Here is a 41,855-nt window from a genome sequence, read left to right as displayed (position 1 = left end):
TCGTACTGGACGTACTTGCGCGGTCCGACAACGCAGCGAGGTGCCGTGCCGGGCGCCGTGACCCGGTGAACCTTGCCGGTCACAGCACTAGACCGCGCTGCGGTCCCGGCGGCCGGGGCGTGCTGATGCGCCGCCCCGGCCGCCGGCCCGGGCTACTGCGCCGCGGGCGCCAGGTCGTCGAAGTCCGTGCCCCGGCTGACGGCTTCCCACGTACGGGCCTCCGCGCGCGCGGCCTCCGCGTGGGCCGTGATGAAGTCGAGCGCGTCGTTGCCCAGGACGAGCCGCAGCGGGGTGTTCTCGGCGTCCAGCGCGGTGAGGATCGCGGCGGCCGCCTTGACCGGGTCGCCGGGCTGGTGGCCGTCGGTGGCCGGCATGCCCTGGCGCACCGGGCCGACCGACTCCTCGTAGGCGGGCAGGACCGCGGTGTGGGCCAGTGCGTCCCCGCCCGCGAAGCCCGTGCGGAAGGAACCGGGCTCCACGATCAGCGCCTTGATGCCGAAGCCGGCGACCTCGTTCGCGAGCGCCTCGGTCAGGCCCTCCAGGGCGAACTTCGTCGCGCAGTAGGCGCCGACGCCGGAGAAGGCGAGCCGCCCGCCCATGCTGCTCATCTGCACGATGGCGCCCGACTTGCGGGCCCGCATGTGCGGCAGCGCGGCGCGGGTGAGGGCCGCGGGACCGAAGAAGTGCAGCTCCATGAGTTCGCGGAGCTCGCGGTCCGTGGTCTCCTCCACGGCGCCGAGCAGACCCCGTCCCGCGTTGTTGACGAGGACGTCGATCCGGCCGAAACGGTCCACGACCTCCGCCACGACCTCCTCGGCGCGCGCGATGTCCGTCACGTCCATGGCGAGCGGTACCAGCCGCTCAGGGTGGTCGGCTGCCAGCGCGTCGAGCGACTGGGGGCGGCGGGCTGCCGCGACGACGGTGTCCCCGGCCGCGAGCGCGGCTTCCGTGAGGGTCCTGCCGAAGCCGGAGGACGCCCCGGTGATCAGCCAGACCCGGCCGGCCGCTTCACTCAATCCATGCTGCGTTGTCATCAATTCCCCTGTGAATGAACGCTGTCGATGGTGCGCGCACTCATCCTGGCACCGGCCTGGTCGCCCGGTCAGCCCATTCTCGGATCATGGGGATGATGTCCATCTGAAGGGAAGGTTCCGTTCTTTCGCAGGCGGCGCAGGGTCATGTCCTCGTGGACGAGCCGGCCGACGAGCGCCCCGCCGTAGACCACGAAGCCGACGCCGACCAGCCAGGACTGGACGACCAACAGGGTGCCGAAGGGGCCGTAGGTCACGGCGTTCGACGCGATCAGCGGGGAGAACATCAGCTGCGAGAAGATCCGCAACCCCAGCAGGCCGAGGCTGGTCGCCAGCGCACCCGGCACGAGCGCCCGCCAGCGGACCCGGCCGCAGAGCAGCAGCCGCTGCGATCCGAGGAAGAACAGGCAGGTGCCGATCAGATCGCCCACGGTGCCGAAGATCGTGCCGAAGGCGTCGTTCGAGGGTGCGGGGATCTCCACCAGCAGGGCGAGGTAGCAGACCAGCAGGGCGAGCCAGACGACGTGCCGCCACATGGTGTGCCAGCGGGCTGTCGGCAGGTCCCAGACCTTCTCGTAGCCGGTCTGCACGGCCGAGCCGAAGGTCAGCCCGAAGACCGCCAGCGCCGCCAGACCGAAGGCGGTGGTCCGCTCCAGCGCCAGGTCCGCCGCGCCGAAGAGCATCTCGACCCGGGCCCGGGAGGACTCCGTCACCCCGAGAGCCTGGCCGAGCCAGCGGCCGAAGCCCGAACCGCTGCCCGGCGCCGCGGCCGCCACGACGATCAGCAGCGGCACCAGGGTGAGGAAGCCGAGGGCCGCGAAGCCCATCGCCCGGTGCATCAGCTCCATCTCCCGGCCACGGCTCCACGCCAGTCCGGCAGGGGAGCCCTGGAGCCGGTCGTGGAGCTGCCGGAGGATCGAGGTCACGCCTCATGCCCTACCCGCCCGGACAACCCTGCTCCCGGAAGCGGGCCCGAAATAAGCCCGAAGGGGTGGTTTCGCCCGCCCGTGGGCCTCTCTCACCCCTCCCCGGTGCCCCGCAGGTCCACCATCCGCTTGATCTTCCCCACCGACCGCTCCAACGTCTCCGGGTCGACCACCTCGACCCGGACCGAGACCCCGATCCCCTCCTTGACGGCGCGGACCACCTCGGCGGCCGCGGCCTCCCGCCTGGCCGCCTCCGTCTCCCGGCGGGCCTCCACCCGCACGGTCAGCGCGTCCAGCCGGCCTTCCCTGGTCAGCCGCAGCTGGAAGTGCGGGGCCAGTCCGGCCGTGCGCAGGAGGATCTCCTCCACCTGGGTCGGATACATGTTCACCCCGCGCAGGATGATCATGTCGTCGCTGCGGCCCGTGACCTTCTCCATCCGGCGGAAGGCGGGGCGGGCCGTGCCGGGCAGCAGCCGCGTCAGGTCCCGGGTGCGGTAGCGGATGACGGGCATGGCCTCCTTGGTGAGGGAGGTGAAGACCAGCTCGCCCGGCTCCCCGTCCGGCAGCACCTCGCCCGTCAGGGGATCGACCACCTCGGGATAGAAGTGGTCCTCCCATACGTGGAGCCCGTCCTTCGTCTCCACGCACTCCTGCGCCACGCCCGGGCCGATGGCCTCGGACAGTCCGTAGATGTCCACCGCGTCGATGCCGAGCCGCTCCTCGATCTCCCGGCGCATCTCCTCGGTCCACGGTTCCGCGCCGAAGATGCCGGTCCGCAGGGAGGTGGCGCGCGGATCGATGCCCTGACGCTCCATCTCGTCCAGCAGGGTCAGCATGTAGGAGGGAGTCACCATGATGACCTCCGGTCGGAAGTCCTCGATGAGCCGGACCTGGCGGTCCGTCATCCCGCCCGACGCGGGCACGACCGTACAGCCGAGGCGCTCGGCCCCGTAGTGCGCGCCGAGGCCGCCGGTGAACAGTCCGTAGCCGTAGGCGATGTGCACCATCTGGCCGGGCCGGCCGCCCGCCGCCCGTATGGACCGGGCCACCACGTCGGCCCAGGTGGAGAGGTCGGCGTCGGTGTACCCGACCACGGTGGGGCGTCCGGTGGTGCCGCTGGAGGCGTGGATGCGGCGCACCTCGGAGCGCGGTACGGCGAACATCCCGAAGGGGTACTGGTCGCGGAGGTCGGTCTTGGTGGTGAAGGGGAACAGGGCCAGATCGGCGAGGGAGCGGCAGTCCTGCGGGTGTATGCCCGCCTTGTCGAAGGACTGGCGGTAGAACGGCACCTGCTCGTACGCGCGGAGCAGCGTCGCGCGCAGCCGGCTCAGCTGGAGGGAGGCCAGCTCGTCACGGCCGAGCCGCTCGCCTTCGTCGTGGAGATCCGCCTGCACCGCCATGTCGTCACCTCATCCTGAGCCAACCGAACGATCATTCGGTAGATTGCCAGGTCCCCACGGGGTAAATCAATGACTCGAACGAGTGATCGTCTGTTGTGATGGTCCGCATGCCTACCTTCACCACCTATGACGGAACCGAACTCGCCTACCACGTGCGGGGGGAGGGCGAGCCGCTGGTCTGCCTCCCGGGCGGTGCCATGCGGGCCTCGGTCTACCTGGGCGACCTCGGCGGACTGGCCGCGGGGCGCCGGCTGATCCTGCTCGACCTGCGGGGTACGGGCGACTCGGCGATACCGGCGGACGAGTCGACGTACCGGGTCGACCACCAGGTCGCCGACGTCGAGGCGCTGCGGGTCCACCTGGGGCTGGACCGCATGGACCTCCTGGCCCACTCCGCGGGCGGCAACCTCGCCCAGCTGTACGCGGCCGCGCATCCCGACCGGGTGCGGCGGATGGTTCTGGTGACCCCCACCGCCTGGGCCGTGGACCTCCCCGTCACCGCGGAGCAGAGGCTGACGGCGGCCCGGCTGCGGGCGGGAACCGAGCCGTACGACACGGCGATCGAGGCGTACGAGGGGATCCTCGGGGGCGGCGTCGACAGCGACGAGGCGTGGGACCTGGCGGCCCCGCTGTTCTACGGGCGCTGGGACGACGCGGCCCGGGCGCACTGCGCCGCGAACGCGCACGAGCAGAACGAGAAGGCGTCGACGGCCTACGCGGGCCCGGGCGCCTTCGACCCGCCGGCCACCCGGGCCGGGCTCCGGCGGGTTGCCGGGGAGGTGCTGGTGCTCGCCGGCGAGCTGGACGGGAACCCTTGCCCGGCCCTGGCGGGGCAGCTCGCGGAGCTGTTCCCGCGGGGTGCGGTGGAGGTCCAGGCCGGAGCGGGGCACTTCCCGTGGCTGGACGACGCGGTGTGGTTCTCGGCCCGGGTGGAACGCTTCCTGGCCTCCGGCCGCTGACCCGGGGGGTGGGGGCGGGCGGGGGTGCGGGTGCGGGTGCCGCTGCGCGGAGCAGCTCCCCGCCCCGCCCTTCCACCGTTCCCCGGGGCGCCGCCCCGGACCCCGCGCCTCAAACGCCGGCGGGGCTGGGTTTGCCCGGCCTAGGTGGCCCGTGCGGCACCGCTGTCGGCGGTCAGCCCGACGTGTCCGCCTCCGTGGCGATCGCCTTCGCCCAGCGGTAGTCCGCCTTGCCGCTCGGGGAGCGCTGGATGGCCGGGGCGATCACCAGCTGGCGGGGGATCTTGTACCCCGCCAGCTTCGTGCGGCAGTGGGACTGGATCTCGTCCAGCGTCGGCTCCGGGGCGCCCGGGCGGATCTGGACCACCGCCGCCACGTGGCTGCCCCACGTCGGGTCCGCGACGCCCGCGACCAGGGCGTCGTACACGTCCGGGTGGGACTTCAGGGCCTGCTCGACCTCCTCCGGATACACCTTCTCGCCGCCCGTGTTGATGCACTGCGAGCCGCGGCCGAGCACCGTGACGATCCCGTTCTCGTCGACCGTCGCCATGTCGCCCAGCAGCACCCAGCGCTCGTCGCCCTTCTGGAAGAAGGTCTCGGCGGTCTTGGCCGGGTCGTTGTAGTAGCCGAGCGGTACGTAGCCGCGCTGCGCGAGGCGTCCCGGCACCCCCACCGGCACCGGTTCGTGGGTGACCGGGTCCACCACCTGCGTGCGGTCGTTGACCTCCAGGCGGAAGCCCTTCTCGGGGCTGGAGTCGTCCGTCGCCCGGCCGTTGGAGCCGGATTCGGAGGACCCGAAGTTGTTCAGGAGCAGCACGTTCGGCACGAGCCGCTGGAACTCCGCCTTCACCGTCTCCGACATGATCGCGCCGGACGACGAGACGCTGAAGAGGGAGGAGAGGTCCGTGCCCTTCAGCGGGCCGTTCAGCGCGTCGATGAGCGGCCTCAGCATCGCGTCGCCGACCAGCGAGACGCTGGAGACCTTCTCCTTCTCGATCGTACGGAGCACTTCCTCCGGCGCGTACTTGCGGTGGATGACGATCCGCTGGCCGTAGTTGAAGGCGACGAACGAGGTCAGGGTGGAAGTGCCGTGCATCAGCGGCGGCGCGGGGAAGAAGGTGAGTCCGGCGCCGCGCGCCGCGACCCGCTCGGCCAGCTCCTCGGGCCGCTTCACCGGTTCGCCCGACGGCTCGCCGCCGAAGAGGCCCGCGAAGAAGAGGTCCTCGGCCCGCCACATCACGCCCTTGGGCATGCCCGTGGTGCCGCCGGTGTAGATGATGAACAGGTCGTCGGGGCTGCGCGGCGGGAAGCCGCGCTCGGACGAGCCGGCCGCCTCGGCGTCCTCGTACGCGATCGGTGCGATCGAGGGCTCCGGCGCTCCCTCGGGGGTGGCGCCGACCCGGATCAGGTGGCGGAGCTTCGTGGTCTGCGGGAGCGCGGCCGCGACCCGCTCGGTGAACTCGCCCTCGAAGACGAGCGCCGCGAGATCGGCGTCGTTGTAGAGGTAGACCAGCTCCTCCTCCACGTACCGGTAGTTCACGTTCACCGGTACGAGGCGGGCCTTGAGGCAGGCCAGCACCGTCTGGAGGTACTCGACGCCGTTGTAGAGGTGCAGGCCCAGGTGCTCGCCGGCCTTCAGCCCGCTGTCGAGCAGGTGGTGCGCGATCCGGTTCGCCGCCGCGTCGAGCTCGGCGTACGTCAGCCGGCGCTCCGCGCCGGTACCGGGGTGGTCCACGTACACGAGGGCCTCGCGGTCCGGGACCACGTCCACGACCGACTCGAACAGGTCGGCAAGGTTGTACTCCACCGTTCCTCCTGACGCGCATGGCTGGTCTGCTCGGCGGTCATTAGAGCGCCGCTGAAGGGAACTGGGAAGGGCGTCGCGCAAGAAATCTGACTGGGTGTCAGAAAACTATTGAACTGCACCCGCCCCTACTGCAACCTGTTCTAGGTCTTGAGACGGGAGGACGGCAATGGGTGGGACGGAACACCTGACCGTGGAGCGCCACGGTGCCACGCTGGTGCTGACCATGAACAGGCCCGAGGCGAAGAACGCGCTCTCGCTGCCGCTGCTGGTGGGCCTGTACGACGGCTGGCTGCAGGCGGACGCGGACGACGAGATCCGCTCGGTGGTGCTGACCGGCGCGGGCGGGGACTTCTGCGCCGGCATGGACCTCAAGGCGCTCGCCGGGAAGGGCATGGCGGGCGACCAGTACCGGGACCGCCTCAAGGCCGACCCCGACCTGCACTGGAAGGCGATGCTGCGCCACCACCGGCCGCGCAAGCCCGTCATCGCGGCCGTCGAGGGGTACTGCGTGGCCGGCGGGACGGAGATCCTGCAGGGCACGGACATCCGGGTGGCGGGGGAGGGGGCCACGTTCGGACTGTTCGAGGTCAAGCGGGGCCTCTTCCCGATCGGCGGTTCCACGGTGCGGCTGCCGCGCCAGATCCCGCGCACGCACGCCCTGGAGATGCTGCTGACCGGGCGGCCGTACTCCGCCGAGGAGGCGGCCGCGATCGGGCTGGTCGGGCGGGTGGTCCCGAAGGGGACGGCGCTGGAGGCCGCGCTGGCGACCGCGGAGCAGATCAACGCGTGCGGGCCGCTGGCGGTGGAAGCCGTGAAGGCCTCCGTCTACGAGGCCGCCGAGCTGACGGAGACGGAGGGCCTGGCCGCGGAACTGCTGCGGGGGTGGCCGATCTTCGATACGGCGGACGCGAAGGAAGGGGCGCGCGCCTTCGCGGAGAAGCGGCCCGCGCTGTACCGGCGGGAGTAGCCCGCCACCAGATCCGTTCGCTGCCGGGTGCGGCGCCGCTGCCGGGGCGCTGCCCCGGACCCCGCGCCTCAAACGCCGGCGGGGCTGGAATCACCCGAATCAACCGTATCGGAGAGCCACCATGACAGCTGCCTCCCCACCGGAGGTGCTCCGCGCGCCCCTCGTCGTCGAGTTCCCGTTCACCCGGTCCCTCGGGCCCGTCCAGAGCGCCTTCCTCACCGGGCTGCGCGAACGCGTCGTCCTCGGGGTCAAGACCTCCGGCGGCACCGTGATGGTGCCGCCCGTCGAGTACGACCCCGTCACCGCCGAGGAGGTCCGCGAGCTCGTCGAGGTCGCCGCCACCGGCACCGTCACCACCTGGGCCTGGAACGGCCGGCCCCGCCCGAACCAGCCCCTGGACACCCCCTTCGCCTGGGTGCTGGTCAAGCTCGACGGCGCCGACACCGCCCTCCTGCACGCCCTCGACGCGCCCGGCCCCGACGCCGTCCGCACCGGCATGCGGGTGCGGATCCGCTGGGCCGCCGAGCGCACCGGGGCCATCACCGACATCGCCTGCTTCGAGCCCTACGAGGGGCCGGAAGCCGGCGCAGCCGCCCCGCACGACGGGGCCTTCGACGACGCCGTCCACGGGATCGTCGCCCGCGCCCGCCTCGACTACACCTACAGCCCCGGCCGCGCCCAGACCGCCTACATCAACGCCCTCTCCGAGCAGAAGACCGTCGGCGAGCGCTGCCCCTCCTGTCACAAGGTGTACGTCCCGCCGCGCGGCGCCTGCCCCACCTGCGGGGTGGCCACCACCGACCAGGTGGAAGTCGGCCCGGCCGGCACCGTCACCACCTTCTGCATCGTCAACATCAAGGCGAAGAACCTCGACATCGAGGTCCCCTACGTCTACGCCCACATCGCCCTCGACGGCGCCGGCCTCGCCCTCCACGGCCGGATCGGCGGAATCCCGTACGACCAGGTCCGCATGGGCCTGCGCGTCGAACCGGTCTGGACCGAAGGCGGCCGCTACCCCGACCACTACCGCCCCACCGGCGAGCCGGACGCGGACTACGACGCGTACAAGGAGCTCATCTGATGCCCCGGACCGGACCCGCCCGCGAGGTCGCCGTCGTCGCCTTCGCGCAGAGCGACCACCGCCGCGACACCGCCGAACTCAGTGAAGTCGAGATGGTCATGCCGGTCCTGCACAAAGTGCTGGCCGCCACCGGACTGAAGGCCGGCGAGATCGGCTTCACCTGCTCCGGCTCCAGCGACTACCTGGCCGGCCGGGCCTTCTCCTTCACCATGACCCTCGACGGGGTGGGCGCCTGGCCGCCGATCTCCGAGTCGCACGTCGAGATGGACGGCGCCTGGGCCCTCTACGAGGCCTGGGTCAAGATCCAGACCGGCGAGGCCGACACCGCGCTCGTCTACTCGTACGGGAAGTCCTCGCCCGGCTCCGTACGCGACGTACTGACCCGCCAGCTCGACCCGTACTACGTGGCTCCGCTCTGGCCCGACTCCGTGGCCCTCGCCGCCCTGCAGGCCCAGGCCCTGATCGACGCGGGCGACACCGACGAGCCCGCCCTCGCGGCCATCGGCGCCCGCAGCCGGGCCGACGCCCGGGCCAACCCGCACGCCCAGCTCGCCGGCACCGTCCCACAGGGCGACTACCAGGTCGCGCCGCTGCGCACCGGGGACTGCCCGCCCATCGGCGACGGCGCGGCCGCCGTCATCCTCGCCGCCGGCGACACCGCGCGCCGGCTCTGCGAACGCCCGGCCTGGATCACCGGCATCGACCACCGCATCGAGGCCCACAGCCTGGGCCTGCGCGACCTCACCGACTCCCCGTCGACCAGGATCGCCGCGGAACGCGCGGGCGTCTTCGAAGCCCCCGTGGACACCGCCGAACTGCACGCGCCGTTCTCCTCCCAGGAGGTCGTCCTCCGCAAGGCGCTCGGCCTCGGCGACGGCGTCGCCGTCAACCCCTCCGGCGGGGCCCTCGCAGCCAACCCGATGATGGCCGCGGGCCTGATCCGGATCGGCGAGGCGGCCGCCCGCATCCACTGCGGCGAGTCCGACCGGGCCGTCGCCCACGCCACCTCCGGCCCCTGCCTCCAGCAGAACCTGGTCGCCGTCCTGGAAGGAGAGACACGTTGAGCGCAACGGGTAAAGAACCGGTCGCGATCGTCGGGATCGGCCAGACCAAGCACGTCGCCGCCCGCCACGACGTCTCCATCGCCGGACTGGTCCGCGAGGCAGCGGCCCGCGCCCTCGCGGACGCCGAGCTGACCTGGGCGGACATCGACGCGGTCGTCATCGGCAAGGCACCCGACTTCTTCGAGGGCGTGATGATGCCGGAGCTCTACCTGGCGGACGCCCTCGGCGCGGTCGGCAAGCCGATGCTGCGCGTGCACACCGCCGGCTCGGTCGGCGGCTCCACGGCGCTCGTCGCCTCCAACCTGGTGGCGGCCCGCGTCCACCGCACCGTCCTCACCCTCGCCTTCGAGAAGCAGTCCGAGTCCAACGCCATGTGGGGGCTCTCCCTCCCCGTCCCCTTCCAGCAGCCGCTGCTGGCCGGCGCCGGCGGGTTCTTCGCCCCGCACGTGCGCGCGTACATGCGGCGCACCGGCGCGCCCGACACCGTCGGCTCGCTGGTCGCCTACAAGGACCGGCGCAACGCCCTGAAGAACCCGTACGCGCACCTCCACGAGCACGACATCACCCTGGACAAGGTCCAGGCCTCGCCGATGCTGTGGGACCCGATCCGCTACTCCGAGACCTGCCCCTCCTCGGACGGGGCCTGCGCGATGATCCTCACCGACCGTGCGGGCGCGGCCCGTTCGCCGAAGCCCCCCGCCTGGGTGCACGGCGGGGCGATGCGCAGCGAGCCGACGCTCTTCGCGGGCAAGGACTTCGTCTCCCCGCAGGCCGGCAAGGACTGCGCGGCCGACGTCTACCGGCAGGCCGGGATCACCGACCCGCGCCGGGAGATCGACGCGGTGGAGATGTACGTGCCGTTCTCCTGGTACGAGCCGATGTGGCTGGAGAACCTCGGCTTCGCGGAGGAGGGCGAGGGCTGGAAGCTCACCGAGGCCGGGGTCACCGAACTCGACGGGGACCTTCCGGTCAACCCCTCGGGCGGCGTGCTGTCCACCAACCCGATCGGCGCCTCCGGCATGATCCGCTTCGCGGAGGCCGCCCTCCAGGTCCGCGGGCAGGCCGGGGAACACCAGGTCCCGGGGGCCCGACGCGCCATGGGCCACGCGTACGGCGGCGGCGCCCAGTTCTTCGCGATGTGGCTGGTGGGGGCGGAGGAGCCGACCCGCTGAGAGTCCCGGGGGGTGCCGGACCGGTCAAGGGTGACTCACCGTGGCCTGTGCGGCACCCGCTGCGGTGGTTAACCTTGCCCCCGGACGACGTACCGGGAGGAGCACGCACGTGGCAGAGAGCATGACTTCACAGCCCCTCGCTGGCTGGGGCAAGCCGGACCTCGATCTCACCGAGGCGGACTGGCAGTCGAGCAGCAGGGGAGCGGGCGACGTCCAGATCGCCTTCGTCGACGGCTTCATCGCGATGCGCAACAGCGAGCGCCCCGAGAGCCCTTCCCTGATCTTCGCGCCGGACGAGTGGCGCAAGTTCGTACTGGGCGCGCGGGGCGGGGAGTTCGACCTCACCTAGTGCTTCCCGCGGTCGGGACGGCACCTGAGGGTCCGGACGGGGTCGGGTGTGTGGTGGGGCGTCCCCGCAGGGCTCCGAACACAACCACGCTCGGCCCACCGACCCCTGGAAACGTTCGGAGCCCGAGGAGACGCCCCGCCGCGCGCCCGGCCCCGGCCGGACCCGCGCCCGGCAGGGCCCGCCCGCCCTCGTGAGGGTCGGCGTGGCCAGCAGGGTCGGGCTCGGCTGAAAGCCGTTGCCGCGCGCGCAGCGCCCCGGCAGGATGGGCCGTATGACGATCATCCGCCGAAAGGGCGATGCCGCGTAGACGGCCCGGCGCGCTGCGCGCCGCACGAGGAAGCTTCGAGGACCGCCGCCCGCCAACCTGGGCGTGGGAACTGCCGCCCGTCGACCGGTTGTCACGCGCCGCGAGTGCGGAGGTCCACTGGGCGCGGCACAAGAGCTACTACGGGACGCAGGAACTGCTGGGCAGCTACCGGGCGTTCCTGGACCGGCCAGGAGGCCGCCTCCGGCCGACGGAAGCGTGCTGCCCCGCCCCGGGGTGCGAACTCGACGACGTGACAGTGGTCCGCGACGAACTGGCCGACGTGTACCGCACCCTGCCGCCCGTCGCCCGCCGCGCCCTCGGCCGGATCCTGCGACGCCTGGACGCGGACTTCCGCCACCGCACCCTCCCCGACCCCGATCCGCTGCCGGACCACTGGGTCGACTGGAGCGGGCGCCCCCGCTCGTGGTGGCATCGCAGGCTCCGGGCGGAACGATGACTAGGCTGGCGGCATGAGCGGCGAGAGCGACCTGCGCACACTCCTGAGCGGCATGCGGCCCGAGCTGAACGACGGCGTGTACGTGTTCTGCACCGTCCCCGGAACCACCGGCACCACCGTCCCGGCCGGGACGACCCCCGTGGCCACCATCCGGGAGCGCGAAGGGCTCACCCTGGTCCTGCGCCAGGAGGAGGCCGACGCCGCCGGGCTCGCCTACGAGTACACCGCCGGCTGGATCACCCTGCGCATCCACTCCGCCCTCGACGCCGTCGGCCTCACCGCGGCCTTCGCCACCGAACTCGGCGCACACGGCCTGAGCTGCAACGTCATCGCCGGATACCACCACGACCACCTCTTCGTGGCCGCCGACCGGGCCGCCGAGGCCGTCGCCGTTCTGGAGGGCCTCGCGGAGCGCTCGGCGGACAGCTGAAAAGAAGATCGGAAACTTTCCGACAGCGGGCTCCCTCCCGTCCCGCGCGAGCGTACGCTGATGCCCCCTAACAGGCCTGGGGGGTACCAGCCATGACGGAACGTCGGACCCGCATACGGCGCACACTGGTCGAACGCGAGACCGAACTCGCCCTCGTCGACGAGGCCCTCGACCAGCTCGCCGGTCCCGCCCCGGACGGCGGCGGCGCGCTCCTCGCCTTCTCCGGACCCGCCGGCCTCGGCAAGACCACCCTCCTCGCCGAACTCCGCCGCCGCGCCCACGCCCGCTCCTGCACCGTCCTCGCCGCCCGCGGCGGCGAACAGGAGCAGAGCCAGCCCTTCCACGTGGCCCGCCAGCTCATCCAGCCCCAGCTCGCCGGCACCTCCGAACACGAACTGCGCGCCGCCCTCGGCAGCTGGTACGCCATCGTCGGCCCGGCCCTCGGCCTCTGCGCCCCCGAACAGGGCGCCCCGCCCGACCCCCAGGGCCTGCGCGACGGACTCGACTGGGTCCTCACCCACCTCGTCGTCCAGCGCGCCCCCGTCACCCTCGTCCTCGACGACGCCCACTGGGCCGACCCCGAATCCCTGGGCTGGCTCGCCGGCTACGCCCCGCGCGCCGAACACCTCCCGCTGCTCCTCGTCGTCGCCTACCGCCCCGACGAACTGCCCGCGCACGCCGAGGCGTTCCGTACGCTGCCCGGCCGCGCGGGACAGCGGCCGCTCTCCCTCGCCCCGCTCACCGCGCCCGCCGTGGCCACGCTCGTCCGCGAGGCCATCGGGGAGCACGCCGACGACGCCTTCTGCCGCGAAGCCTGGGCCGTCACCACCGGCAACCCCTTCGAGACCGTCGAACTCACCGCGAAAATCCAGGACAAGGGCCTGCCCCCGGTCGAAGCCAGCGCCCCGCTGCTGCGCGACCTCGCCGCCGCCCAGCGCGGCAGCGGCCTCGTCGCCCGCCTCGAACGCCTCGGCCCCTCCACCGTCCGCTTCGCCTGGGCCTGCGCGATCCTCGGCACCGCCATCCCGCAGGACCTGGCCGCCCGCGTCGCCGCTCTCGGCGCCGAAGAGGCCGTGGACGCCACCGGGCGGCTGCGCGACGCCCGCATCCTGTCGGCCGCCACCGAAGAGGCCGACGCGGGGCTCGAGTTCGTCCACCCGCTCATCGCCACCGCCATCTACCGAGCCATCCCCGACGCGCTGCGCGTCGCCCTGCACGGCAAGGCCGCCGCGGCCGTGGTCGACGCCGGCCTCGGCCCCTCCGCCGCCGCCCGCCACCTCCTGGAAACCCACCCCGAGAACGACCCCTGGGTGGTGCGCACCCTGCGCGAGGCCGCCGCCGAGAACCTTCGCGCGGGCGCCCCCGAGGCCGCCCGCCGCCAGCTCGCCCGCGCCCTGCGCGAACCCCCCGACTTCGACGAACGCGCCGCCGTCCTCTACGAACTCGGCTGCGCCTCCCTGCTCACGGAGCCCGCCAACACCGTCAACCACCTGCGCGCCGCCCTCGCCGAGCCCGTGGACGACCCGGCCCTGCGCCAGGGCATCGTCATCCGGCTAGCCCAGGTCCTCGCCCACAGCGACCGCCTCGCCGAGGCGTCCGAATCCCTCGCGCGGGAGATCCCGTACACCCACGACGCCCGCGCCCGACTGCGCCTGCAGTCCGAGCAGTTCATGTGGGACGCCTTCAACGCCGCCGAGACCGACTCCCCGGCCCGCTCGCGGCGCCTGGCCCGGCTCGCCGACCGGCTGACCGGCCGCGACCTCACCGAGCGGTACGTCATCGGGCTCCGCGCCTGGGACGCCTGCCTGCGCGGAGAACCGGTGGACGTGGTCCTGCACCACGCCGGACGGGTCCTGGAACAGCCCTTCAGCTGGGCGTACGAGGACCGGGGCTTCGAAGTGCCCGTGCTCGTGGCCATGGCCCACGTGTACGCCGACCGGCCGGGCCGCGCGGACGAGCTCTTCGAGGCGGGCATCGCCGAGTTCGAACGGCAGGGCTGGCGCGGGGCGCACCTCTCCTTCGGCTACAGCCTGCGCGCCTACATCCGCTTCCGGCGCGGGCGGCTCGCGGAGGCCGAGGAACTGGCCCGGGCCGGGCTCCAGCTCGCCGAGCGCGTGGGCCGCGGCACGCCCGTGCACTGGTACACCATCGCCATCCTCATCACCACGCTGCTCGCCCGGGGACGGACCGACGAGGCCTGGGAGCTGGCGCGGGAGCACGAGTTCGGCAGGCCCTTCCCCGCGGCGGTGGTTTTCCCCGACTCCCAGACCGTGTACGCCGAACTGCTCCTGGCCCGGGGAGACACGAAGGCGGCCGCCGCCGAACTGGAAGAGGTCGACCGGAGGCTCACCCCGCGCGGCATCCAGAACCCGGCCTGGTGCCCCTGGCAGCTGTACCTGGCCCGGGCCGTGGCCGCGGAGGACCCCGAGCGGGCGCGCGCCCTGGCCGGCGACGCCCTGCGGCGGGCCCGCGCCTTCGGCGCCCCCTCGGGCATCGGGCAGGCCCTGCGGGTGGCGGCCGAGGTCGCGGCGCCGCAGGACCGGGTGGCGCTGCTGCGCGAGGCGGTGGCCGTGCTCGCGGCCTCCCCGGCCGGGTACGAACTGGCCTGCGCGCTGGCCGCGCTCGGCACGGAGCTGCGAGACGAGGAGCTGCTGACCCGGGCCGTGGTGACGGCGCGGGAATGCGGCGCGGACGGTCTGGAGGCGGAAGTGGTTGACGCCCTCCTGGGGCTCGGCGCCGACTTCCCGTGCAGGGCGTCCGTGGAGGACCGGCTGACGGAGGAGCAGCTCGACGCGGCTCGGCGCGCGGCGCGGGCCGAGCCGAAGCCGACGGCGGCCGCGCCCCCCGGCCCGGCCGGTCCCCCGACGACGCCCCCCGCCCCGGCCGGGGTCACGGCCCCGCCCCCAGCCGCAGCCTCGGGCACCGTCCCGGGCTCGGGTTCGGCCTCGGGCTCGGTTCCGGCTTCGGGTGCTCGCACGGCCTCGGGCACGGCTTCCGGCGCGGGCGCGGGCACGGATCCGGTGCCATCTGCGGCCGCGGGCCCGGCCGCAGATGGCGGCCCCGGGCCGGACTGGGACCTGTCCGCCGCCTGCCGGAAGCTCGGAACCGACCGGCCCGGGCTGAGGGCCGCGCTGGAGGCGTTCGCCCGTAGCTCAACGTGATCGGATCCCCGGGTCGGCGGGCAAGGGTGACCCCATGGACGAAACGGAACGGATCACCCTTTTCCAGAGCGAGGCGTCGGCCTTCGAGAAGGCCGTCCGCCGCGCGGTCGACCCCGGCGGGCCGCTGCCCCTGGTCCCCTCCTGCCCCGGCTGGTCGGTCTCCGAGCTCGTCGGGCACCTGGGCGGCGTGCACCGCTACCTCGCGCACGTACTGCGGGAACGGCTCGCGGCCCCGCCGGACCCGGCCGGGCTCGGCCTCCCGGAGGCCCCGGCCGATCCGGAAGCGCTGACGGACTGGTTCGCGCGGGGTGCGCGGGAGCTGGTGGAGCTCTTCCGGGAGCTGGGGCCGGACACCCCGGTGTGGAGCTGGTCGGCGGAGCAGACCTCGGGCTTCTGGCTGCGGATGCAGCTGATCGAGCTGGCGGTCCACCGCTGGGACGCGGAATCCGCCACGGGCAGCCCCGGCCCCCTCGACCCGGCCCTGGCGGCGGACGCCGTGACCCAGACCTTCGAGGTGATGGCCCCGGCCCGCCGCTCCTGGAAGCAGGCCCCGCCGGGAACGGGGGAGCGGTACCGCTTCCGCCGCACCGACGGCGTGGAGACCTGGACGGTCGGCTTCACCCCGGACGCGGTACGGCTCGAGCCGGCCCCGGCCACCGCCGCACCGGTGGACGTCGAGGCCGCCGGGACGGCCTCGGACCTGGCCCTCTTCCTCTGGGGCCGCCTCCCCGCCACGGCCCTGCGGGTCTCCGGCGACGCCACCCGACTGGAGCACTGGTTCACGCTGGTCCCGTCGGTCTGACGGGCGCCGCGCTCCGTCGGGGGCCCGCGGGCCGTCCCCGGCAGAGCGCGGCCGGGGGAGCCGGCGGGCCGTCGGCCCGATCGGGGCCCCCGGGCCGGAAAGGGCGTGCGGACACGTACCATGGCGGCATGTCCTTCCTCCGCCGCCACCGCGCCGCCACACCCGCCGGCCCGGACTTCGATGTCCTGGCCATGGACCCGGGGGACTGGCCGGGCAATCTCGGGGCCGGGTTGCTGCCCGCGCCCGACGGTAGCTGCCAGGGTGTCTTCCTCCGCTACGACCTGTTCGGCGGACGCGGACCCGCGATGATCATCGGCAACCTGCCCGAGGGCTCCCCCGCCCGCGACCTCGCCGAGGGCGAGGTGCCCTTCGAGGTGGCCCAGCTCCTCGACGCACTGGAGAACGACGAGGACGTCGAGGTCACCGGCGTCGAGGACTGCCCCGTCATGCAGGGCGACAACCTCCTCATCGTCCGGAAGATCAAGCTGTCGGAGTCCCGCATCTCCTGCGTCCAGTTCGACCGCAGCGACGACGTGCTGGTCACCATCGCCAGCTGGGACCGCCCGATCACCGATGACCTCTACGCCCTCCTGAAGCCGCTCCCCGCCGAGCTCTTCCAGCAGGGCTAGTACCTCCCGATCACGCGTCCGCGATGTCGTTCGCCGCCACGTAGCCGAACGTCATCGCGGGACCGATCGTCGATCCGGCCCCCGCGTAGCTGTGGCCCATGACCGCCGCACTCGCGTTGCCCGCCGCGTACAGGCCGCGGATCACCGAGCCGTCCGCCCGCAGCGCCCGGGCCCGCGCGTCCGTGACGATGCCGCCCTTCGTGCCGAGATCCCCGGGCACGATCTTGAACGCGTAGAACGGCGGGGCCCAGATCGGCGCCAGGCACGAGTTCGGCGTCACCCCCGGGTCCGTGTAGTAGTGGTCGTACGCCGTGTCGCCCCGGTGGAAGTCGGAGTCGGTACCGCTCCACGCCTGCGCGTTGAACCGGTTGAGCGTCGCCCGCAGGGCCGCCGCCGGAACCCCGATCTGGCCGGCGAGGGCGTCCCAGGTCCACGCCTTCTTCGCCGCGCCCGCCTCGTACCAGGAGTCCGGGAAGACGATCGTCGGCAGGATGTCCTTGAACAGGTACTTGTTGCGGTAGTTCTGATCCACGATCAGCCACGCCGGGATGTGCGAGCCGACCGCGCCGCGGTCCTTCTCGTACATCACGTGCACCACATCGCTGTACGGCGCCGCCTCGTTGACGAACCGCGCGCCGTTCGCGTTCACGATCAGGCCGCCCGGCAGGGTCCGTTCGGCGAGGCAGAAGTACGGCTCCCCGGGCAGCGGGATCGACGGCCCCCACCAGGCGTCGTCCATCAGGGCGAGCGCGGCCCCCGCCCGCTGGCCCGCCCGGATTCCGTCGCCGGTGTTCTCCTTCGCGCCCACCGACCACTGGGTGCCGATCGGCTGCTGCTGGTACTGCGCCCGCATCTGCGCGTTGTGCTCGAAACCGCCCGAGCCGATGATCACCCCGCGCCGGGCCCGTACGGTGCCCCGTACGCCCGCCTGCTCGACCACCACCCCCGTGACGGCGCCGCCCTCCTGGACCAGGTCGACCAGCGGGCTGTTCAGCCACACCGGCACCCCGGCCCGCATCAGCCCGGCCCGCAGCCCGGCCGCCAGGGCCTGCCCCATGGTCAGCGGCTTCTCCCCGCACAGCGCCGCCTTCGTGCCGCGCGCCAGGCACTCCGTCGACACCGCGAGGCCCTTCGCGTTCACCGCCGCGAGGTTCAGCCACTTGTAGTCCTGGCTGAACACCACCATCCCGGCCGGGACCGGCATGTACGCCGGGTTCAGGTGGGCCAGTTCCGCGCCCAGGATGTTGCCGTCGATGTAGTCCGGCTCGATGGAGCGGCCGTTCGGGAGCCCACCGGGCAGATTGGGGTAGTAGTCGCTGTACCCCTCCATGAAGCAGAACTTGAGCGGGCTGTTCGCCATCACGAAGTCCAGCATCCGCGGCCCGTTGGAGAGGAATGCCGCCTGCCGGTCGGCCGGCACCTCGCTCCCGACGACCGCCGCGAGGTACGCCGCCGCCTTCTGGGGGGTGTCCGGTACTCCCGCGCCGAGGATCACCGAGTTGTTCGGAAGCCAGATGCCGGCCCCGGAGCGGGCGGCCGAACCGCCGAAGGTCGGGGCCTTCTCGACGACCAGCACGCTCAGCCCCCGCTGGGCGGCGGTGAGCGCGGCGGTCATCCCCGCGGCCCCGGAACCCACTACGACGACGTCGTACTCGCCGAGCGAGGGGCCGTCCGCGGCCCGCGCGGTGGCGGACGGCAGCACGGTGGCGGCGAGCACCCCGGCTCCCGTTCCGGCAATGACCGTTCGTCTGGAGGGGAGGGCTTCGGTCGACGTGCGTGAAGCGCTTGCGGACATGGGCAGGCTCCAGCGGTGATGGGGAGGCGACGGTGACTCCAGCATGTCTGATGCTGAGTCAGAAAAGGTGTTCGGGGGATCATGTGATGTCAAGGCATCTGGCGCCGCCGCCTCCAGTACGCCACCGTCACCACGCCCAGCAGCGGCCCCCAGAGCACCAGCGGGGCGTAGCAGACGTAGAACCACAGAGAGGTCCAGCCGCCAACCTCGCTCGGGAAGTCCGCCGGTATCGGATCACCCGTGACGGTCGTCCCGGCGACCTGGGTCACCACGCCGATGGCGGTCCAGAGGGCGGTCAGGGCGAGCGCGCCGAGTGCGGCGGGCACGCCGGCGGCCGCCACCGGTATCCGCCGCCCGCCCAGGAGCGGGATCCAGCGGGGAACCCGCTCGCCCCAGGCGGCGACCAGCCCGATCGCGGTGAACGCCAGCAGCTCGGAGAAGGCCGAGAGGATGACGACATACAGGTCCAGCGGGAGCCAGCCCGGCAGCGAGCCGCTGTCCGCCTCGGAGTGGTCGACGAAGAGGAGCCCGAGACGCCACAGCCCGGACGGCAGGACGACGAAGGGGATGGCGTACGCGGCGATCCGCGCGTACCGGGGGACTCCGGCGACCGGGGCGTGCGCGGCCCTCCAGGCTGCGCGCAGGCCCTGACCGGGTGACCTTCCCCGGCTCGGGGCCGACGCCGGGCCCCGGCCAGTGCCCGTGCCCGTGCCGGAGCCCGTGCCGGTGCCTGAGCCCGAGCACGGCACGTCGACCACGGCGAGAGGGCCCCGAGGGCGGTCGGACGGGGTGAAGTCGGCATGCGTGGTCATCGCGATCTCCAAGCTGGCGGGCATCGGTTGCCCGGTCTGCTTCGAAGATCGCAGCCGTCCCGGTGTGCGCGGATCCCCCGTGAGAGGGGTCCGCTTCCCCCGCACGGGGGAGGGCAGTCGGCTTCGCGGCGTACGAGGGCGCGGACGAACCTCCCCCGCGCGAGGCGCGAACCGGCGGGTGACCGCCCGTACCAGGCCCGCACGAGCGAAGCCCCGCGGCGGTGGGAGCCACGGGACTTCGCGTCTTGGGGTGCCGGCGCCTGCCGGGTGCCGGTGCCTACCGGGTGCCGACGGCCGCGCGGACCGCTCTGCGGGCCATCCCGGCGTCGTCGTGCAGCCGGCGCAGCAGCAGCCGCTGCTCCTCGCCCGAGGACAGGGCACCCGCCGGGAGCGGCTGGGCCGGGGCGGGCGCCACCATCGAGCGCTGCACCGCCGTCTCGGACATCCGGATCTCCCTGGTCAGCACCAGCATCAGATTGACCAGGAAGGCGTCCCGCGCGACCGGACCGGCCGCCTGGGCCAGCCGGCTGATCTGTGCCCGGGCGGCCGGGGCATCGCCCAGTACCGTCCACAGCGTGGCCAGGTCGTAGCCGGGCAGGTACCAGCCCGCGTGCTCCCAGTCGAGCAGCACCGGGCCCGCCGGGGACAGCAGGAGGTTCGACAGCAGGGCGTCACCGTGGTTGAACTGCAGTGCCGTGCCCGACAGTTTCACGCCGTGCAGCAGCTTCTGCAGGTCACCGAGGTCCCGGTCGGTCAGCAGCCCCAGCTCGTAGTCGCGGGAGATCCGCCGCCCGTAGTTCAGCGGGGTCCCGAACAGCTCGGCCGGCGGACGCCACTGGTTGACCCGGCACACCGCCCCCAGGGCCGCCCGCAGGTCCACCCGCGGTGGTGCTTCCACCGGGTGCCGCTGGAGCGCCGCGACCCGGCCCGCCATCCGCTCGACCACCAGCGTGCAGTTCTCCGGGTCCGCCGCGATCAGCCGCGGGACACGGACCGGAGGGCGGTGCCGGACGAAGGTCCGGTACGCAGCTATTTCGTGCCGGTAGCGCTCGCGCCACTCCGGCGAATGGTCCAGTAAAACCTTCGCGACGGCGGTCATCCGTCCGGTCGTTCCCACCAGCAGGACCGAGCGGCCGCTGCGCCGCAGCACCTGCACCGGCGCGAACTCCGGACAGATCCGCTGCACCGAGGCGAGCGCGGTGCGCAGTTGCGCCCCTTGCGGCCCCGAGAGGTCGATTCTTCCGCTGAGCGGCTGCGACCCGGCTCCCGGCATCCGCCGCGCCCGTGCGGCGCCTTGCGCCGCCGAGGCGGGCCGGCCGGGGTCGAGGTAGGGGCCGCCGCCCGCCGGGAGCGTGCGGTAGGGCCGGACAGGTGCGGACACGGAGGACGTTGCTGCGTACATGGCTTTACGGATCCCTTCGTGCGCCGACTGGGTTCGTACGCCGCCCCGCCGGATCCCGTACTTCACCCTGGGGAGTTCCGCCGGTGAACCGGGTCGGGGAGGCGCATTCCTACCTGACACCCGGCCGGAGGTGGCGAACCATCGGGCGTGCCCTGGCGAAGCCTGGCGAATATGCCGTGGGGGCCTGACGGGGGGTTACTGTCAACTCAGCCGAGAACCTGGGGGCTTGACGTGAGCAAAGGTCCAAACACCCGCTTGAACGACCTGTTCGGCCTGGCCGGCTGGTCGAAGGGCGAACTGGCGAGGATGGTCAACCGGCAGGCGGCGGCCATGGGCCACCCCCAGCTGGCCACCGACACCTCGCGGGTGCGGCGCTGGATCGACATGGGGGAGACCCCGCGCGAACCGGTGCCCACGGTACTGGCAGCACTGTTCACCGAGCGGCTCGGTCGTGTCGTGACCAACGAGGACCTCGGGTTCGTACGGCAGCGGCGCACCACGAAACGGCAGTCGGACGGGGACACGCAGAACCCCGACGGCATGCCATGGGCGCCCGAACGCACAGCCGCGGTCCTCACCGAATTCACGGGAATGGACCTCATGCTCAACCGTCGCGGTCTGATGGGCGCGGGTGCCGCGCTCACCGCCGGCTCCGCCCTCAGCAATGCCATGCACGACTGGCTCCACACCGACCCGGCCCTCGCCAAGGAGGCGCAGCACTTCGGGGACGCCTTCCAGGCCGACCCGGCGGGCTACGACCGCTACGAGGCCGCCCCGATCGGCTCGCAGGAGATCGAGGCACTGGAACGTTCCGTCGAGGTGTTCCGCGCCTGGGACGCCTCCAGAGGCGGAGGGCTCCAGCGCAAGGCCGTCGTCGGCCAGCTGAACGAGGTCGGCGGGATGCTGGCCTACCACCACCCCGACCACCTCCAGCGCAGGCTCTGGGGGGTGGCGGCCAACCTGGCGGTGCTCGCCGGGTGGATGTCCCACGACGTGGGCCTCGAACCCACCGCGCAGAAGTACTTCGTCATCGCCGCGCACGCGGCCCGCGAGGGCGGCGACCGGCCGCGCGCCGGCGAGGCGCTCTCCCGGGCGGCCCGCCAGATGGTGCACCTCGGTCGGCCGAACGAGGCCCTGGACCTGATGAAGCTCGCCCAGTCCGGCTCCGGGGAGCGGACCCTGCCGCGCACTCGCGCCATGCTGCACACCATCGAGGCGTGGGCGCAGGCCGCCATGGGCAAGGGCCAGGCCATGCGCCGCACCCTGGGCGAGGCGGAGGAGCTGTTCGTCTCCGACAAGGGCGACGTGCCGCCGCCGAGCTGGATGCAGCACTTCGACGAGGCGGACCTGCACGGCATGCAGGCCCTCGCGTACCGCACCCTGGCCGACCACGACGCCACGGCGGCGCCGATCGCGGCACGCCACGCCAAGCAGGCACTGCGGCTGCGCGGGGACGGCTACCAGCGCTCGCAGATCTTCGACTACATTTCGATGGCCTCGGCCTGCTTCATCGCCGACGACCCGGAACAGGCCGACCGGTACGCCCGCCTGGCCCTGGTCTCGATGAACGAGACCTCCTCGCACCGGACATGGGACCGGCTGCGCGAGATGTACCGGCTCACCGGCCAGTACTCCGGATACGCGCGCATCGAGGACCTCCGAGAGGAGATCAAGCTGGCCCTCCCCGACGGCCCCCAGCCGATGCGCGGGCCGCGCGGGACGGTGGTGTAGGCGGGGGCGTGGTCGAGCACCGGCCCCCTGCACCCGCACGGAGACGAGGAAGGCCGCGCCTGACGGCGCGGCCCTGAAGTCCGTACGTCCCGTGCGGCCCACCGGACGCCGTCCGCCCCCGGCCTACCCGCCGACCCGGGCGACCAGCACGCACGCGTCGTCCTCGCGCTCGCTCTCGCCGAACTCCTCGATCACCAGCCGCACGCAGTCCTGCGCCGACCGCGCCGCCGAGAACCGCGGCGCGAGGGCCAGCAGCCGCTCGGTGCCGTCCGCCCGGCTGAACTCGATGCTGCGCGGGGTCAGTCCGTCCGTGTGCAGCACGAGGAGGTCGCCCACTTCGAGCCGCTCCTCGGCCTGCCCGTACACCGCGCCCGAGGTCGCGCCCAGCAGGACGCCCTCCGGCGGCAGCAGGGACCTGCCCGAACCGCGGCGGAACAGCAGGGGGGCGGGGTGGCCGGCCTGTGCCCAGGACAGGACCCGGCGCGCGGCGTCGTAGCGGCAGCACACGGCAGAGCCGAGCGCGGGCTGGACGGAGGTTTCCAGGAGCTGGTTGAGCCAGCCCATCAGCGGGCCCGGCTCGATCCCGGCCATGGCCATGCCGCGCAGCGCGCCCAGCATCATCGCCATCCCGGAGGTGGCGGTCACGCCGTGCCCGGTCAGGTCGCCGACGGTCAGCATCGAGCTGCCGTCGGGGAGTTCGAGCGCGTCGTACCAGTCGCCGCCGATCAGCGCGCTGGTCGCGGAGGGCAGATAGTGTGCGGCCACGTCCAGCGTGCCCGCGTTGCCGTGCGGGAACCGCAGGGAGCCGCGCCACGGGGGGAGCACGGCTTCCTGCAGCTCGACCGCCAGCCGGTGCTCGGTCTGCGCGATCTCCCGCCGGCGCTGCAGCGAGTCACGGGACTCGCGGACCGCCCGCTGGCTCCGGCGCAGTTCACTCACGTCGCGGAGCACGGCCCACATGGAGGCCGTGCAGCCGTCGGAGTCGAGTACCGGCTCGCCCCTCATGTGCAGCGTCCGGACCCGGCCGTCGGCGCGGACGATGCGGAATTCGCCGTCGATCGCCTTGCCGTCGACCAGGCAGGCGGTCACCCAGGCGGTGAGCAGCGGCTGGTCCTCGGAGAACAGGGTGGAGCCCAGTTCGTCGAGGGGCAGCGGGCCCGCCTCTGGGGAGCGGCCGAAGATCTGGAACAGCTCGTCGGACCAGCTGACCTCGTCGGTCAGCAGGTTCCACTCGGCGCTGCCGACGCGGGTCTGCGCCTCCGGGACGGCCTCGGGGGCCGCCTGCGGGAGTTCGACGGTCTCGGGCGCCGGCGGCAGGCCCTCCTTGAGCTGGCCGAGGTGCTCGCCGAGGTCGTCGAGGTGGTGCACGGCGAGGTCGCACAGAGCGCGCTGCCAGCGGCCCTGGGCGTCGTCGTCATCGACGACCGTGTCGCGGCGCACCGCGTCCACATCTCCCCGCAGCCGCCGGGTCTGTGAGATCAGTGCGTCCACCGACCCCGGCTCGGGCGGCTGCGCGGGACGGTCCGCGAACAGGTGGGACGGCATGAGAACTCCGATACAGGCGCGGCACGGCCAAGTCTGAAGGAAGGACCGGTTACGACTGTTGCACAGGCTGCGACTGCGTGTAAGGCGTTTGGCAACATCCGCGACGGTCTTGCTTCTGGCATATGCCGCAGGCCTCTCGGCCACCCCACCAGAGGGTCTTCGCGTACGAACGAATCCGGTCAGCAGACCTTCAGGACACGCTCACCGGAACCGGATGAATCTCGTCCGCCGGGTGTCCCGTGCGGGAGTGGATCCGCTGGACCGCGTCCGCGGACGGGCCCTCGGAGAGGCAGTAGACCGTGCCGGACTTCGGGTCGGCCCATGCCCGCTCGAAGTGGACGCCCTCCTCCTTCTCGATGGCCAGGTCCGCCTTGTGGGCGGCGGCCAGCTGCTCCTGTGTGATGCCCTTCATGCCCGTGTGGACGTCCATGAACTTGGCCATGGCGGAGCACCTCCTTCGCGTCCCTTCCATCGTCCGCCCGCGGCCGGAAAACGGCCTTCCGGCCGGGCCCGCTCGCTCGTACGGCCGATCTGTACGAGGAATCCCCACCCCTCTGACCGGACCGGATGCGGATCAAGGCGCCGCGCCCCCGTCCCCCTAACGGAGGACCCCCGCACCGGTGGCCCCCCGCGCTTCCCACCACACCCCCGGGTCGCTACCCTACGTGCCGGTAATGATCAGGGGCCGGTCCGCTCGCGCGGACCCGCGCAGGGTGGGGACAACGAAATGACCGGGCAGAGCCGTCGCTCCTTCCTCACCTATCTCGTCGCCGCGCCGACCCTGGCCCTGGTGACGCGCGCGGGCGTCGACGCGGTCGCCCCGCAGCCCGCCCACGCCGTGGTGCCGAGCCTGCCCGCCATCGCCGACATCATCGACCTGGGCGACCTGTTCATCCTCGCCGGGGCGCCCACCTCCGCCCTGCTGGCCCTCGCCGTCGAAGCGGACGGCACCATCCGCTTCCGGCTGCCGCGCGAGGAGGTCGGCCAGGGCCTCACCACCGCCGTGGCCATGCTCGTCGCGGAGGAGCTCGACGCGCCGCTGGCCGACGTACGGGTGGAACTGGACGACGCCCGGCCCGAGCTGGTCTTCAACCAGCTCACCGGCTCCTCCAACTCCATCCGCTCCCTCTACGGCCCGGTCCGCCAGTGCGCCGCCACCGCCCGGGCCCGGCTCGTCGCGGCCGCCGCCGTCCGCTGGAGCCTGTCCGCCGCCACCCTGACCACCGCGAACGGCACGGTCCGCGCCCCCGACGGCCGCACCGCCGACTACGGCAGCCTCGCCGCGGCCGCCGCCGACCCCGCGCTCGTCGTCCTCGGCGCCACCCCCAAGAAGACGGCCAAGCACGCCCTCGTCGGCAAGCCCACCAGCCGCGTCGACGCCCGCGCCATGGTCACCGGCGCCCAGCAGTACACCCTCGACCTCGACGTGCCCGGGGCCAAGCCCTGCGTGGTGCGCCGCCCGCCCACCCTCGGCGGCACCGTTCGCTCCGTCGCCAACCTCGCCGCCGTCCAGGCCATGCCCGGCGTCCTGCACGTGGTGACCGTCCCGACCGGGGTCGCCGTCGTCGCCGAGACCTTCGGACAGGCCCTGACCGCCAAGGCCGCCCTCCAGGTCACCTGGGGACCGGGCCCCGCAGACCAGCTATCCGACGCGGAGGTCCGTACGAAGCTGCGCGCGGCCACCCCGCCCCTGCTGGTGCCGCCGCTGCTGACCCCGTACGTGGACGCCGAGTTCGACTTCGCCTTCGTCAGCCACGCCCCGATGGAGACCAACTCCGCCATCGCCGACGTACGGGACGACCGCGCCGAGATCTGGTCCGGGCTCAAGTCCCCGATCGTGGCCCGCGAGACCATCGCAGCCGAACTGGGCCTGCCGCTGGGCAAGGTGCAGGTGCACGTGGTGCAGGCCGGCGGCTCCTTCGGCCGGCGGCTCTTCTTCGACGCGGCCCTGGAGGCCGCCCGCGTCTCCAAGGCCTGCCGCCGCCCCGTCAAGCTGATGTGGACCCGTGTCGACGACACCCGGCACGGCCGGATGCGCCCCGCCACCCACCACAAGATCCGCGCCACCCACCTGCTCGGCGAGGTCCTCACCTTCGAGCACCGCGTGGCCGCGGCCGAGACCGACTTCCGGCACGGGCTCGGCGAGATCATCACCGCCACCGCGGCGCACCTGCCGCTCGGCATCGGCAACGCCACCCTCGCCCAGACCCTGTTCCTGACCACGGTGAAGTCCCCCTACAACTTCGGGGTCACCACCCAGGCCCTCACCGAGGTGCCGACGGGCGTCCCCACCGGCTCCTGGCGCTCGGTGTACTCCGCCAACACGCGCGGCGCCGAGGAGATCGTGGTCGACGAACTGGCCGCGAAGACCGGCCGCGACCCGTACCAGTTCCGCCGCCTCTTCCTGAAGACCGACGCCCAGCGCGCCGTACTCGACAAGGTCGCGGCCGAAGGGGAGTGGGGGCGGCCGATGGGAGCGGGCCGCGCCCAGGGCATCGCCTTCCACGAGGAGTACAAGTCCCGCACCGCCTGCCTCGTGGAGATCGACACCCGCGACCCGGAGCACGTCCGCGTCACCAAGGCCGTCATCGCCGTGGACGTGGGCCTGCCCGTCAACCCGCGCGGACTGGAGGCCCAGATGATCGGCGGCCTCACCGACGCCATCTCCACCACCCTGCGCGCCGGCCTCCACCTCGACAAGGGGCTCCCGCTGGAGGGCAGTTACAGCCAGTTCCACTGGGCGAAGCAGCGCGACACCCCGCTCGACGCACGGGTCTTCGTCATGCCGGCCACCGGCGAGGAGCCGGGCGGCGCCGGCGAGCTCGGCGTGCCCGCCGCCGTGGGCGCCATCGCCAACGCCTGGGCCCGGGCCACCGGTTCCAAGCCGCGCAGCTTCCCCCTCGACTTCGACGTCGACTTCACCCCCTACCCGCGCTAACCGCTGGAGTACGCCGTGCCCTCGCACACCTTCACCGTCAACGGGCAGAGCGTCACCGTGGACGCCCCCGACGATCTGCCCCTGCTGTGGGTGCTCCGCGACATGCTGGGCGTCACCGGCCCCAAGTACGGCTGCGGAGTCGACGTCTGCAAGGCCTGCACCAGCCATCTCGACGGCGCCGACATCCGCCCCTGCGTCGTGCCCGTCTCCGCTTGCGCGGGTAAATCCGTGACCACCATCGAGGGGCTCGCGAACGGGGACGAGCTGCACCCGGTGCAGGAGGCCTGGCTCGAACAGGACGTCGCCCAGTGCGGCTTCTGCCAGCCCGGCCAGATCATGGCCGCCGTCGCGCTGCTCAAGCGGACCAGTGAACCCACCGACGCGGACATCGACGCCATCGCCAACATCTGCCGCTGCGGCACCTACGTCCGCATCAGGGAGGCCATCCGCAGCGCGGCCGCCAAGATGTGACGTTCCGTCGTCTGCGCCGCCGGCGCGAGCGAGGAAGGACCCCGACGTTCCCCCGTTGCGATGAATCGCATCGCGCCGGGGTCCGACCGCTCGAGGACAAACCTAGGCGGGGCGCCTGCCGCGTACAGGGTTCGCCCTGCCCAGTGACCGGGCGAGACGGGTATCACAGCGCACAGTGTGCCCCGGGTGGTTGAATGCGCCGGTGTCCAGGTCAGACGACGTCCTCAAGCTCCACCGGCTCGCCCGCACCGGGGGATCGGCCGTGCTGCTCGCCTGGCTCGCCACCCGGATCGGCGGCTGGACCGGAGTGGTGGACGCCGAACCGGCCCCCGGGTCCGGAGCCGGCGCCGGACCGGAATCCGCGCTGCGGGGCGCCGCCGAGATGAGCGCCCGCGGGCTGCGCTCGGCCGTCATGGAGAGCGAGGGCTCCGCGACGCTGCTGTTCGCGCTGGACGACCGGCGCGCGCTGGCCGCCGTACTGGAACGGCCGCAGCCCCCCGATGCGGCCGCGCTGCTCGCCGACGCCGCCGTACCGCTGGCCCTCGTACTGCGCGCCGAGGAGGCCGAACGCCGTGCGGAGCGGGCCGGGCTCGCCGAATCGCGGGCCCGCGAGGCGGTGCTGCACCTGCTGATGAACGGGGGGCTCTCCGCCGCCCGCCAGATCGCCGGGGCGCTCGGGCACTCCCTGCCCGACCCGATGCGGATGTACGTCGTGGAATGCCGGACCGGGCAGCGCGGCGAAGTGGCCCGGCTGTGCGCGGAGCTGACGGGCGGCCGGGCCTGGACCGTGCGCTGCCCCGTGTACGTACGCCACCTCATCGTGCTCGTCCCGGCCGGCCCGGCGGCGGCTCCGGGCGAGGACGACGCCCTGGCCGGGGCGCTCGTGGGGGTGGCCCGCGACGCCGTGGTCGGGGTCAGCGGCCAGGCGGGTCTGCGGGAGGCGCCGGCCGCCTACAGCCAGGCCTTCCACGCCCTCGCCGTCGCCCGTGGACGCGGGGAGCGGCACGCCCGGTTCGGGCCCGGCCCCGAGCTGGCGCTCGCCGCCCACGGGGCCGGCTCCGGCTGGGCCGGGGCCCTCCTCGCGCCGCTGCACACGTACGAGCCCAAGCGCCCCCAGGACCCCGGAGTGCGGGAACTGCGCGCGACCGCCCACGCCTGGCTCAACTTCACCTCGCACGCCACCCGCCTGCTGAAGATCCACCGCAACACCCTGGCCGGCCGGCTCCGGCTCATCGAGGGCCTCCTGGGGCTGGACCTCGCGCGCCTCGCCGACCAGTCCGCGCTCTCGCTCGCGCTGCGGCTGACCCCCGGAGGGACCTCCCCGGGCGCGATCCCGGACCCGGTGCCCGGCCTCGACGAGGTGCTGCGCGATCCGAGCCTGACCGACTGGGCCCGCGCGCACCTGCGCCCGCTGACCGGACCCGACGCCCCGCCCGGGGCCCGAGCCACGGTCCGTACCTGGCTGGACCACGATGCCCAACTCGTCCCGGCGGCCGCCGCACTGGGCATCTCCGTCCCGGGTGCCCGCAAGCGGCTGACCCGCGTCGAGGCACTGCTGGAGCGCTCGCTGCTCCAATCGCCGAGCGCCCGCCACGACCTGTGGCTGGCGCACCGGGCGGAGGAGCTCGCAGGCTGACACCATCACCAAAAGGGGCGAATCGCATAAAACATGCACGATCATGCCTGAATGAGGCGTATCAATGCGAAACGCGTGCTGGTCGGTGAACCCCTCGACACCGCACGCCTGGGCGAGACCCTGTTGCCCAAACGGCTCGCCCTGCCGATCTTCTGCAGCGACCCGCTCTCCTCGGTGGCGTACGCCACCGAGGAGATCCTGCTGATCCTCGCCCTCGGCGGCGTCGCACTGCTCCACCTCGCCTGGTACGCGGCCGCCGCCATCGTCTTCCTGCTCGTCGTGGTCATCGCCTCCTACCGGCAGACCTGCCACGCCTATCCCAGCGGCGGCGGCGCGTACGTCGTCAGCAAGGAGAACCTCGGCCCCACCGCCGCGCTCACCGCCGCCAGCGCCCTGCTCGTCGACTACGTGATGACCGTCGCCGTCTCCGTCGTCTCCGGCGTCTCCGCCATCACCTCCGCCATCCCCTCGCTCAGCGACCACGAAGTGGCCCTGTCGGTCGGCTTCGTGGTGCTGCTGACGGTGATGAACCTGCGCGGCGTCCGCGAGTCCGGCCGGATCTTCGCCATCCCCACCTACGGGTTCGTCCTCGTCATCTACCTCATGTTCGCCGTCGCCCTCGTGCGGCTGGCGACCGGCGAGACCATCCGCGCCGAGTCCGCCGACCTGCCCATCACCGAGACCGGCACCTACACCGGCATCGCCCTCGTGCTCCTCGCGATGCGCGCCTTCGCCTCCGGCTGCACCGCCCTCACCGGCGTCGAGGCGATCAGCAACGGCGTACCCGCCTTCCAGAAGCCCAAGGCCAAGAACGCGGCGACCACGCTGGCCGCGATGGGCGTCCTCTCCGTCACCATGTTCGTGGGCATCACCGCCCTCGCCATGACCTACCAGGTGCACGTGGCGGAAGACCCCACCGAACTGGGGCTCGCCCCCGGCACCCCGATGTCCACCGCCCTCGCCCAGATCGGCCGCGCCACCTTCGGCGACTGGCACTTCCTCTTCTACCTGCTCCAGGCCGTCACCGCCGGCGTCCTGATCCTCGCCGCGAACACCGCCTTCAACGGATTCCCGATGCTCGCCTCGATCCTGGCCAAGGACCGGTACGCGCCCCGCCAGCTCTTCAACCGAGGCGACCGGCTCGTCTACTCCAACGGCGTCGTGCTCCTCGCCCTCGTCGCGATCGGCCTCATCGTCGCCTTCGACGCCAACCTGACCCGCCTCATCCAGCTCTACATCCTCGGCGTCTTCGTCTCCTTCACCCTCTCCCAGGCCGGCATGGTCGTGCACTGGCGCAGGGAACTCGCCTCACCCGCCACCCCGCGCGACGAACGCGTCCACATCCACCGCCGGCTCGCCATCAACGCGATCGGCGCCTGCCTGACCGCCCTGGTCCTGGTCATCGTGCTGCTCACCAAGTTCACGCACGGCGCCTGGCTGGTCGTCATCGCCATGCCGCTGCTCTTCCTCGGGATGAAGGGCGTGCGCCGCCACTACGACCAGGTCGCCCGGCAGGTGACCATCGCCCCGGGCCTGAAACCGCGCAAGCCCGTCCGCCACCACGTCCTGGTCCTGGTGGCCAACGTGCACGCCCCCACGATGAAGGCCCTCGGCTACGCGCAGGGCCTGCGCCCCGACACCCTGACCGCCGTCACCGTCGCCGCCGACGAGGAGGATGCGGAGCGGCTGCGCGAGGCCTGGACCGAACACGACCCGGGCATCCCGCTGAAGATCCTGCACTCCCCCTACCGGGAGGTGGTCGGCCCGATCCTGGCCCACGTCGAGGAACTGGCGGGGGACTCCGCGACGGACGTGCTGTCGGTGGTCATCCCGGAGTACGTCGTGGGGAACTGGTGGGAGCAGCCCCTGCACAACCAGAACGCGCTGCGGCTGAAGGCGCGGCTGCTGTTCACCCCCGGGGTCGCGGTGATCGACGTGCCGTACCTGCTGGAGTCGGCGCGCAAGGAGGCGTAGCCGGATCCGCCGCGGCGCGCTGCACCACCGCCGCGTGCGCCAGCGCCAGCTCCACCACGTGCCGGGGGTCGGCGAGGGAGCGGCCGGTGAGCTGCTCCAGGCGGCGCAGCCGGTTCGAGACGGTGTTGCGGTGGCAGTACAAGCGCTGCGCGGCGTACGTGGTCGAGCCCTGGCAGACCAGCCAGGTGCCCAGGGTGGTCAGCAGGGTCCGGCGGTCCTCGGCGGGCAGCGCCAGTACCGGGCCCAGCACCACCTGCCGCAGCCGGGCCGCGAGTTCGCCCTGCGCCGCGACCAGCGCCGCCGGCAGCCCCTCGTCGAGCAGCGCCGTGCGCGGGCCGCCGGACGCGGCGACCGTGCTCAGGGCGAGGGCGGCCAGCCGCCGCGCCCCGGCCAGTTCGGCCGGGGTCCCGACCACCGGGCTGACCCCGGCGCGCACCCCGAGCGGCGCGAGCAGCTCCCGTACGGACTCCAGCGGACGGTGGCCCAGATCCACCAGACCGCTCTCCCCGTCGGCGCGGATCCGCCACAGCACGCGGGGCGCGGCGGTGCGTCCCGCCGCCTCCCCGCCCTCGGCGGCGCCCGTCCCCGCCACGACCACCACCGCGAACCGGCCCCGCTCCGGCAGCCCCAGCTGCGCGGCCGCGTCCGAGGCGGCGGGCCCGCCGGTGGCCGCACCGCCGTCGAGCAGGACGTCCAGCAGGGCCGCGCGGCGCTCCCGGTCGCGGTCGGCGCGCGGGGCCTCCGTCAGCCGGTACGACTCCGCCACGGCGTCCGTCATCTCGTCCAGCACGTCCCACAGCGCGGTCGCGGAAGGCAGCAGCCGGGGCAGCGCCGCCGGGTCGTGGGCGGCCACGGCCTCGGTGAGGGTCTGCCAGAGCAGCCGCCCGCCACGGCGGTAGGTGCGCAGTAACGAGGCGAGCGGCAGCCCCTGTTCCGCGCGGAGCGTGCCGGCGGCCCGGGCGTCGGCGAGGTCGAGGGGCAGCCCCCGGGACCTGCGGACCAGGCCCTCGACGGCCTGGTCGAGATCGTGGTGGATCCGCTCGCACAGCTCGGCCCGGCCGAGCAGGGCGGCGTACGCGGGGTCCTCGGCCAGCGTCAGGTCGGCGAGCCGGCGCGCCGCGACGGCGATCCGGCGGGACAGGTCCTCGCGCACGTCCTCGATGATCCGCTCCATGACGGGCAGGGTGGCACGGGGGACCGGCCGGTGGGGAGGGCCGTGACGCGCTCTTGGCGGGGAGGCCCGGACCGCCCCTCGTCGGGAGGTCCGGAGCGGTCCCATCCGCTACCGTGGGCGAAGCACTGCATGTGCAGTGCTCACCGCCACGTACCACCCGCAGCCACCCCGAGGACCGCCCATGCGCCAGAACCCGCAGCGCCGCGCCGCCCTGCTCGACGCCGCCATCGAAGTCCTGGCGCGCGAGGGCTCGCGCGGACTGACGCTGCGCGCGGTGGACGGGGAGGCGGGCGTCCCCACGGGCACCGCCTCGAACTACTTCGCCAACCGGGCCCAGCTGCTCGTGCAGATCCTCCACCGCACCCGCGAGCGGCTCATTCCGGACCCGGCGGACCTGGCCGCACCGCTGGACACCAAGGTGCTGCTCCGCCGGCTCGTGGACCGGATGCGGCGCGAGCGCAGCGTGTACCTCGCCATGCTGGAACTCCGCCTGGAATGCACCCGCCGCCCCGAGCTCCAGGCCGAACTCGCCGGCTTCCAGGCCGCCGAGCTGGAGGCGAACGTCTCCTGGCACCTGGAGTCGGGCCTCCCCGGAGACCGCCGGGGCGTGGTGCTGGTCTACCTCGCGATGACGGGCCTGCTCGTGGACGACCTGACGGTCCCGGCCACGCTGGAGGGCCACCCGCTGGAAGGCCTCATCGACACCCTGGTGGACCGCCTCCTCCCGGACGTCGATTAGACATCCGGTCAACTCGGGGAGCGCGCGGCGCCGCCGCCGCGCCCGGATCGGGGTGCGGTGATCTTATGCTCAGGTTTACGCGAGTCAGCTGGTTTTGCGGCTGGCGAGCGACTTTGATGGGTTTGCCAGGGACTCGTACCGGAGCAGGGGGACTACTCATGGGTGCTGACCACAACCAGATGAGTGCCGAGCACAACCAGAAGGACAGCACGCCCACACTGATCGGTTCCGTGCAGCGCGCACTGCGTCTCGTGGAAGCGATGTACGCCGAAGGCGGGGCGACGGCGAAGCGGCTCTCCCGGCTCACCGGGATCCCGCTGCCCACCGTGTACCACTTGCTGCGCACCCTCACCCACGAGGGCTACGTACAGCGCGAGGGCGGGGCATTTCGGCTCGCGGACGATCTACCGCTCGCATCTTGATCAAAAGCCGAAGCGATTCGGCCAAGCTGAGATGCGCTTTGGCGCATGTTCCAGCGGAAAATGCCAGAACACCCTTCCGCACTGTGGAAGTTGAGTAAGTTCCCTCCTGTCGCGCCGCAGACCGTGCACTCAGCACGTCCGGCCGGGAGGGGAGCCCGCGTGCCCGGGATCGACGAATGCCTGCTCGAAGCCATGGCCCTGCCTGGTGCGCGCGGGGCCGCGCTGGTCGACTGGAGCAGCGGACTGGCCCTCGGCACCGCGGGGGACTCGCCCGTGGGGGACCACGAGACCACCGCCGCCGAGACCGCCGAGCTGGCCCGCGCGGCCGCCGAGTACGAGTCCTTCGCCCCGGCGGCGACCGCGCCCGGCACCGCCGCGGCGGCCTTAGGCGACGCAGCCGGCCCGCCAGCCGGCCCGCCCGTCGAGGACCTGATCGTCACCACCCGCACCGGTTACCACGTACTGCGCTTCGTCGAGACGAGCTTCGACAGCAGCGTCTTCCTGCACCTCTGGCTCGACCGCGCCGACGGCAATCTCGCCCTCGCGCGACACAGACTCCGCATCCTGGCGGAAGGGCTGGTGCTCAGATGACCGCCCCTTCGGCAGCCTCGGCTTCCGCCGCCGTCTCCCCCCTCCTCACCCGGCTCGCCGCCGAGCGCGCCACCGGCGCGCTGCTCCGCGACCGCGGCACCCTCTTCCTGGAGGACGGCCGCATCGTGCACGCGGAGAGCCCGTCCACCCCCGGCCTCGACGTACTGCTCACCACCGGCGGCGGCCTCGCCCCCGAGCGCTGGCGCGAGGCAGTGGACCGGGCCGGAGCCCGCCGCCAGGTCGCCCGCTTCCTCGTGGACAGCGGCGGGCTCGCCGGCGGCGAGCTGGAGATATGCCACCTCGCCGCCATCTTCGACGCCGCGTTCTTCGCGCTCTCCCCGGGCAGCGGCCCCTCCCGGTTCCGCCGCGGAGCCACCCACTGGATCGGCTCCGTCCGCTCGGTTCCGGCCGCCGCCGTGGAGCGCGAGACCTGCCGGCGCAGGGAGCTGCTCGACGCGGTCTGGCCCTACCCCGCGCTCGACACCGCCCCGGTGGTGCCCCGGCCCGCGGCGCCCGGCCAGACCGTCACCGCCCGGCAGCGGATCCTGCTGGCCCGGGCGGACGGCGTCCGCACCCCGGCCGACCTCGCGTGGGTCCTGGGCCGGCCCGCCTTCCACACGCTCCTCGACGTACGGCGCCTCGCGGCGGCCGGACTGGTCGAGACGCCGCACGCGCCGGCCCAGCCGCCGGCCGCGGCGCCCCTGCCCGACTGGATGACCCAGGCCCAATCCCCGGACGTGGCGCTGCTCCGCCGGTTACGCGACGCACTGGAGGCAAGCCTGTGAGGCTCCCGCTGCGACCGGTCCTGCGCGCCGACCGCTCCGAGCGGAGGCAGCCCGAAACGGGGGCGGCAGAAAGGAAGAAGGCCGACATGACCACGGTGAACCCCGAGGCGGAGGCAGAGATACTCGCCGAGCTCCGCAGGCTGCGGGCCCGGGTGCCCCAGCTCACCGGAGCCTTCGCCGCGAGCATCGACGGCCTGGTCCTCGCCCAGGACAGCGCGGCCCCCGAAGCGGAATCCGTCGCCGCCCTCACCGCGGCCGCCCTCGGGGTGGCCCAGCGGCTCAGCGACAGCACCGGCCAGGGCGCGTTCCGCGAACTGCTGGTGCGCGGCGAACACGGGTACGTGGCGACCTACGCCGCCGGCGAAGCGGCCGTCCTCACCCTGACGGCGGAACCCCGCGTCAACGTCGGCCGCCTCCACCTGGAGGCCCGCCGCTCCAGCGTCCGGCTGGCCGAGCTCGTCGAACCCGCCCTCGGGCGCCGGGGCCCCGGAGGCCCGCCGCCGGGGTGAGCCCGTAGCCCTTCCCGTACCAGCACAAGCGACAGAGACACCGACACCGACACCGACACGGACACCGGAAAGAGGAATCACCCATGGCCAACGTGGAGACCGCTCTCAAGGAAGCCACCACCAGCATCGAGGGCGCCCTCGGCGCCGCGCTCGTCGACTACGGCAGCGGCATGGCCCTCGGAACCCTCGGGGGCGGCAAGGACCTGGACCTCACCGTCGCCGCCGCCGGCAACACGGACGTGGTGCGCGCCAAGGTCCGCACGATGGAGATGCTCGGGATCAAGGACGAGATCGAGGACATCCTGATCACCCTCGGGAACCAGTACCACCTGATCCGGCTGCTGCGCAGTCGGGGCTCCTCGGCAGGGTTCTTCCTGTACCTGGCGCTCGACAAGGGCCGCGCCAACCTCGCGATGGCCCGCCACCAGCTCAAGAAGATCGAGTCGGAGCTGGAGATCTGACGTCGATCCTCGTCGTCGAGGTGGCGGACGGTTTAATTCTTGCCGTCCGCCCGGCGATCGGTTTCGTTTGCCCCATATGGGGCGAGTTTATGATTCTGTTACAGAGTAGGATGCTGTGAGCAGCTGATCATCGATAAAGCATAAAACGCTGGAGAACCCGCCACCCATGCCCCCGCGCCTGAGCATCGTCGTCCCCGTCTACAACGTCGAGCTGTATCTCGACGAGTGCCTGGAATCCATCGCAGCTCAGACCTTCGAGGACTTCGAGGTCATCCTCGTGGACGACGGGTCCACGGACACCAGCGCAGTCATAGCCAAGGCGTTCGCCGCCAAGGACAAGCGCTTCCGTGTCGTGATGCAGGAGAACGCGGGCCTCGGTGCCGCGCGCAACGTCGGTGCCCGCCACGCGAACAAGGACGCGGAGTACCTGGCCTTCGTCGACAGCGACGACACGATGCCGGACTACGCGTACGAGCGCCTCATCGCCGCGCTCGACGAGACCGGCTCGGACTTCGCCGGCGGCAACGTCAAGCGCTTCCGCTCGGTCGGCATGAACCAGTCGTGGGGCCACCGCGCCGCCTTCGCCAAGACGCAGCTCAAGACCCACATCTCCAAGTTCCCGGCGCTGGTCACCGACCGCACCGCCTGGAACAAGGTCTACCGGCGCACCTTCTGGGACGAGCACGGCTTCCAGTACCCGGAGGGCATCCTCTACGAGGACGCCCCGGTCAGCATCCCCGCGCACTACTTCGCCTCCAGCGTCGACATCCTCAGCGACTGCGTCTACCACTGGCGCGTCCGCGAGACCGGCGAGCGCTCCATCACCCAGCGCTCCACCGACCCGGTCTCCCTCATCGACCGCGTGAAGTCCGTCCGCCTGGTCCGCGAGTCCCTCAAGGCCAAGCAGGGCGCCAAGTACGTCCGCTACCTGCGCGACTACGACTACAACGTGCTGAGCGAGGAACTCCCGCTCATCTACAAGTACGTCGGCGAGGGAGGCCCCGACTTCCGCGCCGCGTTCGTCAAGGAAGTCGGCGGCCTCGTCCGGGAGATCGGCACCGGCCCCTGGTCCGACCTGACCGTCGCCGACCGGCTCAAGGCGTACCTCGCCGGCGAAGGCCGCGTCGAGGACTTCATCGCCCTCCAGGCCCACCAGCGCGACTACCACTACAGCGTGCCGGTCAAGGGACTCGCCCGCCCGCAGGCGGACTACCCCTTCCTGCAGGGACGCCCGCCGGTCCCCGCCAAGATCCTCACCCTCGGCCCGCGCGAGCGCCGCGTAGTCAGCCGCCTCGAGCAGGCGTCCTGGTCCGACGGCAAGCTGCTCCTGCGCGGCTACGCCCTCCCGGGCCACCTCGGTGCGGAGAGCCGCCTCGGCTCCCGCAAGATGCTGGTCTTCCGCGAGGGCGGCAAGCGTCGCCGCTCCGTCGTCAGCGCCCGTACGGTCGCCTCCCCGATGGCCTCCGTGATGTCCCCCCACCTCGCCCTGCGGCACGCCGACTGGGCCGGTTTCACCGCCGTCATCGACCCCTCGATCTTCCAGTCGGGCGGCAAGTGGCGCGAGGGGATATGGACCACTTCCGTCGCCGTCACCGGCGCCGGCGGCCTGCACCGCGCCCGCCTGCGCGGCGGCGAGCACGACACCGGCCAGAACCCGCCCCCGCACTGGGTGGCGCCCGACGTCCGGATCGTCCCGGCCGTCGCCGGATCCCTCACCGTCCAGGTGGAGATCGTCGGAGCCCGCGCCCTGGACGTCCGGCCGGCCGGTGACGACGCCGTCGAGATCAGCGGCGAGCTCTCCGCCGAGGTCGGCGCCGCCGCCACGCTGAAGGCCGTGCACGTCACCACCGGCACCACCGCCGACTTCCCGCTGGAGACGGCGGCCGCCGCCCCCAGCGGCCGGATCCCCTTCACCGTCCGCGTGCCGCTGGCCGAGCTGGCCGCCGTACCGGACGCCGAGCGCGAGCCCGGCGAGTGGATCCCGGAGCCGTGGAGCCTGTCCGTGACCGGCGCCGACGGCACCGAGCACCGCCTGGTCCACGACGAGCGCGGAGGCTTCAACGGCCTGGCCGTGCCGCTGCCCGGCACGGACACGGACCGCTCCGTCTTCGCGAAGCGCGGCAACACCGGACACCTCACGCTCTCCGTGCAGCCCTCGCCGCCGCTGGTCGACGAGGTCGTCGCCGAGGACGGCACCGTCACCCTGCGGGGCCGCTTCGTCGCGCCCACCGACGAGCCGTACGAGCTCGTCCTGCACAACGTGCACGGGATGGAGTTCAGCTACCCCGTCACCCGCGACGGCGACCTGTTCACCGCCGAATTCGAACCGTCGCTCCCCGAGACGTACGCCGGCCGCACCACCCTCCCCGAGGGCCGCTGGTGGCCCACCCTGCGCCCGCTCGCCCAGAGCGGTACCACCGCCGGCCTGCTCGGCGTCGACCGCGGGGCGCCCGTGCAGATGGCCACCGGCATGCTCTTCGCGGGCCCGCACCCCCTCACCGTCCAGGGGCGCCGGATGCGCGTGGAGACCCGCTTCCACGACCGCATGGTGCTGGTCGCCGACCCGCTGCTCAGCCCGCACGACCGCTCCAACTACGCCCAGCGCGTCGCCCGCTGCGAGACCTACCCGGCGCAGCGCGCCCTGCCCGTCAAGGACGTCGTCGTCTACGACACCTTCCAGGGAACCGGCGCCGGCGACTCGCCCCGCGCCATCCACGAGGAGCTGCTGCGCCGCGGCGAGAAGCTGGAGCACATCTGGCTGGTCCGCGACGGCCGCGCCGAGGTCCCCGCGACCGCTCGAGCCGTGCAGTACGACAGCGTGGAGTCCTGGGAGGTCATGGCCCGCGCCCGCTACTACGTGACCAACGACAGCGTTCCGCGCAACTTCCAGCGCCGACCCGGACAGATCGTCGTACAGACGTGGCACGGCACGCCGATCAAGCAGATCGGCCACGACTTCGTGCACGACTACTACACGAGCCCGGAGATCCTGGAGGGCTTGGAGCACGACAGCGCCCAGTGGTCGCTGCTCGCCTCCCCGAGCTCGTACGCCACGCCGCTCCTCAAGCGGGCCCTCGGCTACGACGGTGAGGTCATCGAGGCCGGCGCCCCGCGCGCGGACGTGCTCGTACGGCCCGACGAGGAGCGGATCGCCGAGGTCCGGCGGAGGCTCGGCCTGCCCGAGGGCAAGAAGGTCGTCCTCTACATGCCGACCTGGCGCGAGAACTGCGAGGGCTGGTCCGGCGGCTACAAGATGGACCTGCGGATCGACCTGGACGCGGCCCGCCGCGAGCTGGGCGAGGACCACGTCCTGCTGATCCGCGGCCACCGCCACGTCAGCGAGCAGGTCCGTGACGGCGTCCGCGACGGCTTCGTCATCGACGTGACCCGCTGGCCCGACGCCGCCGACCTGCTGCTCGTCGCGGACGTGCTGATCTCGGACTACTCCTCCGCGATCTTCGACTTCGCGCTGACCGACCGGCCGATCCTGCTGTTCACGTACGACCTGGCGCACTACCGGGGCACGCTGCGCGGCTTCAACTTCGACCTGGAGGCCAAGGCCCCCGGCCCGCTGCTCTCGGACTCGGCCGGCCTGATCGAGGCCGTGCGGAACGCCGACGCGGTCGGGGCGGAGTACGCCGAGGCCCGGGCGGCGCTGCGCGCCGAGTTCTGCGACCTGGACGACGGCCGCGCCGCCGAGCGCGTCGTCGACCGGATGCTGGCGATGAACGAGGCCGGCACGCAGTAGGCCGTAGGCCTTGCGCCGTACGAGTTGAATCCAGGCTGGATACAGACCGGCCCCGGGCCCACCGATGAATTTCGGGCCCGGGGCCGGTCTGTATGTGAGGACGTACCCACGCACTCGCCTGGAGGCAGTCATGAGCGGATTCACCACCTGTCTGTGGTTCGACGACAACGCGGAAGCCGCGGCCGACTACTACGTGTCCGTCTTCAAGGACGGCAAGCTCGGCCGGATCTCCCGCTACACCGAGGCGGGCCCCGGGGTGGCCGGATCGGTGATGGTCGTCGAGTTCGAGATCAACGGGCAGAAGTTCGTCGGCCTCAACGGAGGGCCGCTGTTCCACTTCTCCGAGGCGATCTCGTTCCAGATCCACTGCGCCGACGAGGCCGAGTCGGACTACTACTACGACGAGCTGACCAAGGACGGCGGCGAGGAGTCCGCCTGCGGCTGGGTCAAGGACAAGTTCGGGCTGTCCTGGCAGGTCATCCCGCCGGGCGCCATCGACGTGCTCTCGGACCCCGACCCGGGGCGGGCGGCCCGGGCCACCGCCGCCATGCTGAAGATGAAGAAGCTGGACGTGGCGGAGCTGCGGCGGGCGGCGGACGCCGGGTAGGCCTCGGCGCGGCGGTGTGCCGGCCGGCTGCGCCGGGGCCGGGCGCGCGGCGGGGCGTCTTCTCGGGCTCCGAACGTTTCCACGGGTCGGTGGGCCGAGAGGGGCCCAGTTCGGAGCCCTGCGGGGACGCCCCACCGCACACCCGTCCCCGTCGCAGCCGACGGGTGTCGTCCTAGGCGGCGATGCGGGCCAGGAGTTTCGGGAGGGCGGTGCCGATCGGTTCGCGGATGACCTCTGCGGCCAGGACGTCGTACGGGGTCTCCTCCGCGTTCACGATGATCAGCCGGGCCCCGGACTCCGCGGCCATCCCGGCGAGGGAGGCGGCGGGCTGTACCTGGAGGGTGGAGCCGACGGCGATGAACACCTGGCAGCCCTTGGCCACGGCCATCGCCTGCGCCAGCACCACGGGGTCGAGCCGCTCGCCGAACATCACGGTCGCCGCCTTGAGGATGCCGCCGCACGCCAGGCAGGCGGGATCCGGCTCCCCGGCGGCGATCCGGGCCAGTGCCTCGTCCATCTCCGACCGGACGCGGCAGGCCGTGCACACCACCGCGCGGGCAGTGCCGTGCAGCTCGAACACCTTGCGCGGTGAAGTTCCGGCGAGCTGGTGCAGGCCGTCCACGTTCTGCGTGAGGACCCGGACCGGGGTGCCGCCGCGCTCCAGCTCGGCGATCGCGAGGTGCGCCGCGTTGGGCCGTGCCCCGAGCGCGCCGATCTCGGCCCGCATCAGCCAGGAGCGGCGGCGGATCTCCGGGTCGGCCATGTAGGAGGAGTACGTCACGAGCTTCTCGGCGTCGGGCTCACGCCGCCACAGGCCCTGGGGGCCCCGGTAGTCCGGAATCCCGGAGTCGGTGGACATTCCGGCCCCACTGAACACTGCGACGAGCGGTTTTCCCATGCGCCGAGCCTATGGAGGGGGCAGGCGCGGACGCGACCGGATTTACGGACGGCCGGCGTCGACCAGTTCCTGGAGGCGGGGGACGGCGAAGTCCACCAGCGCGGAGACGGGCAGCAGCCGGCACGCGGCGCCGCCGACCTTGGCCTCGGGGATGCCGGCGTGCCGCTCGAACTCGGCTCCGACGGTGGGGAAGTGGGTGTCGTTGTCGTTGCCCACGTCCGGAGTCTCGATCCACACCCGTTCCCCGGCCACTTCCATCGGGAACCGGCGCAGCCGCAGGCGGGGCCGGGGCGCGAGCGACTCGACGTAGTGGAGGAAGGAGTTGCGGTTGTGGCCGACGCCGATGAGCAGGATGTGCGCGCCCAGGTCGTGCAGCCGGCCGAACGGCGAGGTCCGGCCCAGTGCGAAGCCCAGCGACTGGGCGGCCGTGACCTCGGCCGCGCGGGCGCCGACCGCGGCCACCGAGGCCTGCGGATGCGCACTGCGCAGGGTGCCGGGCAGCGACCGAAGGGCCTCCGGTACGGCGCCCAGTGCGCGCGTGACCGGCATGTCCGGGTGGAACAGCGGGACGGCCGCCCGGCGCGCGGCCACCTCCGGACCGGGCGTCCCCACGTGCTCGGGGTCCGGGTCGGCCACCTCCCAGGTGAAGGCGGGCACGGCCACCGTCCCGTCCGGCCCGACCGCCTCCCGCAGGCTCGCGACGACCGCGGCCGCGCCGCCCTCCACCCGGCCCAGGCTGGACAGGGAGGCGTGCACCATCAGTGCCATGCCCTCCTCGACGCCGGCCTCGCGCCAGCCCGCCACCAGATCCGCCATCCGGAGCATGAGGTTCCTTTCAAGTCCGCCGGTTGTCCGTGATGCTCCGACGATCACATCATCCGGCCCGGAGCTCGGAGAATCCGGGGTCGGAACCGGCCCCGGAGTTTCGTTTCTGCGGTGAATCGAGCCCTCCACGGGAGTAAGACACGCGGCGCACCGGGGCGCGTCGACAGGGCCGAGGGTTTACATATCGGATATGAAGCTCATGCCGTACAGCCTCGGCCTCCTGCCGCTGACCCTGCTCGCCCTGATCACCCCG

The 41,855-nt window shown here is 72.8% G+C and carries 37 protein-coding genes (1 of these 37 running past the window's edge); 25 read left to right on the top strand and 12 right to left on the bottom strand.

Annotation, left to right across the window (positions count from 1 at the left end; all coding sequences use genetic code 11):
- Window positions 1-152: 152 nt before the first annotated feature.
- The 3 genes from AB0O21_RS27470 to paaK all read right to left on the bottom strand — a co-directional run bounded on the left by AB0O21_RS27470 (window position 153) and on the right by paaK (window position 3,357).
- Window positions 153-1,034 (bottom strand): oxidoreductase, encoded by an 882-nt coding sequence (locus tag AB0O21_RS27470; protein ID WP_365175231.1) that lies wholly within the window; start codon window positions 1,032-1,034, stop codon window positions 153-155.
- A 68-nt stretch (window positions 1,035-1,102) separates the two neighbouring features.
- Window positions 1,103-1,957 (bottom strand): YhjD/YihY/BrkB family envelope integrity protein, encoded by an 855-nt coding sequence (locus tag AB0O21_RS27465; RefSeq protein ID WP_365175229.1) that lies wholly within the window; start codon window positions 1,955-1,957, stop codon window positions 1,103-1,105.
- Window positions 1,958-2,049: 92 nt separating this feature from the next.
- Window positions 2,050-3,357 (bottom strand): phenylacetate--CoA ligase PaaK, encoded by a 1,308-nt coding sequence (paaK, locus tag AB0O21_RS27460; RefSeq protein WP_365175227.1) that lies wholly within the window; start codon window positions 3,355-3,357, stop codon window positions 2,050-2,052.
- A 107-nt stretch (window positions 3,358-3,464) separates the two neighbouring features.
- On the opposite strand from paaK, the gene AB0O21_RS27455 reads away from it, so the two are divergent.
- On the top strand, window positions 3,465-4,316 hold the full coding sequence (locus tag AB0O21_RS27455) for an alpha/beta hydrolase (protein ID WP_365175225.1): 852 nt from the start codon (window positions 3,465-3,467) through the stop codon (window positions 4,314-4,316).
- A gap of 172 nt (window positions 4,317-4,488) precedes the next feature.
- On the opposite strand, the gene AB0O21_RS27450 is transcribed toward AB0O21_RS27455, so the two are convergent.
- Window positions 4,489-6,120, bottom strand: coding sequence for an acyl-CoA synthetase (locus tag AB0O21_RS27450; RefSeq protein ID WP_365175223.1), 1,632 nt, complete (start codon window positions 6,118-6,120; stop codon window positions 4,489-4,491).
- Between the two features lie 166 nt (window positions 6,121-6,286).
- Between AB0O21_RS27450 and AB0O21_RS27445 the strand changes: the two genes are divergently transcribed.
- The 10 genes from AB0O21_RS27445 (at window position 6,287) to AB0O21_RS27400 (ending at window position 16,539) form a co-directional block, all read left to right on the top strand.
- A complete protein-coding gene (locus AB0O21_RS27445) occupies window positions 6,287-7,087 on the top strand; it encodes a crotonase/enoyl-CoA hydratase family protein (protein WP_365175221.1) in 801 nt (266 codons plus the stop codon).
- A 121-nt stretch (window positions 7,088-7,208) separates the two neighbouring features.
- Entirely contained in the window at window positions 7,209-8,168 is a 960-nt protein-coding gene (locus AB0O21_RS27440; protein ID WP_365175219.1) for an OB-fold domain-containing protein, read from the top strand.
- A complete protein-coding gene (locus AB0O21_RS27435) occupies window positions 8,168-9,232 on the top strand; it encodes a thiolase domain-containing protein (RefSeq protein ID WP_365175217.1) in 1,065 nt (354 codons plus the stop codon). Before AB0O21_RS27440 ends, AB0O21_RS27435 begins: the two co-directional genes overlap by 1 nt.
- Window positions 9,229-10,404, top strand: coding sequence for a thiolase domain-containing protein (locus tag AB0O21_RS27430; RefSeq protein WP_365175215.1), 1,176 nt, complete (start codon window positions 9,229-9,231; stop codon window positions 10,402-10,404). Before AB0O21_RS27435 ends, AB0O21_RS27430 begins: the two co-directional genes overlap by 4 nt.
- A 109-nt stretch (window positions 10,405-10,513) precedes the next feature.
- Window positions 10,514-10,753 (top strand): DUF397 domain-containing protein, encoded by a 240-nt coding sequence (locus AB0O21_RS27425; RefSeq protein WP_365175213.1) that lies wholly within the window; start codon window positions 10,514-10,516, stop codon window positions 10,751-10,753.
- Window positions 10,754-11,049: 296 nt separating this feature from the next.
- On the top strand, window positions 11,050-11,517 hold the full coding sequence (locus tag AB0O21_RS27420; protein ID WP_365175211.1) for a hypothetical protein: 468 nt from the start codon (window positions 11,050-11,052) through the stop codon (window positions 11,515-11,517).
- A gap of 13 nt (window positions 11,518-11,530) precedes the next feature.
- Window positions 11,531-11,947, top strand: a complete 417-nt coding sequence (locus AB0O21_RS27415; protein WP_365175209.1) for an ACT domain-containing protein — start codon at window positions 11,531-11,533, stop codon at window positions 11,945-11,947.
- Between the two features lie 92 nt (window positions 11,948-12,039).
- Window positions 12,040-15,108 carry an AAA family ATPase gene (locus AB0O21_RS27410; protein ID WP_365175207.1) on the top strand — a complete coding sequence of 1,023 codons (3,069 nt, stop codon included), beginning with the start codon at window positions 12,040-12,042 and terminating at the stop codon, window positions 15,106-15,108.
- Window positions 15,109-15,142: 34 nt separating this feature from the next.
- Window positions 15,143-15,910, top strand: a complete 768-nt coding sequence (locus AB0O21_RS27405; RefSeq protein WP_365175205.1) for a maleylpyruvate isomerase family mycothiol-dependent enzyme — start codon at window positions 15,143-15,145, stop codon at window positions 15,908-15,910.
- Between the two features lie 128 nt (window positions 15,911-16,038).
- Window positions 16,039-16,539, top strand: a complete 501-nt coding sequence (locus AB0O21_RS27400; protein ID WP_365175203.1) for a hypothetical protein — start codon at window positions 16,039-16,041, stop codon at window positions 16,537-16,539.
- A gap of 10 nt (window positions 16,540-16,549) precedes the next feature.
- Here the strand turns inward: AB0O21_RS27400 and kstD are convergent, their stop codons facing one another.
- The 3 genes from kstD to AB0O21_RS27385 all read right to left on the bottom strand — a co-directional run bounded on the left by kstD (window position 16,550) and on the right by AB0O21_RS27385 (window position 20,548).
- Window positions 16,550-18,334: a 3-oxosteroid 1-dehydrogenase gene (gene kstD / locus AB0O21_RS27395; RefSeq protein WP_365175201.1), complete on the bottom strand. Its 1,785-nt coding sequence runs from the start codon at window positions 18,332-18,334 to the stop codon at window positions 16,550-16,552.
- Window positions 18,335-18,423: 89 nt separating this feature from the next.
- The gene (locus AB0O21_RS27390; RefSeq protein ID WP_365175199.1) at window positions 18,424-19,146 is read right to left on the bottom strand and encodes a hypothetical protein; all 723 of its coding nucleotides are present in this window, start codon (window positions 19,144-19,146) and stop codon (window positions 18,424-18,426) included.
- A 277-nt stretch (window positions 19,147-19,423) separates the two neighbouring features.
- Window positions 19,424-20,548 carry an aminoglycoside phosphotransferase family protein gene (locus tag AB0O21_RS27385; protein WP_365175197.1) on the bottom strand — a complete coding sequence of 375 codons (1,125 nt, stop codon included), beginning with the start codon at window positions 20,546-20,548 and terminating at the stop codon, window positions 19,424-19,426.
- Between the two features lie 231 nt (window positions 20,549-20,779).
- Here AB0O21_RS27385 and AB0O21_RS27380 point away from each other — a divergent pair, with 231 nt between their 5' ends.
- Window positions 20,780-22,279: a hypothetical protein gene (locus AB0O21_RS27380; RefSeq protein ID WP_365175195.1), complete on the top strand. Its 1,500-nt coding sequence runs from the start codon at window positions 20,780-20,782 to the stop codon at window positions 22,277-22,279.
- 123 nt (window positions 22,280-22,402) lie between these two features.
- Here AB0O21_RS27380 and AB0O21_RS27375 read toward each other — a convergent pair whose 3' ends face one another.
- Both AB0O21_RS27375 and AB0O21_RS27370 read right to left on the bottom strand, forming a co-directional pair.
- Window positions 22,403-23,824: a SpoIIE family protein phosphatase gene (locus tag AB0O21_RS27375; RefSeq protein ID WP_365175193.1), complete on the bottom strand. Its 1,422-nt coding sequence runs from the start codon at window positions 23,822-23,824 to the stop codon at window positions 22,403-22,405.
- Window positions 23,825-24,014: 190 nt separating this feature from the next.
- Complete coding sequence (locus AB0O21_RS27370) at window positions 24,015-24,266, bottom strand: SCO4226 family nickel-binding protein (protein ID WP_365175191.1); 252 nt, start codon at window positions 24,264-24,266, stop codon at window positions 24,015-24,017.
- Window positions 24,267-24,551: 285 nt separating this feature from the next.
- Between AB0O21_RS27370 and AB0O21_RS27365 the strand changes: the two genes are divergently transcribed.
- The 4 genes from AB0O21_RS27365 (at window position 24,552) to AB0O21_RS27350 (ending at window position 30,843) form a co-directional block, all read left to right on the top strand.
- On the top strand, window positions 24,552-26,762 hold the full coding sequence (locus AB0O21_RS27365) for a molybdopterin cofactor-binding domain-containing protein (RefSeq protein WP_365175189.1): 2,211 nt from the start codon (window positions 24,552-24,554) through the stop codon (window positions 26,760-26,762).
- Window positions 26,763-26,777: 15 nt separating this feature from the next.
- Entirely contained in the window at window positions 26,778-27,233 is a 456-nt protein-coding gene (locus AB0O21_RS27360) for a (2Fe-2S)-binding protein (RefSeq protein ID WP_365175187.1), read from the top strand.
- 202 nt (window positions 27,234-27,435) lie between these two features.
- Window positions 27,436-28,869, top strand: a complete 1,434-nt coding sequence (locus AB0O21_RS27355) for a helix-turn-helix domain-containing protein (protein WP_365175185.1) — start codon at window positions 27,436-27,438, stop codon at window positions 28,867-28,869.
- Window positions 28,870-28,920: 51 nt separating this feature from the next.
- A complete protein-coding gene (locus tag AB0O21_RS27350) occupies window positions 28,921-30,843 on the top strand; it encodes an APC family permease (RefSeq protein WP_365175183.1) in 1,923 nt (640 codons plus the stop codon).
- Here AB0O21_RS27350 and AB0O21_RS27345 read toward each other — a convergent pair.
- Complete coding sequence (locus tag AB0O21_RS27345) at window positions 30,779-32,017, bottom strand: helix-turn-helix domain-containing protein (RefSeq protein WP_365175181.1); 1,239 nt, start codon at window positions 32,015-32,017, stop codon at window positions 30,779-30,781. The two genes, AB0O21_RS27350 and AB0O21_RS27345, sit on opposite strands and share 65 nt — an antisense overlap.
- Before the next feature lie 181 nt (window positions 32,018-32,198).
- On the opposite strand from AB0O21_RS27345, the gene AB0O21_RS27340 reads away from it, so the two are divergent.
- From AB0O21_RS27340 to AB0O21_RS27305, 8 genes are all read left to right on the top strand, one after another.
- Complete coding sequence (locus tag AB0O21_RS27340) at window positions 32,199-32,756, top strand: TetR family transcriptional regulator (protein WP_365175179.1); 558 nt, start codon at window positions 32,199-32,201, stop codon at window positions 32,754-32,756.
- 158 nt (window positions 32,757-32,914) lie between these two features.
- The gene (locus AB0O21_RS27335; protein WP_365175177.1) at window positions 32,915-33,178 is read left to right on the top strand and encodes a helix-turn-helix domain-containing protein; all 264 of its coding nucleotides are present in this window, start codon (window positions 32,915-32,917) and stop codon (window positions 33,176-33,178) included.
- A 159-nt stretch (window positions 33,179-33,337) separates the two neighbouring features.
- Window positions 33,338-33,769 carry a hypothetical protein gene (locus AB0O21_RS27330; protein WP_365175175.1) on the top strand — a complete coding sequence of 144 codons (432 nt, stop codon included), beginning with the start codon at window positions 33,338-33,340 and terminating at the stop codon, window positions 33,767-33,769.
- Window positions 33,766-34,554: a transcriptional regulator gene (locus AB0O21_RS27325; protein ID WP_365175173.1), complete on the top strand. Its 789-nt coding sequence runs from the start codon at window positions 33,766-33,768 to the stop codon at window positions 34,552-34,554. Before AB0O21_RS27330 ends, AB0O21_RS27325 begins: the two co-directional genes overlap by 4 nt.
- An 86-nt stretch (window positions 34,555-34,640) precedes the next feature.
- A complete protein-coding gene (locus tag AB0O21_RS27320; protein WP_365175171.1) occupies window positions 34,641-35,063 on the top strand; it encodes a roadblock/LC7 domain-containing protein in 423 nt (140 codons plus the stop codon).
- 83 nt (window positions 35,064-35,146) lie between these two features.
- Window positions 35,147-35,524, top strand: a complete 378-nt coding sequence (locus tag AB0O21_RS27315) for a hypothetical protein (RefSeq protein ID WP_365175169.1) — start codon at window positions 35,147-35,149, stop codon at window positions 35,522-35,524.
- Window positions 35,525-35,690: 166 nt separating this feature from the next.
- The gene (locus AB0O21_RS27310) at window positions 35,691-39,272 is read left to right on the top strand and encodes a CDP-glycerol glycerophosphotransferase family protein (protein WP_365175167.1); all 3,582 of its coding nucleotides are present in this window, start codon (window positions 35,691-35,693) and stop codon (window positions 39,270-39,272) included.
- Between the two features lie 130 nt (window positions 39,273-39,402).
- Complete coding sequence (locus AB0O21_RS27305) at window positions 39,403-39,879, top strand: VOC family protein (RefSeq protein WP_365175165.1); 477 nt, start codon at window positions 39,403-39,405, stop codon at window positions 39,877-39,879.
- 172 nt (window positions 39,880-40,051) lie between these two features.
- Here AB0O21_RS27305 and AB0O21_RS27300 read toward each other — a convergent pair whose 3' ends face one another.
- Together AB0O21_RS27300 and AB0O21_RS27295 are read right to left on the bottom strand one after the other, a co-directional pair.
- On the bottom strand, window positions 40,052-40,777 hold the full coding sequence (locus tag AB0O21_RS27300) for a Sir2 family NAD-dependent protein deacetylase (RefSeq protein WP_365175163.1): 726 nt from the start codon (window positions 40,775-40,777) through the stop codon (window positions 40,052-40,054).
- A 42-nt stretch (window positions 40,778-40,819) separates the two neighbouring features.
- Window positions 40,820-41,602 (bottom strand): AAC(3) family N-acetyltransferase, encoded by a 783-nt coding sequence (locus tag AB0O21_RS27295; RefSeq protein ID WP_365175161.1) that lies wholly within the window; start codon window positions 41,600-41,602, stop codon window positions 40,820-40,822.
- Window positions 41,603-41,792: 190 nt separating this feature from the next.
- Here AB0O21_RS27295 and AB0O21_RS27290 point away from each other — a divergent pair, with 190 nt between their 5' ends.
- On the top strand, window positions 41,793-41,855 hold the 5' portion of the coding sequence (locus tag AB0O21_RS27290; RefSeq protein ID WP_365175159.1) for a hypothetical protein. 348 nt of this gene lie beyond the right edge of the window; 63 of the gene's 411 nt are visible here — the first part of the coding sequence; it begins with the start codon at window positions 41,793-41,795; the stop codon falls past the right edge of the window.

It is taken from the genome of Streptomyces sp. NPDC091371, assembly GCF_040684275.1.
Taxonomy (GTDB): Bacteria; Actinomycetota; Actinomycetes; order Streptomycetales; family Streptomycetaceae; genus Streptomyces.
The sequence above is the reverse complement of the archived record's forward strand: the minus strand, read 5'-3'. Positions and strand labels throughout refer to the sequence as shown.

Bases quoted from the DNA above. Each gene is read 5' to 3' on its own strand.
- AB0O21_RS27470 (WP_365175231.1), bottom strand. From the start codon at position 1,034: ATGACAACGCAGCATGGATTGAGTGAAGCGGCCGGCCGGGTCTGGCTG.
- paaK (WP_365175227.1), bottom strand. From the start codon at position 3,357: ATGGCGGTGCAGGCGGATCTCCACGACGAAGGCGAGCGGCTCGGCCGT.
- AB0O21_RS27455 (WP_365175225.1), top strand. From the start codon at position 3,465: ATGCCTACCTTCACCACCTATGACGGAACCGAACTCGCCTACCACGTG.
- AB0O21_RS27445 (WP_365175221.1), top strand. From the start codon at position 6,287: ATGGGTGGGACGGAACACCTGACCGTGGAGCGCCACGGTGCCACGCTG.
- AB0O21_RS27440 (WP_365175219.1), top strand. From the start codon at position 7,209: ATGACAGCTGCCTCCCCACCGGAGGTGCTCCGCGCGCCCCTCGTCGTC.
- AB0O21_RS27435 (WP_365175217.1), top strand. From the start codon at position 8,168: ATGCCCCGGACCGGACCCGCCCGCGAGGTCGCCGTCGTCGCCTTCGCG.
- AB0O21_RS27420 (WP_365175211.1), top strand. From the start codon at position 11,050: ATGCCGCGTAGACGGCCCGGCGCGCTGCGCGCCGCACGAGGAAGCTTC.
- AB0O21_RS27415 (WP_365175209.1), top strand. From the start codon at position 11,531: ATGAGCGGCGAGAGCGACCTGCGCACACTCCTGAGCGGCATGCGGCCC.
- AB0O21_RS27410 (WP_365175207.1), top strand. From the start codon at position 12,040: ATGACGGAACGTCGGACCCGCATACGGCGCACACTGGTCGAACGCGAG.
- AB0O21_RS27405 (WP_365175205.1), top strand. From the start codon at position 15,143: ATGGACGAAACGGAACGGATCACCCTTTTCCAGAGCGAGGCGTCGGCC.
- AB0O21_RS27400 (WP_365175203.1), top strand. From the start codon at position 16,039: ATGTCCTTCCTCCGCCGCCACCGCGCCGCCACACCCGCCGGCCCGGAC.
- kstD (WP_365175201.1), bottom strand. From the start codon at position 18,334: ATGTCCGCAAGCGCTTCACGCACGTCGACCGAAGCCCTCCCCTCCAGA.
- AB0O21_RS27390 (WP_365175199.1), bottom strand. From the start codon at position 19,146: ATGACCACGCATGCCGACTTCACCCCGTCCGACCGCCCTCGGGGCCCT.
- AB0O21_RS27385 (WP_365175197.1), bottom strand. From the start codon at position 20,548: ATGTACGCAGCAACGTCCTCCGTGTCCGCACCTGTCCGGCCCTACCGC.
- AB0O21_RS27375 (WP_365175193.1), bottom strand. From the start codon at position 23,824: ATGCCGTCCCACCTGTTCGCGGACCGTCCCGCGCAGCCGCCCGAGCCG.
- AB0O21_RS27370 (WP_365175191.1), bottom strand. From the start codon at position 24,266: ATGGCCAAGTTCATGGACGTCCACACGGGCATGAAGGGCATCACACAG.
- AB0O21_RS27365 (WP_365175189.1), top strand. From the start codon at position 24,552: ATGACCGGGCAGAGCCGTCGCTCCTTCCTCACCTATCTCGTCGCCGCG.
- AB0O21_RS27350 (WP_365175183.1), top strand. From the start codon at position 28,921: ATGAGGCGTATCAATGCGAAACGCGTGCTGGTCGGTGAACCCCTCGAC.
- AB0O21_RS27345 (WP_365175181.1), bottom strand. From the start codon at position 32,017: ATGGAGCGGATCATCGAGGACGTGCGCGAGGACCTGTCCCGCCGGATC.
- AB0O21_RS27340 (WP_365175179.1), top strand. From the start codon at position 32,199: ATGCGCCAGAACCCGCAGCGCCGCGCCGCCCTGCTCGACGCCGCCATC.
- AB0O21_RS27335 (WP_365175177.1), top strand. From the start codon at position 32,915: ATGGGTGCTGACCACAACCAGATGAGTGCCGAGCACAACCAGAAGGAC.
- AB0O21_RS27325 (WP_365175173.1), top strand. From the start codon at position 33,766: ATGACCGCCCCTTCGGCAGCCTCGGCTTCCGCCGCCGTCTCCCCCCTC.
- AB0O21_RS27320 (WP_365175171.1), top strand. From the start codon at position 34,641: ATGACCACGGTGAACCCCGAGGCGGAGGCAGAGATACTCGCCGAGCTC.
- AB0O21_RS27315 (WP_365175169.1), top strand. From the start codon at position 35,147: ATGGCCAACGTGGAGACCGCTCTCAAGGAAGCCACCACCAGCATCGAG.
- AB0O21_RS27310 (WP_365175167.1), top strand. From the start codon at position 35,691: ATGCCCCCGCGCCTGAGCATCGTCGTCCCCGTCTACAACGTCGAGCTG.
- AB0O21_RS27305 (WP_365175165.1), top strand. From the start codon at position 39,403: ATGAGCGGATTCACCACCTGTCTGTGGTTCGACGACAACGCGGAAGCC.
- AB0O21_RS27300 (WP_365175163.1), bottom strand. From the start codon at position 40,777: ATGGGAAAACCGCTCGTCGCAGTGTTCAGTGGGGCCGGAATGTCCACC.
- AB0O21_RS27295 (WP_365175161.1), bottom strand. From the start codon at position 41,602: ATGCTCCGGATGGCGGATCTGGTGGCGGGCTGGCGCGAGGCCGGCGTC.